The organism is Paenibacillus sp. JNUCC-31, assembly GCF_014844075.1.
Classification (GTDB): Bacteria; Bacillota; Bacilli; order Paenibacillales; family Paenibacillaceae; genus Paenibacillus.
On the sequence record NZ_CP062165.1, the window covers coordinates 461,371 to 519,041 of the forward strand.

At 43.2% G+C, this 57,671-nt stretch carries 35 protein-coding genes (2 of these 35 only partly in view); 4 read left to right on the plus strand and 31 right to left on the minus strand.

Annotation, left to right across the window (positions count from 1 at the left end):
- A protein-coding gene (locus JNUCC31_RS01885) for an HAD family hydrolase (protein WP_192268044.1) crosses the window boundary here: on the plus strand, positions 1–374 show its 3' portion. It extends 364 nt beyond the left edge of the window; 374 of the gene's 738 nt are visible here — the last part of the coding sequence; its start codon lies off the left edge, out of view; its stop codon occupies positions 372–374.
- Positions 375–504: 130 nt separating this feature from the next.
- Here the strand turns inward: JNUCC31_RS01885 and JNUCC31_RS01890 are convergent, their stop codons facing one another.
- The 8 genes from JNUCC31_RS01890 to JNUCC31_RS01925 form a co-directional block, all read right to left on the minus strand.
- Positions 505–687, minus strand: coding sequence for a YjfB family protein (locus JNUCC31_RS01890; protein WP_192268046.1), 183 nt, complete (start codon positions 685–687; stop codon positions 505–507).
- 109 nt (positions 688–796) lie between these two features.
- Positions 797–1,171, minus strand: a complete 375-nt coding sequence (locus JNUCC31_RS01895) for a hypothetical protein (RefSeq protein ID WP_192268048.1) — start codon at positions 1,169–1,171, stop codon at positions 797–799.
- 325 nt (positions 1,172–1,496) lie between these two features.
- Positions 1,497–11,318, minus strand: a complete 9,822-nt coding sequence (locus tag JNUCC31_RS01900; RefSeq protein WP_228469442.1) for a non-ribosomal peptide synthetase — start codon at positions 11,316–11,318, stop codon at positions 1,497–1,499.
- A 38-nt stretch (positions 11,319–11,356) separates the two neighbouring features.
- On the minus strand, positions 11,357–23,284 hold the full coding sequence (locus JNUCC31_RS01905; protein WP_192268050.1) for a non-ribosomal peptide synthetase: 11,928 nt from the start codon (positions 23,282–23,284) through the stop codon (positions 11,357–11,359).
- Positions 23,285–23,576: 292 nt separating this feature from the next.
- Positions 23,577–24,779 carry an ACP S-malonyltransferase gene (fabD, locus tag JNUCC31_RS01910; protein ID WP_192268052.1) on the minus strand — a complete coding sequence of 401 codons (1,203 nt, stop codon included), beginning with the start codon at positions 24,777–24,779 and terminating at the stop codon, positions 23,577–23,579.
- Positions 24,780–24,995: 216 nt separating this feature from the next.
- Positions 24,996–25,256 (minus strand): hypothetical protein, encoded by a 261-nt coding sequence (locus JNUCC31_RS01915; RefSeq protein ID WP_192268054.1) that lies wholly within the window; start codon positions 25,254–25,256, stop codon positions 24,996–24,998.
- A 31-nt stretch (positions 25,257–25,287) separates the two neighbouring features.
- The gene (locus JNUCC31_RS01920) at positions 25,288–26,148 is read right to left on the minus strand and encodes a Cof-type HAD-IIB family hydrolase (RefSeq protein ID WP_192268056.1); all 861 of its coding nucleotides are present in this window, start codon (positions 26,146–26,148) and stop codon (positions 25,288–25,290) included.
- Positions 26,149–26,210: 62 nt separating this feature from the next.
- Positions 26,211–26,732: a GNAT family N-acetyltransferase gene (locus tag JNUCC31_RS01925; RefSeq protein WP_228469444.1), complete on the minus strand. Its 522-nt coding sequence runs from the start codon at positions 26,730–26,732 to the stop codon at positions 26,211–26,213.
- 223 nt (positions 26,733–26,955) lie between these two features.
- Here JNUCC31_RS01925 and JNUCC31_RS01930 point away from each other — a divergent pair, with 223 nt between their 5' ends.
- On the plus strand, positions 26,956–28,116 hold the full coding sequence (locus tag JNUCC31_RS01930) for a S8 family peptidase (protein WP_192268058.1): 1,161 nt from the start codon (positions 26,956–26,958) through the stop codon (positions 28,114–28,116).
- Between the two features lie 249 nt (positions 28,117–28,365).
- On the opposite strand, the gene JNUCC31_RS01935 is transcribed toward JNUCC31_RS01930, so the two are convergent.
- The 8 genes from JNUCC31_RS01935 to JNUCC31_RS01970 form a co-directional block, all read right to left on the minus strand.
- Positions 28,366–29,808, minus strand: coding sequence for a 6-phospho-beta-glucosidase (locus tag JNUCC31_RS01935; protein WP_192268060.1), 1,443 nt, complete (start codon positions 29,806–29,808; stop codon positions 28,366–28,368).
- Positions 29,809–29,842: 34 nt separating this feature from the next.
- Positions 29,843–31,753 (minus strand): beta-glucoside-specific PTS transporter subunit IIABC, encoded by a 1,911-nt coding sequence (locus tag JNUCC31_RS01940; RefSeq protein WP_192268062.1) that lies wholly within the window; start codon positions 31,751–31,753, stop codon positions 29,843–29,845.
- A gap of 366 nt (positions 31,754–32,119) precedes the next feature.
- Positions 32,120–32,959 (minus strand): BglG family transcription antiterminator LicT, encoded by an 840-nt coding sequence (licT, locus tag JNUCC31_RS01945; RefSeq protein WP_192268064.1) that lies wholly within the window; start codon positions 32,957–32,959, stop codon positions 32,120–32,122.
- Between the two features lie 655 nt (positions 32,960–33,614).
- A complete protein-coding gene (locus JNUCC31_RS01950; RefSeq protein WP_192268066.1) occupies positions 33,615–34,175 on the minus strand; it encodes a DEAD/DEAH box helicase family protein in 561 nt (186 codons plus the stop codon).
- Between the two features lie 181 nt (positions 34,176–34,356).
- The gene (locus JNUCC31_RS01955; protein ID WP_192268068.1) at positions 34,357–35,445 is read right to left on the minus strand and encodes an acyltransferase; all 1,089 of its coding nucleotides are present in this window, start codon (positions 35,443–35,445) and stop codon (positions 34,357–34,359) included.
- A 137-nt stretch (positions 35,446–35,582) separates the two neighbouring features.
- Positions 35,583–36,116 carry a GNAT family N-acetyltransferase gene (locus tag JNUCC31_RS01960; RefSeq protein ID WP_192268070.1) on the minus strand — a complete coding sequence of 178 codons (534 nt, stop codon included), beginning with the start codon at positions 36,114–36,116 and terminating at the stop codon, positions 35,583–35,585.
- Positions 36,117–36,165: 49 nt separating this feature from the next.
- The gene (locus JNUCC31_RS01965) at positions 36,166–36,561 is read right to left on the minus strand and encodes a VOC family protein (protein ID WP_192268072.1); all 396 of its coding nucleotides are present in this window, start codon (positions 36,559–36,561) and stop codon (positions 36,166–36,168) included.
- A 176-nt stretch (positions 36,562–36,737) separates the two neighbouring features.
- The gene (locus tag JNUCC31_RS01970) at positions 36,738–39,449 is read right to left on the minus strand and encodes an alpha-L-rhamnosidase (protein WP_192268074.1); all 2,712 of its coding nucleotides are present in this window, start codon (positions 39,447–39,449) and stop codon (positions 36,738–36,740) included.
- Positions 39,450–39,585: 136 nt separating this feature from the next.
- Between JNUCC31_RS01970 and JNUCC31_RS01975 the strand changes: the two genes are divergently transcribed.
- The gene (locus JNUCC31_RS01975) at positions 39,586–40,458 is read left to right on the plus strand and encodes an AraC family transcriptional regulator (RefSeq protein ID WP_192268076.1); all 873 of its coding nucleotides are present in this window, start codon (positions 39,586–39,588) and stop codon (positions 40,456–40,458) included.
- A 39-nt stretch (positions 40,459–40,497) separates the two neighbouring features.
- Here JNUCC31_RS01975 and JNUCC31_RS01980 read toward each other — a convergent pair whose 3' ends face one another.
- The 8 genes from JNUCC31_RS01980 to zwf all read right to left on the minus strand — a co-directional run bounded on the left by JNUCC31_RS01980 (position 40,498) and on the right by zwf (position 51,153).
- Positions 40,498–41,064 carry a 5' nucleotidase, NT5C type gene (locus JNUCC31_RS01980; RefSeq protein ID WP_192268078.1) on the minus strand — a complete coding sequence of 189 codons (567 nt, stop codon included), beginning with the start codon at positions 41,062–41,064 and terminating at the stop codon, positions 40,498–40,500.
- Between the two features lie 150 nt (positions 41,065–41,214).
- Positions 41,215–42,678, minus strand: a complete 1,464-nt coding sequence (locus tag JNUCC31_RS01985) for a glycoside hydrolase family 1 protein (protein WP_192268080.1) — start codon at positions 42,676–42,678, stop codon at positions 41,215–41,217.
- Between the two features lie 50 nt (positions 42,679–42,728).
- A complete protein-coding gene (locus JNUCC31_RS01990; RefSeq protein ID WP_192268082.1) occupies positions 42,729–44,648 on the minus strand; it encodes a beta-glucoside-specific PTS transporter subunit IIABC in 1,920 nt (639 codons plus the stop codon).
- A 144-nt stretch (positions 44,649–44,792) separates the two neighbouring features.
- The gene (gene licT, locus JNUCC31_RS01995) at positions 44,793–45,635 is read right to left on the minus strand and encodes a BglG family transcription antiterminator LicT (RefSeq protein ID WP_192268084.1); all 843 of its coding nucleotides are present in this window, start codon (positions 45,633–45,635) and stop codon (positions 44,793–44,795) included.
- A 392-nt stretch (positions 45,636–46,027) separates the two neighbouring features.
- The gene (locus JNUCC31_RS02000) at positions 46,028–47,131 is read right to left on the minus strand and encodes a metallophosphoesterase (RefSeq protein WP_192268086.1); all 1,104 of its coding nucleotides are present in this window, start codon (positions 47,129–47,131) and stop codon (positions 46,028–46,030) included.
- A gap of 298 nt (positions 47,132–47,429) precedes the next feature.
- On the minus strand, positions 47,430–48,848 hold the full coding sequence (gene gndA, locus JNUCC31_RS02005) for an NADP-dependent phosphogluconate dehydrogenase (protein ID WP_192268088.1): 1,419 nt from the start codon (positions 48,846–48,848) through the stop codon (positions 47,430–47,432).
- Between the two features lie 70 nt (positions 48,849–48,918).
- Positions 48,919–49,584: a fructose-6-phosphate aldolase gene (gene fsa, locus JNUCC31_RS02010; protein WP_024630525.1), complete on the minus strand. Its 666-nt coding sequence runs from the start codon at positions 49,582–49,584 to the stop codon at positions 48,919–48,921.
- A gap of 51 nt (positions 49,585–49,635) precedes the next feature.
- Complete coding sequence (zwf, locus tag JNUCC31_RS02015) at positions 49,636–51,153, minus strand: glucose-6-phosphate dehydrogenase (RefSeq protein WP_192268090.1); 1,518 nt, start codon at positions 51,151–51,153, stop codon at positions 49,636–49,638.
- Positions 51,154–51,265: 112 nt separating this feature from the next.
- Here zwf and JNUCC31_RS02020 point away from each other — a divergent pair, with 112 nt between their 5' ends.
- The gene (locus JNUCC31_RS02020; protein WP_192268092.1) at positions 51,266–52,153 is read left to right on the plus strand and encodes a LysR family transcriptional regulator; all 888 of its coding nucleotides are present in this window, start codon (positions 51,266–51,268) and stop codon (positions 52,151–52,153) included.
- Positions 52,154–52,261: 108 nt separating this feature from the next.
- Here JNUCC31_RS02020 and JNUCC31_RS02025 read toward each other — a convergent pair whose 3' ends face one another.
- From JNUCC31_RS02025 to JNUCC31_RS02055, 7 genes are all read right to left on the minus strand, one after another.
- On the minus strand, positions 52,262–52,930 hold the full coding sequence (locus tag JNUCC31_RS02025) for a hypothetical protein (RefSeq protein ID WP_192268094.1): 669 nt from the start codon (positions 52,928–52,930) through the stop codon (positions 52,262–52,264).
- A gap of 170 nt (positions 52,931–53,100) precedes the next feature.
- A complete protein-coding gene (locus JNUCC31_RS02030) occupies positions 53,101–53,685 on the minus strand; it encodes a cupin domain-containing protein (protein ID WP_192268096.1) in 585 nt (194 codons plus the stop codon).
- 117 nt (positions 53,686–53,802) lie between these two features.
- A complete protein-coding gene (locus JNUCC31_RS02035) occupies positions 53,803–54,756 on the minus strand; it encodes an aldo/keto reductase (RefSeq protein WP_192272660.1) in 954 nt (317 codons plus the stop codon).
- A 129-nt stretch (positions 54,757–54,885) separates the two neighbouring features.
- Positions 54,886–55,692, minus strand: a complete 807-nt coding sequence (locus JNUCC31_RS02040; RefSeq protein ID WP_192268098.1) for a helix-turn-helix transcriptional regulator — start codon at positions 55,690–55,692, stop codon at positions 54,886–54,888.
- A 491-nt stretch (positions 55,693–56,183) separates the two neighbouring features.
- A complete protein-coding gene (locus tag JNUCC31_RS02045) occupies positions 56,184–56,633 on the minus strand; it encodes a hypothetical protein (protein ID WP_192268100.1) in 450 nt (149 codons plus the stop codon).
- 46 nt (positions 56,634–56,679) lie between these two features.
- Complete coding sequence (locus JNUCC31_RS02050) at positions 56,680–57,069, minus strand: hypothetical protein (protein WP_192268102.1); 390 nt, start codon at positions 57,067–57,069, stop codon at positions 56,680–56,682.
- Positions 57,070–57,095: 26 nt separating this feature from the next.
- Positions 57,096–57,671, minus strand: the 3' portion of a protein-coding gene (locus JNUCC31_RS02055) for a hypothetical protein (protein ID WP_192268104.1). Its footprint extends 168 nt past the window's final position; the window shows 576 of its 744 coding nt (coding positions 169–744); the start codon falls outside the window, past its right edge; its stop codon occupies positions 57,096–57,098.

Consider the following 57,671-nt stretch of genomic DNA (forward strand, 5'->3'; position numbering starts at 1 on the left):
TTGCAGTGGCTTCTTCATCTCCACGTGCACTGATCGATCTGATCATGGACAAGACGGGACTTGGAAAATACTTTGAGGTCCGAATGACAGGCGAGGAAGTTGCAAATGGCAAACCGGCTCCGGATATTTTCCTGACTACAGCTGAAATGATTGGAGCATCTCCTTCAAACTGTCTTGTAATTGAAGATTCGCGCAATGGTGTTCAGGCCGCCAAGAGTGCAGGCATGCGCTGCATCGGATACCATAATCCGGGATCAGGTGACCAGGACTTGTCCAAAGCCGATCTTCAGATTTCCAGTTACGATGAGTTATGGACGCTGAAAGATACACTACCGCTGGAAGGCAGATCGCCAAGCTTGTCAAAGTTGCGCTGAGAAGATCGTAAGTTCAGAATGTGCATTTAGAAAAAAACAACCCAAACGGCTTCAATTCATTGGAATTGGAGCCGTTTGGGTTCTGCTTGCTGCAATGGGTGTTACATGAGGCCACATGCTGTAATTTCAACTAGACCGAAATATCCAGACTTGCACCCAGATTGGGATGAGGAGCCGGAACCGACTTTAACATTTCTGTTAGTTGCTGACCTTGCTGCTCTGCCATGTCTTTCGACATAGACATCACCTGCAAGCTCGCCGTTTGTACTACAGAAGCCTGGCTCATGGCCATTGATAATGCTGCAATATCCATGCTCTCTACTCCTTTCGCTGTCTTGTCATTTGGGCGTACTTATTATATATCGGTCAGAAGGGAGCAATTGTTAAAAAGCCAATCAGAATATATAAGAACATCCATCCATTCACTCATAACCTCCCTCTGCTTCGGGCAGTTCCTTGTAGGCTTCTTTGGTTTCGACGATCTGTTGAATGAACTTTCGTAGTTTCAATAGCTGATCCGCCTCGTTTGTGACATCACAATGTTGATCCGACCACGTAAGAAGCTTTACTTCTCCATCTACAGTAATTTTCCAGCTTTCTTCATTATAAGGTTCTGTTAAACAGTTTGAATCGGTTACTGTGACATCTTGCATCCCCATCACGTTTATCTCATACATCTTAGCATATATGCTGTGCATCTCTTCTGTGGTCAAGGTGATGTCTGCCGTTGCAGTTCCCTTAATGATGAGATCCTTAATAACTTGATCCTCATATGTGTTTATTTCATTTTTGGTCACCTCACCATATCCGAAACGAACCACGAAATTAAGTCATGCACATGACTGAGGACACCCCTTATTTGGCGTTATTTTATATTAATGAATCTATACCACGCTATTCGCTCTGATTTGCACAGATCTGAGGCGTAACGAATCACAGAGACGTTATTTCGTCGATTGGGTCGATTTTTAGGCTCTGACACCCTGATATGACGAAATAACGATACTGCGGTTCGTTAAAGATTGCAGTTCCATGCCTATTACCTCTTAAGACGCGTCAGAATCGTTAGTGCTTCGATCGAGGACAGGAAAATCACTTTTGGAGCAGCCCCTTACCTATGCATTAATAACTGTTTGACGTAATCAATGCAAGTTCGCTTATTTTAACTTCTGGGTTACTTACCACTTGTTGAATCATGGAAATAAAATGTTTTTGAATCTGTTCAACGGTGGATAGGCCATAGACATTGGCATTGTACATCAATATGATCTTCATGTTCTCATGGGGTTTGACGATCAAAGTAAAATCAAAACTATTGTGTTCTGTACCCCCTACATTCATAATTTCAAGCGGTATTTCGCCTTTTTGACCCAAACTCTCCATTCGATGATCTACCGGGAAGTTCTGATATACCACAACATGGTTAATCAGAGATTGTTTTTGCCTGGTCAGATTTTGAATATCATATAACGAATACGTATCATATGCATGTGAATCCACAGCTTGTGCCTGATTTCTTTTCATTAAAGATATAAACGACTCATCGGCCTGGGCCTGGATACGAACAGGAATCGCATTAATAAATAATCCAATCATGCTTTCGATCCCAGGAATGACAGGCGGCCTGCCCGATACAACACTTCCGAATACAACATCGCTGCTTTCATTGTATTGCTGCAACAATACACCCCAGACAGTCTGCACTAACGTATGAAGAGTTACATGCTGCTGTTCCGCAATCTGTTTCATTTGTTCGATTAGTACATCATCCAAATAGCAGTTTAGCGTTCTGGAATCCTGTCTTTCATGTTTCGGTTTGATTTTTTCTCCAGGCAATTTCGTTTGCCCTTCATAACCTTCCAGGTAACGACTCCAATAGGTTATGGCCCCTTCATTGTCTTGCTGCTCCAACCATTCAATGAATTGACTATATGGTGTTAACAGGGTCATTTCAGGTTTTCTATTTTCCCGAATCGCAAAGTAATTCTCAAAAATCTCTTTACTTATAAGAGACATACACCAGCCATCCATCAAAATATGATGAAAACTCCAGATGACACGGTATTCCTCATGTTTTGTTCGTATAACAGACATACGTATTAACGAATCTTGCTGTAAGTCAAATCCTCTTGCCTTATCCTGCTCGATATACTCGTCAACATACGTCTTACGTTGCCGTTCACTTGTACCTGTTACATCTTCATAGTTGAATTCAAATTTCTTCTCTTGATACACGATTTGAAGAGGGATGTCGATGAAATCACTGTAAAAATTAGTTCTTAATATCGCATGCCTTTGCATTAATTGATCCAGGCTCTGTGCAAAAGAGGCACTATCGAAATCCCCACGCATGTCAAACATGATTTGTACAAAGTAAGCGCCCGAAATTGGATTTCGTTCACTTTCGTACAACATTTCCTTCTGCAAAGGTGTAAGTGGGTACACATTTTCGATTTGACCGATGTTCCGGGTGTGTTCCACCATTTGATCCAATTGATCCATGGTTAATGACTTACAGGAAATATCACTTGGTGTAAGTTCGACTTGTTCCTTCATAACACAATGCTCAATCACTTCATGAAGACTTTCCTTATAGAAACTCGCCAGTTGCTCCATCGTTTCCTGTCGATACTGTCTTCGACTATAGCTCATAGTCAGTGACAATCTTCCCTCGATAACGATGCCATTGATATTTAGTACAAACGGTCTCTTATTGTTCTCACTTACGGATGGTCCGCTGAAATAAGATGAGAATTTAATACCATCATTGTCCGAATCTTGATTCACCTGTCCCATATAGTTGAAACTAATTTCGGGATGTTTCTCCCAAATGATTCCTTCCTCTCTGTGTGACAAATACCTTGAAATTCCGTAACCAATGCCTTTGTTTGGGATCTGCCGCAGTCTCTCCTTGACGGTCTTAATCCTTCTCGATACATCTATCCCAGCTTCCATCTCAAGAATGACGGGGTACATACTTGTAAACCAGCCCACTGTACGCGTAATATCCAGATCCGGAAGGATCGCTTCCCTACCGTGTCCTTCCAGATTTACGACGATTTGTTCCATGCCTGTCCATGCATGGATAGCCATCCCCAATGCCGTTAGCAATAGATCATTAATTTCCGTATTATACGTACGATGTGTCTGCATCAATAATTGTTCGGTTTCCGCTACTGTCCACTGAAGAGTTATCGTTTCACTGTCTTTCCCGATCGTCTCATCATATTCAGCATCTTTGGGCAGCGGGCTTATTTCCATGTTCTCCACACGACGCCAATAGGTATCCTCTTGCCCCATCTTAGCGCTATCTGCAAACATAGACAATTGTTCTGCCCATTGTTTAAACGAAGTTGTTTTCTGTGGAAGCCGGATTTCTTGACCTCTCAAGAACTGGTCAAGTCCTGACTGAATATCTTCATATAAGATACGCCATGAAACCCCGTCCACTACCAAATGATGAATGGCAATAAGTAAATGATCCCCATCAGCACATTGGAACAAGCCCAGTTTGACCAAAGGTCCCTGAATCAGATCCATGCTGCTCTGAATTTCTTTCGCTTTTTTTTCGATGATGGGTGCAGGATTTACTTCTTTTTTGAGGTCAACAATTTCAAGACTGAATAATTTGTCTTCCTCTCCCCCTCGATTCCACGCTTGATATCCGCCTTCCGCAGCCTGACGATAAACGATACGAAGAGCATCATGTTGCTTCACTATCTTATTCATCACGTTGTAAACGAATTGGACATCAAATCCTTTTTCTCGATAGAACATCATTTCCTGATTGTAATGATGTTCATCCACCATGTTTTGATCAAAGAACCACCGCTGAATTGGCGTCAGTATGACTTGTCCCGTAACTTCCCCTTGGTCAGAAACCATGCTCACTGAGGTAACGTGTGCACTTAGCTCCGCAACGGTCGGATAGGTGAAGAAATGTTTCATTTCCACTTTATACCCAGCTTGAAGGAGTCGTGAAGAAACTTGAATGCATCTAATGGAATCGCCCCCGAGTTCAAAGAAATGATCGGATATGCTGATCTTTTGAACGCCAAGTACGGATTCCCATGCAGAGACGATCGTTTGTTCTATAGCGTTTCGCGGCGCCATATATTCTGTTTCTTTTTGCATGCTTTTCTCTGGAGATGGCAATGCTTTTCGGTCAATTTTCCCATTAGATGTTAACGGTATATGCTCTAATTGAACAAAATAGGACGGGATCATATAATCCGGTATTTCCTGGGATAATGCCATTCTGATTTTCTTAGCTGTTACGGAATTATTGCCTTTCCAATATGCACACAAATGCTTTGATCCATCATTATTTTCACGAGCAATAACAACTGCTTCTTGAATGGAGTCTATTCTCAAGAGCGCTGTTTCCACTTCACCAAGCTCAATTCGGTAACCGCGAATTTTCACTTGATGATCGATCCGTCCCAGATATTCAATATTCCCATCTGGCAGCCACCTCGCGGCATCTCCCGTTCTGTACATTTTCCCTTCTGTAACGAACGGATTATCAACGAATTTCTCTGCTGTTAAATCAGATCGGTTCAGATAACCTCTGGCAAGCCCCTCACCTGCTACATATAACTCTCCCTGAACGCCAATCGGTTGAATTCGTTGGTGTTTATCCAAAATGTACGTTTGTAACGTTGGGATCGGTTTGCCAATATTGCTCTTTCCTGCATGTATTTCAACTCCAGTTATTTCTTTATAGGTTACATGAACCGTTGTTTCCGTTATCCCATACATATTAATTAACTGTACGAATGGGTACTTTATTTTCCAATCCATTAATAATGCCGGATTGAGTGCCTCTCCTCCAAAAATCACTTTTCTTAATTTCAATTCTTCTCCACGATCTTTCCGTTCTTCTTGCAGAAGATGATAGAAGTATGTTGGCGTTTGGTTCAATATCGTCACTTGCTCATGTTTTAACAATTGTAAAAATTGTTCTGGACTTTTTGCCGTCATTTGGGGTACGATGACTAATTTCCCGCCATAAAGCAACGCGCCATACATTTCCCATACCGAAAAATCAAAACAGAAGGAATGAAACAACGTCCATATGTCTGAATCATCAAAATCAAAACAATTTTTACTATTGAACAATAAACGAACGACATTTTTATGTTCAATACACGTCCCTTTCGGTTTACCAGTCGTTCCTGAAGTATAAATCACGTATGCCAAACTCGTTGGAGCAGCGGCCGTTCCCAGATTTGAATGATCTTCGTGATAAAACTTGGGTTGATCCAGGCAGACAACCTCTCCTGCAAAAGATATGCGTGCGTGCAAATGGCTTTGCAGCAGTAATATTTCTACGCCTGAATCCTCAAGCATATAACGAATACGCTCCTCTGGATATTCGGGGTCAATAGGCACATATGCTCCACCGGCCTTCAAAATCGCGAGAATTCCAATGACCATGTCGAGCGATCGTTCAGCGATAATTCCAATGAGCTGATCCGCCTGAATCCCTTTGACCTTCAGCGTTCTTGCCAATTGATTGGCTTTTTCGTTCAGATCTTTATAGGTCAAGTGTTGATCCTCAAATACAACCGCCACTTGTTCAGGTCTTCGCACCGCTTGCTCTTCAAACAATCCATGAATGGTCTTGTCCAATGGATAGTCAGCCATGGAATCATTAAAACCTTCTAAGATTTGCGATTTCTCCCGTGCTGTGATGACTTCCACTTCATCGACATGGATATGTGGATTATGGATCACTTGTTCCATCAAATGGATCAAATGATCTTGAATGCGTTCTACACTTGCTCGATCATAGACGTTTGCATTGTAATAGAACATCCATTTCATTTCTTCACCCGGTTTGATAATCAGGTTAAAATCATAATTCGTTTGTTCATCCGCTTCTACATTGGTAATCTGAAGAGCTGTTTTCTCCTGATCCCCAAACTGCTCCACAATGCCTTGCACGGGATAATTTTCATACACCAGGATATGATCAATCAGATTTTGTTTTTGCTGAGTAACCGCTTGAATCTCATATAATGGATACGTTTCGTAAGGATGTGAAGCAACAGCTTGTTCCTGATTACGCTTCATCATCTCAATAAATGTCTCGTTTCCTTGAGCCTGAATACGTACAGGAATGGTATTGATAAATAAACCAATGATGCTTTCAACATCGACGATTGCCGCAGGTCTGCCCGATACCACACTCCCGAATACAACATCTTCACTGCCATTATATTTCTGAAGTAAAATTCCCCACGCAGTCTGCATTAACGTATTCAGGGTTACCTGATTCCGACTGGCCACTTGCGCCAATTGGCTGGTAACTTCTGTACTTAGTGTAAAAATCACATTCTCTGAACGATATTCATTACGATTCGTAATTGTATGTTTTTTCGGCAACGTGGTTTGCTCATCATAGTCTTGTAAATAGTCACTCCAGTATTTCAAAGATTGTTCATGATCTTGTTTTTCCAGCCATTCTATATATTGTTTGTATGGGATCGCTACCCTGTTCTCCCGCTTTCGTTGTTCTTGTATTGCAAAATATCCGTCGAACAACTCCTGTATTACAAGAGATAGACACCATCCATCCATCAAAATATGATGATAATTCCAAATAAAACGATAAGTTTCATTATGGGTATGCAAGATCGAGATACGCATTAATACATCTTTAGACAAGTCGAAACCGTTCCTTTTGTCTTCTCTTGTATAGGATGCAACGTATGCTTCACGATCGTCTTCATTCATTTCACGCAAATCTTCGTATACAAGTCCATTCTTTTTATGACGGTATACGACTTGCAGTGGTTCATTCTTCCATTGGCTGTGGAAGTTCGTTCTGAATATAGCATTTCGTTGCATCAACTGATCCACACTCTTCGAGAATGCCTCCACGTCTAGCGACCCATGAAGATCAAGCGTCGTTTGAAGAAAATAAGCTTCAGAATTGGATTGGAGAAGATGATGAAAAAACATTCCATTTTGCATGGGCGACAAAGCATATATATCTTCGATTTCACCAATGTGCTCAGATTGATGTGCAAATTCCTCCAGTTCCTCAATCGTGATTCCTTTTAAAGAAATATCACTTGGTGTGATTTCAGGTTTCACTTTCGTGACGCAATGCATGATCAATTGTTGCAGCGAATCTCTAAAACATTTCGTCAATTGCTCCATCGTTTCTTTACGATATTGGGTGCGGCTATACCGAAGTGTCACAGACAATTTGCCTTCCATAATTAAGGCGTTTATGTCAATAAGATGGTTTCTTCTGTGGTTTATGCTAGCTGTCGCTCCGCCCGAGTAGCGTGAGATCTGCATCGCACTATTCTGTAGATCCTGATCAAATTGCCCCAAATAGTTAAAACTGATTTCTGGATTCAAGGTAAAAGGAGCTTCTTTCTGAAGTCCACTTAAATACCTTAAAACACCATAACCAATTCCTTTTTTGGGTATTTTGCGAAGATTTTCTTTGTTTGTCTTGATGAGACGAGACAAATTTGAACTTGCTTCCATATTTAATACAACAGGATATTGGCTCGTAAACCATCCGATCGTACGTGTAATATCCAGATCCGGTATAATCTGCTCTCGTCCATGCCCCTCCAGATTGACCAGAACTTTATCCATGCCTGTCCATTGATGAATAGACATTCCTAAGGCATTAAGCAGCAAATCGTTAATCTCCGTTTTATAGGCACGATTCGCTTGTTTCAATAACTGCTCTGTTTCTGCTGCTGTCCATTCCACTATTATTTCTTCACTGTCTTTTTCCAGTGCATGATCTTGTCTGATATCTTTAGGCAACGGTTCATATGCGGTTTGTTCTATTTCATTCCAATATTCAAGCTCTTGTTCAATGACTTCACTGTCCGCATACAACTTGAGCTTTTCTGCCCATAATTGAAATGAATCTGTTTTTGGGGGTAGATGAATCGGTTCTTCCTGACTTAATTGTTCATACCCTTTAGAGATATCTTCGATCAAAATTCGCCATGAAACTCCGTCGATGATCAAGTGATGAATAACGATCAACAAATGATCTCCATCTGCACATTGAAACAATCCTATCTTCATCAAGGGACCACGATCCAAGTTGAAGCTGCTCTGAATTGTATTGGCTTTATTCACGATCTGTTCAGATGGATCTGACAATGCCTTTAAGTCCATAACTTCAAGCGTGTATAAAGGTACTTTTTCCTCCCCTTCATTCCATCCTTCATACCCTTGTTCCGTTTGGCGGTATACCATACGAAGGCCATCATGATGCTCACTAATCTTATTTAATACATGGCGAAGTGTGGCATCATGAAAACCTTCCTTCCGATACAACATGACCGATTGATTATAATGATGGGCATCCACTTTATATTGTTCAAAAAACCAATGCTGAATTGGTGTCAGCATCACTTGACCCGTGATGATTCCCTGCTCTGACATCGCACTAATCGGTTGGACATAGGGAATTAAACTTGCTATGGTTGGATACTTAAACAAATGTTCCATCTGAACCTGATAGCCCGCTTGATATAATCTCGAAGAAACTTGAATGGATTTAATCGAATCCCCTCCGAGCTCAAAGAAATTATCCGTCACCCCAATGTTCTCCACACCAAGTAAGTCTTCCCAGATGGTTGCGAGTTGTTGTTCCACCATTGTTCGTGGGGCCTCGTAATCCGCTCCCTTCAACATATTTTCTTTTGGTGCTGGCAGCGCTTTGCGGTCGATTTTCCCATTGGACGTGAGCGGCATCTGATCCAGTTGTACAAAATAGGACGGGATCATATAGTTTGGCAGCTGTCTGGACAGTTCTTCTCGCAGTTTCCCAATCGTTATTGCATTCTTCCCGACCAGGTATGCACATAATTGTTTAGTACCCGTTTCATCTTCTCTGGCCAAGACGATGGCCTCTTGTATCGTGGATGTGTTTAGAAGAGCCTTTTCCACTTCGCCAAGTTCGATCCGGTATCCACGAATTTTTTCTTGATGATCCACCCTTCCTACATATTCAATGTTCCCATCCGGCAGCCATCTTGCAAAGTCACCCGTCTTGTACATTTTTGCGCCCGTAACAAACGGATCATCTACGAATTTCTCCGCTGTCAGGTCTGGCAGGTTCAAGTAACCTCTGGAGAGCCCTGCTCCTGCTACACATAATTCTCCCTGAACTCCAATAGGCTGCAATCCATTCTCTTCCCCTAAAATATAGACTTTATTATTGGCAATTGGCCTGCCAATAGAAATATTTTGATCCGCTGAGTGGATCAAAAGAACCGTTGATACGACGCTATTTTCGGTTGGACCATATTCATTGCATACTTCGATGTGCGGATTGATTTGCTGCAATCTGTGGATCAAGGCTGGAACAATCTTCTCTCCCGCAGCAACAACATTTTTCATGGAAGCCCAATCTTCTGCGCTCACTTGTTCCACCAGGGTCATCAAAAAACTGGGCGGGCTTTGGATGTGCGTGATTTCCTGTTTTTTAATTAATGCGTTGATTGCTACAGCATCTTTACATTGTTGTTGATTTAACAAATACACCGTTGAGCCAGATATAATCGGACCAAAGAAATGGGTAATAAACGAATCAAACACGAATGGATTCAGCATTAATACCCGATCTTCTCCAGTAAATCTATAAAATTCTGATTTCCACTGAAGAGAATTTGCAATGCTGTTATGTTCGATCATAACGCCCTTCGGGTTTCCAGTTGTGCCTGATGTATAGATCACATATGCCAAGTGAGTTGAACTCGCTTCAGACTCTACGTTCAAAGGATTGGTGTGGTAACTCTGTTCATCATCAAGAATGATACATGTCCCCGCAAAATGTACAGGCTTCTGTATATGACTTTGCAGCAGCAAGAGGTTCACTTTGGAATCCTCCAGTACAAAATGAACACGCTCCTCCGGATATTCCGGGTCAATAGGAACATAGGCTCCTCCGGCTTTTAAAATCCCGAGTAAACCTACGATCATCTCAAGTGAGCGTTCTGCCATAATCCCAACCAACTGCCCCGCCTGCACACCCTTGGATTGAAGTGTCCGGGCCAATTGGTTTGCTCGTTGATTTAGCTCGCTGTACGTGAGCTGTTTGTTCTCAAATACGACAGCTGCATGATCCGGTGTTCGTTGTACCTGCTCTTCAACGAATTGGTGCATCATCTTGTTCTTTGGATACTCCGCGGCCGTATCGTTAAAGTCAACTAACAATTGGTTTCTATGAAACTCTGAAAGCATCTCCACTTCACTTAATTCCAAGTCAGGCTGGCTCAACACGGCAGAAAACAATTGGTCCAGATGTTCTGTAACTTGGACTATAAAATCTCGATCATAACGCTCTTCATCATAAGCGAGTTTCAATTGAACACCATCGTTCTTCAGGTCAAAATGAAACATCGTCGCTGCTCTTACGTTATTCTCATCCAAGTTTGAATGAATTTCTTTCAAAGAAACTATCGAATGGATCATAGGTAACTGGTTCGAATCATATTGAACGTTTAAATGCTCGACCATCTTTCTGAAGGGTATTCGTTGATGCTGGATGGCTTCACTTAAACTTGCCTTCACTTGATTAAATACGGATTTAAATGACATCGTGCGATCGATATTATTTTTTAATATTAAATATTTATTGGACAGTGAAAGTTCATTATTCTTTTCTTCCAGCGTTGGCATGCCAATAATCATTTTGGATTCATTGGTGTATTTATATAACAGACACGTCACTCCAGTTAGTAATATCGTATAGATCGCCATTGGAGCATTTTTCGAAATGGACTTGATTTGATGTGACACGTGGGCCGACAGAGGCTTATATATATACTTCTGATGCTGTGTATCGTCTATGGGCGTTGAAGTCGTTTTACAATAAGGCAAATGAACCAGATAATCATCATCTTCAAAGCGATTTGCCCAATACATTTCTTGTTTCTTAAAAATAGACATACGGCACCCCGATCACATTTATAATTTGTAGGTATATATTAGGAAAAATCCACTTCAATCAAATCTGCTAATGTATCCCGATTCATTAATTCTTCAACCAATTTTATTTTGCTGATTTCGATATGGGGATTTTGGCAAATGGTTGTTAATATGAACACTATATTTTTGGACATCGCTTCAATCGTTGTTTTCTCAAATAATGTTGTACTGTATTCAAAGGCGGCTTCCAGCCCATGATCCAAAATGGTGGCATATAAGGTTAAATCGAATTTGGATACTTTATTATTTTGAGCATAAGGTTTACAGGTTGCGCCCTCCATTTGAATCTCTGATGCCTCCGTATTTTGCAATACAAACATGGTGTCAAACAACGGATTTCGGCGGACATCTTTGGTTATATGAACTCTCTCGATCAATTCCTCAAACGGGTAATCCTGATTCTCATAAGCGCTTAACATATGTTCTTTCACTTCAAGCAGGTACTCCATAAATGTTTTTTCTCCCTCAGGATAGTTTCTAATCGCAAGTGTGTTCACAAACATCCCCATAACCGGCTCCAATTCCGCATGGGTCCTTCCTGCGATCGGCGTCCCAACGATGATATCTTCTTGGCCGCTGTATTTGGATAATAAAATGGTATATGCTGCAAGTATAATCATGTATAGCGTCGTTCCTGTCAGAACTTCCATCTTTCTTAAATCTGTAAAGAGTTCTTCTTCCAGCGCAATTTCGAATAAATCTCCCTCATTGCTCAGGATTTCAGGTCTCTCATAATCTGTAGGCAGATCCAGAAGGGGGATCTCTCCACTAAAGACATCAAGCCAGTACTTCTCCTGCTTTTTTATCTCGTCACTTTGAAGTTGAGTTTGCTGCCATTCCGCGTAATCCTTGTACTGAATTCGAAGGGGGGAAAGCTCGTCTCCCTTGTACAATTGGCTAAGCTCGGTCATTAGAATGTTGATGGATAACCCGTCTGCAATAATATGATGCAGATCTACAAGCAATACATGACGCTCCTGCTGGAGTTCAATAAGACCCACTCTCATCAGAGGGGCTTGGCCCAGATCGAATGGGCGAACAAACTGTAGAATTTGGTCTTCGATATCTTCGTCCGAGGATACGATACATTCCATTCCAAAATTCACTTCAGGATATATCATTTGTTTAGGCTCTCCGTGTATCATTTTAAATGCCGTCCGAAGAGATTCATGACGACGAATCAAGTGTTGAAAGGCTTCTGTTAACCTCATACGATCAAGCGATCCTTCTATCATAAAGATGCCTGACATATTGTAAGTGAGCTCTTTGCCGCCTTTGATGCTCATAATGTACATTCTCATTTGCGCTGAAGAAATAGGATAATATTCTTTTTCCTCCACATTGGGAATGCTAACCACTGCACTCCGCTCCATATTTTCAATGAATTGAGCCATCTGTTCAATCGTTTGCCATTCAAAGACATTTCTTACCGATATACTGACATTAAGGTTGTGATTAATTGCGGACACCAGCTTTGTCGCTCGTAAAGAGTTACCTCCCACATCAAAGAAAACATCTTTTATACTGATTTTTTTCACGGCAAGCACGTCTTGCCAAATAAGCAACAACTGTTTCTCCACCCCTGTTCGGGGTTCTACATATTCGCTTCCCGTTTGTATGTTTTCTTCCGGAGCCGGAAGCAATCTGCGATTAATTTTCCCGTTCGATGTCAGTGGCATCTGATCTATTTGTATAAAGTAGGCGGGAACCATGTAACTCGGTAAAATAGGAGTCAGACTTTCTTTCAACTCTCTAACCGTCAGCGTCTCATTCCCTGTGAAGTAAGCACATAAAGATGGCTCCCCGTTATCATGCTCTTGTGCAATGACGATGACTTCTTTCACACTCTCTACAGTTAACAATGCCGCTTCAACTTCCCCTACTTCGATCCGATAACCGCGAATTTTGACTTGGTGATCCATTCGTCCTAAATACTCGATGTTGCCGTCCGGGAGCCATTTCACCAAATCCCCCGTCTTGTACATTTTTGCTCCCTGGACAAACGGATCTCGTACAAATTTCTCTGCGGTCAGCTCAGGTAAATTCAGGTATCCTCTGCCTACCCCATCGCCAGAAACACATAATTCTCCTACGATGCCCACAGGCTGAACTTTTTCATGTTTGTTTAATACGTACAGCCGGTTATTTCCTAATGTTCTGCCAATCGGTATGTGAGCACGTCTATTTTCTGTATCAAGTTGTTCTGGAATTACTCTGTACGTAGCAACATCCACACAACATTCAGTTGGACCGTATACGTTGATCATGGTTGGCGGTTTGATATGGTTGAGCGAAAATAAGGCTGTTAATTCTGCTACACTTTGTTGAGAGAGAGCCTCTCCACCAATCAGCATGTATTTTAATGAGATCTCATGAATGTTTTTGGCTTTTAATAGTAATTTCAAATGTGCGGGCGTACCGTCTGTTACGTCAATTTGATAGTGTTGATAGTAATTCATCAAATCTTGTCCATCCAATATCGTTTCCTTATCCACAATAAACAAGGAATGACCGGATAGCAGTGCGCCAAAAATTTGCTTGACCGATGCATCGAAATAGTAAGGTGCAAGCAAAGCCATATGCAAATGGGGATGGTGATCCTCAATAACCTGGCTATACAACGCTTTAACCAAGTGATGCACCTGGCGGTGTTCAATCATCACGCCTTTTGGCTTGCCTGTTGTACCCGAAGTATAGATCACATAAGCCAACTGCTCGGAATCACCTGCTGACTCCAGATTCGACAGATTCGCTGCGTAGGTTGCTTCATCATTCAAATTAATCGTTGTGCCATGGAAAGATACAGCATGCTGAAGATGCCTTTGGGTGACCAGCACCGTTGCTCCTGCATCATGCAGAATATACCGAATACGCTCTTCTGGAGCATCCGGATCGATGGGTACATATGCCCCTCCCGCTTTCAAAATTCCAAAGATGCCAACGATCATGTCAATGGAACGATCGGTCATGATACCTACAACTTGGTCCGCTTGTACGCCCTCAGCTCTTAATGTACGAGCCAACTGATTCGCCCGTTCATTCAGTTGACGATAGGTCATTCGCTGATCCCCATGACCAACGGCCAATTGATCAGGTGTCCGTTCCGCCTGCGCTTCGAATAATTCATGGAGGGTCTGATCGTGTAAATAATCTATCGTTGTGTCGTTAAATTCATGTAAAACAAGGTTTTGCTCACGTTCAGACATCATTTGAATGTCTGACAAGTGAACATCCGCTTCGATCACAATGTGGCTGAGGATGTGGAGCAAGTGCGACTTCATCCTGTCAATGGTATCCCTTTCGAATAGTTCGGTTTTATAGTTAAAATGCATTTCCAGGCATTCGCTGTCATCTTCAACAATAAACATTAGATCATACAACGATATACCCACATTTAATTCTCTCACTTTGAACGTGCAATCCGTTTCTTGTCTTGGATTCAATTCTGTATTCAAAAAGATATACATCGTATTGAATAGTGCTGTCCCCGTTGTATCTCGATGCATGTTTAACTTCTCTACGAGGTTGTCAAAAAGATAGTCCTGATGATCCAATGCATCCAATGATCGTTTTTTGATTTCTTCAAGATAGGTTCGAAAAGGTTTATTCCCTGCGGGCTGTGACCGAATGGCTACTGTCTGGATAAAGACACCTATCATGTTTTCGACATCAGGATGGTTTCTTCCAGAAGTTGGCGTACCTACAATCAGGTCTTCCTGACCCGAGTAATGATGGAGCATCACATTGTAAGCGGCCAATAACACCATGAATAACGTAGTTTCTGTTTGTTTAGCAAGCTGATCCAGCGAATGCTTCAACGGTTGATCCAAAACGAATGACACTCTTGACCCTGCCGAAGTTAAATGAGGTGTTCGAACAAAATCAGTAGGCAGATTAAGATTTGGCAGCTCCCCTTGAAATTGTTCCAGCCAATATTTTTCTTGCTGTTTATACGTCTCTCCCGCCATCCAATCTTTCTGCCAAGCTGCAAAGTCTTTGTATTCAACTTCAATGTCCGGCAAGTTTCTTCCGTCGTAATCATCCATAAGTTCATTGGCAAGGATACCCACAGAATAACCGTCAGATATAATATGATGCATCTCGATGAGTATTTCTGCATGATCATGGCTTACTCGAATGAATTCAGCCCGGATTAATGGTGCCTTGGATAAATCAAATGGTTTGGCAAATGTCTTCACATCCTGTTCAAATTGGGCCGGGCTCTTTTGAGACTTTTTCACTTCAAAATCAACCGAAGGGGCAATCAGTTGGTACAGCTCTCCTTCGACATGATGAAAACTGGTGCGAAATGCTTCATGACGCTGAACCATTTTTTCCAATGATGCGATCATTTGAGTTTCATCTATATTTCCGGTAACCGTGATGTGACCGCACATGTTTTGAAAAACGCTATTCGGCTCAAATTGATCCAGAAAATAGATTCGCTGTTGTGCAGCAGATGTTTCATAGAATTCCTTTACTCCCAAAGCCGGAATAGGCATGTACGTATCCTCTTGCTCGCCTGTAATCAGATTGGAAAGCTCCTTGAGATGTTGATTCTCAAAAAATTGAACAATTGAAATTCTATGATGGAACTGCTCATGTACCTTTGAAAGCATCACCGTCGCCTTCAGCGAGTTCCCCCCGAGATCAAAGAAATGATCATTTCTCCCCACTTGATCCACGGATAATACGTCCTCCCAGATCAGCGCCAGCTTTCTCTCCGTATCATTGACCGGATCTTCGAACACGACTGCATGTTTACCGCCAGGAACGCGCTCATCGTTGTACATCTCATTTAATTGATCTTGTTGTTCTGGTGAAAATAACGTCAAAGACGAAATTTCTGCCTCAGGATGAATTGCTATATGTTGCAGCAGACCCATAAACCCTTCTGACCATAATTTCATCATCTCATGTCCAATGAGATCGGTATTATAATCAAAATCCAGATACAATTCACGGCTAACATCAGTAACATTTAGAAATAAATCATACGGAATATGCTTAACGGGATACGACATCCATTCAGTCTCCATATCTTCAAATTGAAGATGATGGATCGTTCTATCCATATTAAATAAAATGCGAGTATCCGGCGCCGCCATCGTGGAAAGGTATTCAGATACGATCGACAACGGAACATGCTGGTATTTCATTACCCGAGCTACTGTTTCCTTGATATGAAGCATATTATCTTCAATGGACTGCTCCGTTTGCAACACATTGTGAACAGGTACAATATTAACGCAATTGCCAATCAGTGCATGTTTATTCATATGGGACTGACCCGCCGTAGGGACGCCAATCACCAGTTGACACTGACCCGTGAGTTGATGCAGATATATATGAAATGCTGCAAACATGGTTACAAACAAGCTGCTTTTATTATTCATACTCAGCGTTCGCAGTGATTCGGTTAATGGACGGTCAAGTTTCATGGAATATCTTGCACCTGAATATCCTTTTTGAGCATCCCCGGACTGCGCCGTTGGTAACTTTATTGTGGGAAATGATAAGGAAAATTGCTCTTTCCAAAACTGAATCCCTTGGGTAAATGTACCTTTATCATGTTCAAGCTGTTGCCATGTTAAATATTCATGAAATGGAGTGGCCTCAGGTAATGTAACATGACCTCCTCGAACAAGTGCAGAATAGATCTGTTCCAACTCTTGAATGAATACAGCAATTGACCAACCGTCTGCAATAATATGATGGAATGTAAGCACCATAAGAAATTGATTCGTTCCCTTTTTAAGCAACGTAATTCTAAATAGAGGCTCCCCAGACTGAAGATCAAAGGTTTCACGCGCATCATTAGATAACCAATTGGAGACTTCCAATTCCTGGTTCCCTTGAAAATTCTCTGAGAGATCAATACATGTGCATTGAAATTCTATTGCTGGTCTAATTTGTTGTGTTTCACGATCGACACGAATCACAGTTCTCAAAGCATCATGACGCTGAGTGATCTGTTTCACGGCCTGATTCAATACTGAAAGGTCCAGGTTGCCTGTCATGTTTAAAATAACATTTTGATTTAATGCAGCATTTGCAGCTTCCCCATGCAGTGAAGTTAATAACAGATGCTTTTGTTCTAAAGAAAGTGGATATTCCGAAACAGGCGAGTCACCCGGAATAAATCCAAACTCACGAAGTTCATACACCGTTTCCTTCACGATGCGAATAATCGTATTCATGTCATCCATGCTATGCACGGTGGATATAAAACAGTTGCGACCTTCCCAAATATATAAGCCTTTATGAATTAAATGGTAGAAGAACAACTCCAAATCACCAAATGAAATAAATCTAAACAACGATCCGTAGTTTACCATTTGTATCGGCACATTGGATGTTTTGAAAAACTCATTTAACTCGTTGACCAGATAATCTGTTTTTCCGTTTAATTCCTTATATAATCCTGCTCCCTCGGATTGAAGATAATCCAGAACTGTTAACGTCACCCTCATCGTCAGCGGATGTGTACAGAATGTTCCACCGACAAATGTTTTCTTATCCGCATCCTCAGGATAGGACTGATCGCCATAATGCCAGACTCCTCCATCCACTGCATTCATGAATTCGGCTTGGCCTGCGACGATGCCAAGCGGCATCCCGCCACCGATCACTTTTCCATACGTCACCAGGTCTGCTTGAACCCCAAACCATTCTTGGGCCCCACCCAAACCAATTCTGAATCCAGTAATGACCTCATCGAAAATAAGTGCAGTTCCAAATCGTTTCGTAATCTCTCGTAGTTCCTGTAAAAATTGTTTTGGCTGCATATCCGGTCTTCGACTTTGCACTGGTTCCACAAGCACAGCAGCCAACTCATCACCGAGGCTTTGAATAATATCCAACGTTTGTGGATGGTTATAATGAAGAATAATCAAATCATCCATATAGCTGTTTACAATACCTGGAGCCATGGGCAGAGCAGGAGATAAGGCATTTTCAGGGTTCGCTACACCCAGCACACCATCATGCGTTCCGTGGTATGATCCTGAAAACAATACAACTTTGGAACGGCCCGTAACCGCTCTCGCCAAGCGCAGCGCAACCATGACTGCCTCTGTTCCTGAGTTATAAAATGCGACACGCTCTACCCCTGTCAGTTCACAGATTTTTTCTGCGACATCACCGGCCACATCTGACATTGGACCTAGTGGAGGCAGCTGTTCCTGAACACTGTTTGCCATTACATTTTGGATAAACGATGGATGATGACCGAATAGATTTACACCAAATCCCATCGTTAGGTCCATATACTCGTTACCATCCATATCCCATAATTTGGTGCCATCCGCACGTACCGAAATAATGGGATACACGAGTTCTTTCCAATACGAACGGAATCCGGATACATTGCGATTATTCGCATGGACCAAACGAGTTTGATCTGTTTTTAACTTGGAACCTTTCGTTCTTGCCGTATATTTTGCAATAAATTGTTCCAAATACTGTTGCTGGGGTTTTGTAAATCCACTATCTTCATGAATTTTTAATGATTGATACGGAATGAATGGTTTGGCATTCTTCGATTCCGTCACTGGTTTGATTGTTTTAAGCTCTTTGACTTCTTTGACTTCTTTGACTTCTTTGACTTCTTTGACTTCTTTGGTTTCATTATGTTTAACTTCCAAATGAGGTGCTGGAACGACATCGTTCGCTTCACCTAACAGCAAATTAAGACTCTTTAATTGTGATTCCATCAGTTGAATGGCCGAAATCTTGATTTGCTCTGAAATATTCGCGGCAGATTGTAACGTGCCCGTATTGCTTACAACCGCATGATTTACATGGTGTTCCTGATTATTTTTATTATTAGTATTTTCTTTCACCACATTGTCCTTTGTATTCTCAGACACGTATTGGACCAAATGATTAATATCCGTAAGGTTTTCAAAAAACATCTCCATAGGGATATTCAAACTGAACTTATCCAAAATTTCATTCCTGATTTGCACAAGAATGATGGAATCCAACCCCATTTGGAGAAAATGAGCATTCATATCTAACTCATCCAATTTCAATCCAGAAGCACGACTTATGCTTGTTTTAATCTTTAATTCAATATCATTTGTATTTGTATTTGTATTTGAATACCTCTCCATATGAGCCTCATTCCTCTCTGAAATGCACTCCGTCGGGATCGGATGCTTGACTTCAATCCAACACCTCTTCTGTTCAAACGGATATAACGGCAATGGAGTTTTTGGTATAACCTCATGTCCATAAAATTTCTCCCAATCAATCACTGCCCCTTTTGTATACAACTCACCGAATTGATTTATTGATTCTGCCTTTGCCTGGTGATACAGACGATCAGAAATAAGCGCCTTATCTTTTTTTCCATAGCCAAAATAAACATAGGTCAGCTTGTCCTCTCCACGTGCGATTTGATTTAATTTCTCGCTTAGTTCTTCTGTACTGGTTATAATGATGGCCAACCGATAATCCAAATTAGCTCTTCCTGTACTCGCTGTATAACAAATTTGTTGAATAGAAACATCACGGTGATCATCTATATATTGATGATAACTTCTAACCAGATCATCAAGTGCCCGTTCGTTGGCAGCAGATAAAACAAATAAATTACGTTCTTGAACCGGTATTGGATGTTTTAAAGGCAAAGGGACAAATTCTTCGAGCACCACATGCGCATTCGTCCCGCTGAAACCGAATGAACTAACCCCACAGCGCAAAGGCTTGTCTTCCTCACCAAAATCCATTGATTTTTGATTCACATAAAAAGGCGAAGCTTCAAATTTAACTAATGGATTAGGTTTATCAAAGTGGACCAATGGCGGAATTTTCTTATTTTGAAACATGAGGAGTGATTTAATTAATCCAGCTATACCCGCTGCTTCAAAGCAATGCCCGATGTTCGTTTTGGCAGATCCGATTGCACAAAATTGCTTCCGATCTGTATATTTCTCAAAAGCTTTACGCAGTGCATTAAACTCAACGGGATCACCTAATTTCGTTCCTGTTCCATGGGCTTCAATAAAATGTAGCGTTTCGGGAGAAATTCCTGCTTCATTCCAAGCCTGTTCAATCACATTGGTCTGTGACTCCGGATTAGGTGCAGTGATTCCCGCCGTCTTGCCATCTTGATTAATCGCACTTCCTTTAATCACACCATAGATATGATCCCCATCGTTAACAGCTTGCTGCAATGGTTTTAACAGGACAGCTCCAACACCTTCACCAAACCCCGTACCATCGGCATTTTCGCTAAACGTTTTGGTTAAACCGTCAGGTGATTCCATATCCAATCCAATACTTATCGGTAATAATGCCGTTCGAATGCCTCCCGCTATTGCCATTTCACAATCTCCAGCGAGCAACCCTTTACATGCCAGATGAACAGCAACAAGTGAAGAAGAACAAGCCGTATCGATCGTAAGCGCTGGACCTTTCAGATTTAAGAAATAAGCGATTCTGCTCGACAGTACAGAAGGTAAATTTCCAATGATATAATTTTTGAGTTCTTCGGGGTAATTAGCCGTCACAAGCCGCTCATAGTCATATCCAACTTTCGAAAAACCCACATATACGCCCACATTTCTTCCATGGATGCCTTCGCCTGCATATCCTGCATCTTCAATCGTATGCCAAGCGGTTTGCAAGAACATCCTTTGATTCGGGTCCATGAATTGTGCTGTTTTCGGTGTTAGACCAAAGAATGAATAATCGAATTGATCAATTTGATCCAAATAACCACCCTTGATAAATTGACTTTCGTCCATTTCACTTCGAATGGAGTGTAAATAATCACCCGCATCTTTTACCCGACTTTCGGGATAATCATGAATGGTATAGGTACCATTTTCTAAAATACCCCAAAACTCATTCGTATTCGATGCTCCCGGGAAGTTCAAAGACATACCGATAACAGCAATATCTTTTGACGAGACATCCTCTTTCTCAATTTGCTTTTTTTGCATGGTTTCGCCGTCGCTTCTAGCCAAATATCTTGCTAATTCAGTTATAGAGGGATATGTAAAGAGGTCAGTAACAGCAAGCTCTTCTCCATATTTCTGTTCGATACGTTCAGCGATTTGAGCCAGTTGTAATGAAGTTGCCCCCATATCAAAGTAACTATCTTCAAGTTCAATCTTCTTCCCCACCAGCACATCAGAAAATAGTGAAATTAATTCGGTTTCTATCCCTCGAACAGATCCAGGAACCGTATCTTTGACTTGATTGTTCATGGTCCGTTCATGGATGTATGCAGACTCCGTTAGGAATTTCCCTGCTTCATATTGCCTCGCTAACTGATATCGCTGTATTTTCCCGCTTGTCGTTTTCGGTAATTTTTTAATGGGCAGCACCTCTTTGACACTCCATCCACCGTGTATATATAAGTGCTTTTTAATTTCTTTGATAAGTGGCAGAAAGTGTTCAATCTTTTTTTTATAAACTACAAATACAATGATCTCTTCACTTTCACGATTTGAATCATAAACACCACAAGCAGCAACTCTTCCGAGTTCGATATCATGCAACTGAATCGCTACACGTTCAATGTCATGGGGGTATACATTTTTACCATTGATGAAAATAATGTCTTTTTCCCGCCCTGTTACAACGAGATTGCCATCCATGATCAAACCCAGATCCCCTGTATTCACCCATCCGTCTTGCGTTAATAACTTCTTCGTTGCCTGTGGATTATTATAGTAACCTTGGGTGACGTTATCCCCCTTGATTTGAATCTTGCCGATGACAAAATCGGGAACCATGTTCCCTTCCTCATCGCAGATTCTGATCTGGCAATAATCAACAGCCTTACCTACTGCGACGAACGAAGCCACGTGTTCATCTTTGGGGTCTAATTCAATCACATGCTCTCCGAAATTCAGATGATCCCGGTGCACATGCACCGCAGTAAATTTTTCTCCATTGCGGGGAAAAGCAACTGCAACAGAGGCCTCAGCCAATCCATATACGGTAAACATGGCTGTGTTCTTCAAGTGATATTTTGCCAATACCTCCAAAAACTCATGACATACTTCGGGTAATATAGGTTCGGCCCCGTTGTAGATGATCCTGACACAGGACAGGTCCCATCCCTCAGCCTTTTCTTCGCGAAAGAAATTCAAGAAATACTTATATCCAAAATTAGGGGAGGAAAGTATCGTCGCTTGGTGTTCATCCACTTTTTTCATCCATAGAATCGGTTTTCGAATAAATAATTCAGTTGGAATCAAGTACTGATGAATACCTGCCACGAGTGGTACGAGGTGAAATCCGATTAACCCCATATCATGGGTAAGGGGCATCCAGGAAAGGAAGCTATCACTTGTACTGATTTTTGTACGATTTATTGCAGCACTGGCATTGTAAATTAAATTTCGATGTGTAAGCATCACGCCTTTGGGGTCACCTGTAGATCCAGAAGAAAACTGAATAAATGCCAACTCTTCAGGCTGAGGTTTATAACAGGTTACCGATGTAAAATCATATACTTTATCTTGTATAATTTCTGTTCTAGCTTCTACTTGATGATGAAAATCTAGTAATTCATGTTCTAAAGCAAATTTTTTCATTTTATCCAGCACCTTCTCAGATGCAATCATGAAGGGGTCATTTAGTAAATCCCAAATACGGCACACTTTTAAGTTCTGTTCTTCATCTTCACCAACACTTACAGGTACAGGTATCATTCCACCGAGTAAACAAGCCCAGAAAGCGACTAAGAATCGTTTATTCTCTTGGATTTGAAAAATAATTTCCTGTTTTGGTTTAATTCCCATATCTTGTAAATAACCCAAATATCCTAGGGCCTCATTAAATAATTGGCTATAGGATATAAAAGTTTCGATTTTATCAGCATCAATAAAAAGAATACCGCGGTCCGTTATATTACTTCTGTCCTGTATGACATCCACTAACGTTTGATATTGATTGGTATACATATTTCTCCTCCAAATCTATCATCTCATTCACGCCCATCATTTAACTTACACATATTTCCAAGGAAATTTTACCATAGAAATATATGTAATAACAAGTATAGTAATGTAAAAATATAAGAATATTTAGCCATAATAATACGATATTTTTACATATTTATGACAAACAATCAGGATATTCATCCAATTCACACCGTAAACTAATCCGGTAAACGACAAACAGGCTACCCTTTTAAAGAGGTAACCTGGAAATTCCCGCAAATTTTTCAAGTAAACAAAATAGGTATTATTTATACTAGATTGCATCAATCAAAGCAGTTTTATCCTTTGAAATTTGTTTTGCAGTGAGAATGGAATGACAGATCTGAATGGAAAGATTTATATCTTCTTCACTAAGTTCATATCCGTTGTCTACTTGTTCTTTCACCCTTTGTAATTTTAGAAATAAGGGTTCTACCGTTTGGGTATAAGATATGGAATCTTTGTTATAGTTCCGTGAAATAAGTGCGGTCACCATCATTTCAGATAATATATGTTTACGCATAGTTAACAACTTATTCTTTCTTTCATTTGTATTCGTAAGCAGGAGTAGATCAGAAGGCTGATTTAATGAATACGGTACAATCCTTTTCGTTATTTTATTCATCAGACGTGCTAAAACATTTTTAGGCCCCAATTCGATCACTTCTGTAATCCCATGTTCAAGCATATACAGCATAGACTCTAACCATCTTACAGGCATAGTCATTTGCATACTTAAGTAATCAACGACGGGTCGATCAGGCTGATACGGTGTTGCTGTAACATTTGAAATAACTTGATATTTAGCTTGTTTATATTGTTTTTGATCTAATTCTGCTTTAAATTGCTCTCCTGCAATTTGCATCATCGGAGAATGATAAGGACCACTAACGTTCAAATACGAATGTGAAGTCCCCATTGATTCCGTCATTTTTATGATTTGTTGTATGGATTGACGATGTCCTGAAATGACAAATTGCTGGTCAGAATTGACACAGGCCACACATGCCGGGCGTTTCTGCGTTGAGACTTCTTCACATATTTTTTGAAGTGTTTCCAATTTAATATGAGATATGGCTGCCATAGTACCCTGCTGATTCGGATCTGCATTGTTCATAATAATGCCTCTTTGCCTCACAAGTTTAATGGCGTCATGGAAAGAAAGAACACCAGCACATACAAGAGCCGAGTATTCTCCTAAACTATGACCTGCCAACATAGTGGGTTCCACCCCTATTTCTTGCATGTAAACTTGAAAGGCAATGACACTAACAGTCAAGAGGGCAGGCTGAGCATTCATAGTCAATGTCAAATCATTCAAGCTGCCCTCAAAACACAACTTTCTTAAATCAAAAGAAATGGCGTCGCTGGCTTCTTCAAATCGATTCTTAGCTACTTCAAAATGGTCCCAAAAACTCTTCCCCATCCCAATCATCTGAGAACCTTGTCCAGGAAACAACAGAGCTACATTACTCATCCAGCATCCTCCATGTATTCAACATTTATATTTCGAGCATTCGAGTCGTTTGCCCAGCCATATAATTCCTTGTTTTCAAAAATATATTAAACTTTCATTGTAAGTTATGCAATAATAAAAATTGGAGCGGGAATGAAAACAGACACCTCCGGTAGTGAGGTGCCTGGTTCAGTTCATATTTTAGCATTTTGCATAATTCAAGACACATGATTCACATTAACCCAAATATTTCAGCACACCATCCGTTTCTTTGGCTCTCAGCGTTACTTTGGCTATTAACTGTTCCGGTTGCTGAAAATCCTCTTTGATCTCAGCCATCATTTCCTTCACCAGTACTTCGAGTTGCTCCAACGTCGTTTCTTTAGGTAAAATACGTGTTCTTACAATCTCATGTTTACGAAACGAATCATCGTACTCTCGAACCGATTCCTGGCCGAATGCACTAACTTCCAATTCAACTTTAATTCCTTCGGACATTGTTTCACCTCTTCCACTCGTTTGAGGTTGATTAGGACTCAATTAATCCATACTTCACAAAACTGTGGTATAATCCATCCTCTTCAATTGTTCCCGTAATATCATCCGCAATGGCTTTTAGACCTGGCTTCGCATTGCCCATCGCAATCCCTACGTTGCAAAACTCCAGCATCTCGGCATCATTCATGCCGTCCCCGATGGCGAGTGTATCTTTACGCGACATCCCCAGATGTTCCAACAAATCTGCGATAGCAATGGCCTTGTGAATACCCGGAATCATCAGCTCACCACTTCCCTCACCAAAGATCGGCACCGTGCACTGAATCACTTCGAATTTGCCTTCAAACTCCTGCTTGATCCGATCAAATGGAACAACCGGACTTTCCAGAAAACAAACCTTGTTCACGTCATCCTTGTATAAATCAACTTCGCCATACGTCAATCCGGTAATAAATGGATGCGGCTTTTGTTCTTTCTTCGCTCTGGCAGCGGGATCATTCTCCACATCGCCATAGATCCGACGTTCCAGATGAGATTGAAGATGGCTACTTGCATATAAGGCCGAATTGGATTCCAGGTAGAAGTCAATCTGGTGTTCATTGAAGAAATCGACCATATGCCGAACATCCTCAGCCGTTACCCTTTTGTGATAGAGCACTTCTTTGCCAAACTCCACATAGCCGCCACCCGCACCAATCAGACCGTCGAAACCTACATCCCATATGGAATCATATATCTCTGCCTTGGATCTGCCTGTACATAAATAGAGCAAATGTCCGTTCTCTCGCGCCTGTTTACAAGCAGTCTGTGCGGATAACGGAATGTTGCCGTCATCGTCTACCAGCGTTCCATCAATATCTATAAAAACAATATTTCGATTCGTTGTGCTCATCTGTATTTGCTCCCATCTATGCTAACTTGCTGATTCTTGAACTTTGAACTTTGGAATGCCCTTTACCATTCCCCAACCTTCTCCATATGCACGGTCTGCCAATCATCTTGCTGCTCGCATATAAGCACATACCCCTGACGTTTCCAGAAATCCACAGCTCCAGGCAAAAAGCGATGCGTATGCAAATATAACGTAGTATATTGCATGTCTCTCACCACTTTTTCCAGCTCGTTAACGAGAAGAGAACCGATGCCGTATCTGCGATATTCTGAATCCACATAACATTTCACAATTTCCGCAGCAGACTGCGAAGGATATCTTCCTGCGATTGCTTCGATACGCCCATCATATGGCAGGACGCCAATGGAACCCACAATCCGCTTGTCTTCCATGACAGCGACAAGAAAGACCGCATCGGCTGAATCCAAGTAATGTTCTCTGAATTGCTCCAAATCAGCAGGTAATCTCTCATGATCTATTATTGGAAATACTTCTCTGCGAACACGCATGGCAAAATCAATTGCAGCATTCATTTGGTGCTCCTGGATAGCGATCACTCTCGGTTCTATATCAAACTTTGCCAAAAAAACCACATTCCTTATCCGTTATATTCGAGTCGGATTACAACTCCATATACAAACCCTTGTAGATCGCAAGTTCGGCCTCTACTTTTCATCTTACCGAATTCAGCCTTCCCTATCAATCTATCTAAACTACTAACCAAAATAGCAAATAGCCCGCGCGATCTGATAGGGTTCGCATACGATAAGGCGTATTATCATTCCATTCCGAAAGGGGAAGAAACTTATGTGGCTATGGTTAGGAATCTCCGCTGCAACCCTATTGGCACTCCGATTTGTCTGTCGATATTTGGAAGATAAACGTGCAGCCAAAAAGTTTCATCCCCATGCGCCCAAGCAGTTGTTAATTAAGTTCAAGGAAGATACGACAGCCGACGAGATGCACACATTGCATAAAAAAGCAAAATGCAACGTAGCCGAAACGTATGAAGATCTGGGCTGGTATCGCATCGAATCAAGAAAGAAAATGCACCGTATGTTAAAGTATTACAAAAATCATGAGCTTATCGACCACGCTGAACCTAACTATTATCTGCAGTCATCGTTTACGCCAAATGACCCCTTTTTCCCATATCAATATAACCTGCAAAAAATCAATGCTCCTGCTGCCTGGGATATATCCCAGAGTAACAGTTCAGTCAAAATCGCAATCATTGACACAGGCGTACAACTGAATCACCCTGAGCTCGCTGGCAAGATCCTGCCCGGTTATGATTACGTTGATTACGACAATGTCCCCGAAGATGGTAACGGGCACGGCACGCATGTTGCCGGAATCGCTGCTTCCATTACCAACAATGGAGTGGGCATTGCAGGTACTGCCCCGCTTGCTTCCATTGTTCCACTGCGTGTACTGGACAACAATGGACAAGGTACAACGGGCAACGTCGGAAATGGACTTGTTTACGCCGCCAACAATGGTATTCAAGTCGTTAACCTGAGTCTCGGCGGTCCTACAGGAGAAGCCTTTCTCCAGGCTGCCGTGCAGTATGCATGGGAACGGGGGGCTGTCATCATCGCGGCAGCAGGTAATGATAATACTTCGTATCCGATTGTACCCGCTTCTTATCCCAACGTCATTGCAGTAGCATCCACCAATCCTTCCGACCTCAAATCGAACTTCTCGAACTATGGGTCTTGGGTAGATATGGCTGCGCCTGGGGATACCATTTTGTCCACATACCTGGGCGGCTCTTATGCTTATCTCAGTGGAACGTCCATGGCTGCTCCCCATGTGGCCGGAGTGGCTGCACTGCTGGCTGCCCGCGGCAAAACCAATGCCCAGATTCGCGATGCGCTTTGCTTCGCATCCGATCCCGTATCCGGTTCTGGTGTCTACTGGCAATATGGGCGACTTAATGCAGAGCGCAGTTTGCAGGTACCTTAAACCTTTTCTCTCCCTATCATAAACGGAAGTAACTGTATTTTATTTCATTCTGCCTACGGCTTGTCCTACGGTTACTTCACTCACGCCTCTTCTTTCCCAGCATGCTGTCATCTAGGAACGTGAGGTAAAAGAAATGTTTCCCTTCTGGGAAGGATCTTTTTTTACCTCACTATTTTCATACAGCAAGGAGCAATCCCATATTAACGAGACTGCCCCTTCCGTTCATTTCAATTGGCATATGAATCAAACTTAGAAATATTGCGCCCCATTATTGGCAATGACCTCTTTGTACCAATGGAAACTTTTCTTTTTCACTCTGCGAAGTGTGCCGCTTCCATCATTGTTCCGGTCTACATAAATGTATCCGTAACGCTTCTTCATCTCTCCGGTACCCGCACTGACCAGATCAATCGGTCCCCAACTGGTGTATCCTAGAATTTCGACACCATCCTGGATTGCTTCGGCCATCTCGGCAAAATGACTATTCAAATATTCGATGCGGTAGTCATCTTCAACAGTGTCATTGTCGAGCAATACATCTGTGGCGCCAAGTCCATTTTCCACAATAAACAGTGGTTTGCCATATCGGTCATGCAGCTGGTTGCATGTAATACGAAGCCCCTTCGGATCAATCGTCCATCCCCACTCCGAAGCCTGCAGATAAGGATTCTTCACGGAACCAAATACATTACCTTCTGTGGAATTCTTCAGGATGTCCGGATCACTGCTTGTACAGCGGCTGGCATAATAGCTGAATCCGATGTAATCGACCGTATTCTGCATGAGAATATTGGCGTCTTCAGGCTGCATGTCAATGACGATCTCATGTTCTCTGAAAAAACGCTTGGTATAACCTGGATAAGCACCCTTGGACTGAACATCGATGAAGAAGAAGGACTCACGATCCTGCTCCATCGCTTTCCATACGTCATCCGGATTGGATGTGTAAGGGTAGACCATCCCTGCAGCGAGCATACAACCGATCTGAGCACCGGGGATCATTTCATGACAAGCCTTAACCGCAAGTGCACTTGCCACCAGTTCATGATGGGCTGCCTGATAAAGAACCTGGTCTTTGTCTTCGCCTTCCTGAAGAACAATACCCGCGCCGATATACGGTAGATGCAGCAGCATGTTGATCTCGTTAAAGGTCATCCAATACTTCACTTTTTCCTTGTAACGATTGAACAGCGTCTTTGCATAAGTCTCGAAAAATCCAATCATCTTGCGGTTCTTCCACCCGCCGTAAGTCTCAACCAGATGCACTGGTACATCAAAGTGACAGATGGTGACCACAGGTTCAATGTTGTATTTTAATAATTCGTCGAAGACATCATCGTAAAATTGCAATCCTGCCTCATTCGGCTCCGCATCATCACCATTTGGGAAAATCCGTGCCCAGGCAATGGACATTCTGAAGCACTTGAATCCCATTTCCGCGAATAGCGCAATGTCTTCTTTATACCGATGGTAGAAATCAATTGCCTCATGGGAAGGGTAGAACTCTCCCTCTTTCGGTTCATAAGAATCCAGGTTTCCCATGGCAATAGGGAATCGATTAGCACCTGTTGGAATCAGGTCAACCGTAGTTAATCCCTTTCCCCCTTCAAGATAAGCTCCCTCAAGCTGGTTCGCTGCCGTTGCTCCTCCCCAGAGAAAATTCTCCGGGAAGGCTGTTAATTTTTCATACATTCTCGTCTACCTCCCATCCATAATGAACGTTCAATTAACCGAGTACTGTGAGCAATTTGTCTTTCTCTTTCACAGATTCATCCTTCGTGCCGACTACATCCAAATAATTGGACGTGTTCGTAATAATTATCGGTGTAACCGTCTCATATCCGGCATCCTTGATCGCTTGCAGATCAAATTCCATGATCAGATCCCCAACATTAACGCGGTCGCCATCTTTTACATGAGCTGTGAAATGCTGACCTTTCAGTTGCACCGTATCCTGTCCGATATGAATCAGCATCTCAACACCATCATCGGTTACCAGCCCAATGGCATGTTTCGTGCGATACACGGTTTGCACAACTCCATTAATCGGAGATACGACTCTGCCGCTGGTTGGACGGATGGCAATCCCTTTACCCATATGCTCTCCTGCAAAGGTAACATCATTGATCTCTTTCAGTTCAACCACTTCACCAGCCATGGGGCTGTAAATTTCATATCTGTTATTCGGGTTTGGATCAAGCACAGGTGTTGGTGCTGGAACTGCATCTGCCTTGTCTTTGAAACCAACAACATACGTAAGAACAAAACCAAGTATGAACGCAACCGCTGTAGCTACAAGAGCCATGTAAAATCCGGAATCAACGCCTGTTTTTGAGTTGATGAAGGTCGGATAGCCGAATACGCCAAGTCCGCCAAACATGTACATTTTCGATCCGAATAACCCTAGTATTCCGCCTCCAATACCACCTGCGATACAACTCATGATAAATGGTTTTTTCAGTGGAAGTGTCACACCATAGATGGCTGGCTCAGTTACACCAAAGATTCCCGAGATGAAGGCTGGAATGCTCAATGATTTCAATTTGGCATTTTTGGTTTTTAACATAACGGCGAGTACCGCACCAATTTGGGCAAAGGAAGCAGCGAAAGACATCGCAACCACTGGGTCAGCTCCGGACGTACTCAAGTTAAGAAGCATGACTGGCACCAGTCCCCAGTGAAGACCAAACAATACAAACACTTGCCACAGACCACCAATGACCAAACCTGTAACGAGTGGACTTAATTCATAAATGCCTGTTGCTCCTGCGCCGATCAATTGACCTGCCCATGTAGATATCGGACCAATCACAAGGAACGTTGCCGGAACAATAACAAGTAATGTAAAGAATGGAACCAGGAACGTACTAACCACTTTAGGAATGACATTTTTGAAGAATCTCTCTATTTTCACTGCAAAAAATGTAGCGATAATGATTGGAATAACCGATGATGAGTAATTCATCAAGATTACAGGAATGCCCAAGAACGTAATGTGAATTGGTGATTCAAACAATGTACCTGCGAACAGGGTGTACAACGGATCTCCCGTAGATAGCCCGGATAGCGTTGGATAAACCAGCGTAGCTCCGATCGCCATACCAAGGAACGGTGAGCCGCCAAATTTCTTAATCGCAGTATAACCAAGGAATACCGGGAAGAAGTAGAACAGACAGTCACCCGTTGCATTCAACAGATGGTACGTTCCTGATGTATTCGTTATCCATCCAAAGGATATAAACATCGCTGTAAAACCTTTGATCATCCCTGTCGCAGCGAGCAGACCGAGTAGAGGTGTGAAGACGCCAGAGATCATGTCGATAAAACGACTGAACAAACTTCCCTTGTTACCTGAATCTTCCTGTTCTTCTGCAACCTGTCCTTCAGCAGGCAGATTGCCTGCCTTTACAACGGCTTTATATACATCCGGCACTTCATTGCCGATAACAACCTGATATTGTCCACCACTTTGCATGACGGTTATAACACCTGGCAAATTTTTAAGTTCCTCCGTTTTAGCAACGCTTTCATCTTTAAGTTTGAAACGCAATCTGGTTACGCAATGGAATACACTGTTTATGTTTTTAGCTCCGCCTACGCCAGACAAGATGTCTTTGGCCAATTTATCATAGTTCATAGTATTTCTTCCTCTCTAAGTAAACTCCCGATGCTTGTGAAACAAAGAAAACCTGAACTACTGAACATACACAACGTGCCGGATCGTCCGGAAACAAGTCATGTTATTCAGCAATTCAGGTTTTGCCCTTAACGGTTGCAACCCTGTAAGGCTGTACACAGCGATATTCAGTTGTAGTATTAACAACTTCATCCTAAAGTAAGTTGCAACCCATCTTTACAGACCCCGATTGGTCGGAAGTATCGGAATTGCCTGATTGAACAGTTACAATCCGAATGATGTATGCGCTTACTTTATGGATTCATAATATAATAACTTCTAACCTTTTGCAAGCGTTTTTTTAAGAATCTTTATTTTGTAATATCATTACTCTGAAGTGGCATGCACCACTCGCTCAATATGGATCGTTAAATACATCAATTCTTCGTTAGTCAGTTGATACGTGTAGTTATTTTCAATGAATTTTCTGATTTTCTCCGAGCACTTGTGTGCCTCAGGGTACTTCTTCTGAATCATATCAAATAACTCTTCATCGTTGTTGCTCTTATAATGCTTACCTTTGACCAGACGTTGGGCGAAAAATTTGAGATGGGTCACAAATCGATAATAGTTCAGTGCATTTTCGTCAAAGTCCATTTTGAAATGATATTTAATAATCGTCAAAATCTCCTGCATCACTTGAGTCATGCTTCGTATGTTAGGCATCTCTTCGTTTAGTGCCGCATTTACAAAATGAAGAGCCATGAACCCCGCCTCATCTTCCGGCAAGATCACACCAAACTGATCGCAAATCATATTCAACGCTTCGAGCCCCACTTCATATTCATCCTTGTAGAGCTGTTTGGTCTCCCACAGCAATCCATTGCGGATCGGGAGATTGTTACGGTAACGCTCGATGGCAAAATGAATATGATCCGTAAGGTGAAGATAAATGCTCTCGTTAAGCTTTTTCCCAAGCTTCAGCTTGGCATAAGCAATAATTTCCTCAGATACTTTCATGTACTCCAGTGGTATGCTCGCGATTAATGCCTTGAAATTTTCCTGAATATCTTCATTCTGTAAAGTAAAGATCTTATCAATAAGCTGCTCCGACACCTCATCGCCAGCTCGCTTCTGAAATGCAATCCCCCGGCCAATAACGATGACTTCCCGTTCATCCTTGATCGCAACTACAGCATTATTGTTTAACACCTTCTCGATTTTCACTTTATCCACTCCAATATACAGAAAAAGGCAAACCAACCCTTCCATGAGGTCACTGGCCTTGCCCATTTCACTTCAATGTTAACTATATGTGCGTTCATGGTATTACATTTTTCTACAATGTGCAACAAAAAAATCGGTGATGCTAAGGCTTACAAACCAATTTCTGACTCTATATCAATCCGTTTATCTGCTTTGTGTTTTTTCATTTAATTCCTATCCGTCTGGATCTATCTGAATCCGATTAAAAACTGCTCCTATAGCATGACGCCATGTGCAAGTAATTATACCGGTCCGAGCAAAGAAGTAGTTACAGAAGGCGCAATCCCATCTGCCATCAGAGCGATCCTGCAAACTTCAATCTTGTCAACATAAATCAATTTATTCTCGGTTTACCAGAAATGTTCTAAGCCATGTCAATCCAGAAAAGCTTGCACTTCTTCACTATTAATCCAGGATACAATATATCTTGAATCATGTGAAATTTGGATCACAAGTAAGCAAAAAAGTCCCCCGCCAGAGAGGACCGTATGTGTCTGAATAATGAATCATTTGAATAATAAGATATAAAAGTCATTTGGTTCTTTCTATCGTGGCTGTTCACCATCATGAACTTTTCTTCTTACTTCCCTTCTCTAGCTCAGCTTCAATTCTTTGATTACAGATTGAATTGTTCTTGGATTAGCCGCGCCACTTCTGTTGCACTCTTATGTGTGTTATTGATCCGAATATAATGCTCGTGCGTTATCTCTCCCGGTTCTGAATTCAATCGATGTTTCTCCATGCTCGAAATCAGATCCTGCTCGGACCATTCGATATTACGCTTCGTTGCTTTGTGCAGCAGCCGATGTGGACTCTTGTTACGCTCCAGTCGTTCCGTTGAATCAGCCTCCAGTTCCACATAGCATACCTGTGCACCTCTGGATTCAAACATCTCGCTGATTTGGCGAATGTATGCCCAATCTTCTTGCATATCGAATGCCCACACAAATGTAAAAATCAAACCGGGCAGCTCGCTCTTCGCCACTTCTTCAAAAATCTCCTGACGGAATAGATTAACAAGTCTCTTTCCTTGAGTTGTACCATAACTGAAATAAGGGGACACCAGTTCAATCGTCATATGATTGTGAAACAATTTTAAATCGGTGATCTTCTCCAATTCCTGACCCACCGTCATTTTCCCCACAGCCTGTGGACCAAAAATAATAATGAACTTCATTCCACCACTCCTGACATCAACGATATGTCGTATTCCATTACTTGAATTTTATGGACATTAATCCATAATAACGCCTCTTGGACAAATAAAAAGAGATTTCAAGTCATCCACTGAATGTACAGGGCTTGAAATCTCTTTTTCGGTTTCACTTTATATTCATTATTTCACAGTCCACCCAACATTAACGTCCGATCAGAACCCATCCCCACTTCATTCGTCGGAGTCCCATGGCAATCATCCATGAAAGCAAAATCGCCACAACATAAGAAAGTATAATGCCAAGGCTGAAATGAGGAGCGAACTCCACCGTGAGTTCTCGTCTCCAGAAAAGCAGCACTAACGGATGAATCAAAAAGATACCGAAAGCCACCGTACCCAAAGAGTTCAGAATGCGAGTTGCCCGATTAGATCCATTCTGTTTCCATGCGCCGATTCGTTCACATACGACCAGCAAGAGCAAACAAGCCGAAAGGGTAAATAAATTACGGAAAAGAAACAGCAACGTATAGGTTAGCGCCGGATATGCGGCAAAAGCCGTTTTTACATAAGTATTGCCATAAATAAAGACAGCTCCTCCGCTCAACAATGCAGCAATCAGCGCATAACGGTAGGAGAACAGTTTCTTCAATGCCGTATCAAAGTTCAACCCAATCCAGGCACCGAATCCAATAACGATCAGGTAACTGGGCAGCAAGCTCCCCATCCGAGAGAAATGAAACTGCAAATGCAACGCGTAAAAAGCAGCCTGTGCCGCAATAAAGAACAACGGTACATATTTATTAAATAAACGATAGCGCGTAAGCGATAGAAGCATTGGAAAGACCACATAAAATTGCAAAATAATTAGAAAAAAATATAAGTGTGTGTGCGCTGTACCGGTTAACAATTGCTCTGAAAACTGATCCACATGTACAAAGGGGTTTTTACCTGCAAGCAACTGTTTGATGGTGAAATAAATGATGGACCAGGCCAGGTAAGGCACAAAAATATAAAATAATCGCTTTTTATAAAAAGCGGGCATCCAGCCCTTTTCCTTCATTTTGGAGCTGTAATTGTAGAACAACACCAAGGAAGACAGAAACAGAAATGCCGGGACAGCGAATTGCAGAAAGCTGTTCCAAAAATAATAAAAGTCATGATCCAGCGTATGTTTGGGATAATGTGCAACTGCCGTTGAAGTGGCATGAATGGCGACAACTGCCATGATGGCAAAAGCACGATAGAGATCCAGATACTCAATACGTCGGGGCCGATTAACCGGTTGATTCATAATAAAACCTCACTTATGCCTGATAGGATGATAGTTTCCGGCCGCAATCCAGATTCCAACCTTTATTTTAATCAGCACACGAGGCTATTACAATCATAATCTATATTATTTTTGTGAAAATCCACCAATATTCATCATTATTCGACACGATTGATCCAGAACCGTTCGACTACGTTACCATCTGCTTCTATATAGTCTTCATCCTGGATACCTCCATTACGAAGAATAACTCTTTTGGAGGCCTCATTATGTGCATCACAAACGACCAATACTTTCGTGATTCCGAGTTCTTTCGTAATTTCCAAAGAAAGCTTGAGGATCTCGGAACCATATCCATTCTGTCGCTCCCCTGGACGAATTCCGTAACCGATATGCCCTCCGCTATGGAATAGTTTCTCATTCAACTCATGCCGTACATTTACGGCTCCAACCACTCGATCACTCTCTGTCACGAGCCAGTATGTACTGTCCTGAACCCAGCCTTCCGGGATATCCATGCCTTGTTCACTACGCTGGAGAGATGCTACCATCTCCTCGAAGGGGTAAGGTTCTTTGGCAATCACCCAGGGTACCATCGATTCTCCACTTGCGAGCCAGTCTTGATAAAATGCCAAATACGTTTCCTTATATTCCGCTGAAGGTCTGACCAGTCTAACTTTTTCTTTTCCCATCTGAAGTGCATCCCCCTGACTAATATTGATACTGCGATGCTAATTTACCCTAGTAGACTAATTCACAGTCGTGATGTTCCCATACATCAAACAGGTTACCATCGAGATCCTCGAATGTAAAAAACTTTCCATAAATGCCTTCATCACTGACTTGACCAACGCTGACATGACCAGCAGTGAGTTGAGTATGCAGCTTAACGATATCGTCCGTAAAAAAGGTGATAACCCATCTCTTTTTATGCTTCACTTGAAATACAGCTCTGGAATCATGATCACTTTCAATCAGATCGAGAATCGGTCTATTGTCTCTAAAGAGGCTAATATAGCCTTCTCTGGGTTGCCTAATATTGAATCCAAAATGATTCACAAACCAAGCTGCTGACTTCTCTACATTTGTCACAGGAATGACATTGTAGGCAATACCCAGTATTTTTCCCGTCGTCAATTTTATCCTTCTCCCTTCATTGCATTAATAACTTATGAACCTCATATGGAAGTGAAGAACAGTATCTTTATCTAAGTAAAAAAGAGAACCCGCGTGTGCAGATCCTCTACTTGGGCTCAGTTTTCGCTATTATATTAGTTCACGATCCTGTTTACAGATTCCTCTAATCCATCCAGTTATACTGACTCCACTTGTTGTGCATGCACTTCCTGATCCGCTTCAAGTACCTTGTAAATGAATAGATAGCTCCCTGATCCCAGAACAATTCGTACATCCGATCCCTGAGTTTGAACGTCATGAATATCCGATACTTGGTCCAACGGTTTTCCGTTCTCCAGAACCGTCTGTACCTCTGCTCCAGGAAGAAGGATTGTACCTGTTGTATTGGCAGGAATGGTCACACGAACATCCATCTGGTTGTTCTCACGGCGATACCAGCTTGATGCAACAGGCCCATACATCGTTTCGAGATTCGCTTCCACCCACTCCAGTCCAGGTCCTGGTTTGGGTTCAATGTGCACGATCCGGAAGCCAGGCTGATGTTCATCCGTATTAATCCCCGCAACATAGCGATATAACCACTCGCCAATGGCGCCGTACGCATAATGGTTGAATGAATTCATGTCAGCACTCCACAGACTGCCGTCCTCTCTGATTCCGTCCCAATGCTCCCAAACTGTAGTCGCACCTTGTGTCACTTGATATAACCAGGATGGATAGTCCTCCTGAAAAAGTAGCGTATAGGCCAGATTGTGATGTCCCGTATCACTCAGTACCGGATTCAGGTAAGGTGTTCCCACAAATCCGGTGGTCAGATGGTTCCCTGCGTCCGCAACCAATTTCCCCAATTGATCAATGGTACGATTTCTTGCCTTGGAGTCCAGAAGGTCAAATTGCAGAGCGAGTACATGCGCTGTCTGTGTGGGAACTGCGATTTTGCCCGACGGTGTTACAAATTCATCTTGAAACGCAGCAACGATGTTGTCATGCAATTTATCATAATATGCTGCATCGTCCGCATGCCCCAACACCTCAGCCGCTTTGTGTGTTAATGAAACGGAATATGCATAAAATGCCGTAGCGACATAATCCTTATCCGTAGCACCGATGTAGCTATCCGGCTTGGAGTCCAGACCCAACCAATCTCCGAAATGGAAGCCTGTATTCCACAGGTATGGATTATCCCCTTGAGCATGAATGTAGCTGACCCAGCGTTTCATGCTGTCATACTGCTCAGCCAACAACCTGACATCCCCGTACATCTCATAAATCGTCCAAGGACAGATGACCGCGGCATCACCCCAGGCGGCAGAAGAGTGATTGGTATTTCCCCATCCCTCTGACGTCGAGCTCCTCAGATCAGGAACAAAAAAAGGAATTCCTCCATCTTCCCCCTGGTCAGCTTCCAGGTCCCGCAGCCATTTGGTAAAGAACGGTGCCGTGTTCATCAGATAGGAGGCTGTGCGTACAAACATCTGTGCGTCGCCTGTCCAGCCAAGGCGTTCATCCCGCTGCGGACAGTCGGTCGGGACGTCAAGAAAGTTCCCTTTTTGCCCCCACAATATATTGTGATGAAGCTGATTGACAAGCGGGCTGGAACATGTAAAATTTCCTGTCCGTTCCATATCGGAATGCAGCACCACTCCGGTAAAATCATTTAAATGGACATCATCCGGGAAGCCAATTAGCTTTACATACCGGAACCCCTGAAACGTAAAATGCGGCTCATAGGTTTCGAGTTCACCGCCTTTTAACGTGTAGCGAATACATTGTGTTGCACCACGCAGATTTTCAATATAGAAGTTCCCCTCATGATCCAAAATCTCGGCATGCCGTAACTCAACCGTATGACCCGCTTCACCCTGAATGCTGAATCTAACCCAACCGACCATATTCTGTCCCATGTCGAGCACGCGATCACCTTGCGGGGTTGTTAGTAAAGCAATGGGTTGCAAATGCTCTATTTGGGTAACTGGCACATTCTCCTGGGCAACAATAATGTCTTTGGTGTAATCCAGCACATCCACCGGCGACCAATTCTCTGTAGGTGCATTTGTCCAGTTCGACTCCATTCGGGCATCGTACGTCTCTCCCATATAGATATCAGACATGCGTATAGCACTTGTGGCTACCTTCCAGTCCGGATTTGAGAGAATATGTTCTTCCGAACCATCCGTATAACGAATATGAAGCTCCAGCAGCAAAGCAGAATCCGTTCCAAAGATTTTCTGCTCCTTGTTCCACCCTAAATGTCCTCTGTACCATCCATCCCCGAGATAAGCACCGAGGATGTTCTCACCATTCTGAAGCAGATCCGTGACATCATAGACCTGATATTGCAACCGCTTACCATAACTGGTCCAGCCTGGGGTGAAATAGTCTTGGCCTACTCTTCGATCATTTAAATGCAGCTCATATAACCCAAGTGCCGTCACATATATTTTGGCAGAGGTTACCGACTTATGCAGGTCAAACAACCTGTGAAAGCGAGGGCAGGATACATCGGTCTCCCCATCAAAAGGAGCCTTAATCCAATCTGCCTTCCAGGCATTCCCGCTCCCCATAAGCCCCATCTCAAAGAATGCTGTGTCAGACCAGCTCGATTCATCGCCCGCAACCTCCCAGGCACGAATTCGATAGTAATAGCGGGTTCGTGCGTTGGGCAGCCAATGGTCCAGTTCTACATGAATGGACTGATCGGAGTTCTTTTTGCCGGAATCCCATTCTATCAGCTCAAAACTCTCGGTCAAAGATAATTGAATCTGGTATGCCGATTGTACGCAGTTCCGCCGATCAGACTGCAGCTTCCAGCTTAATCTGGGGGATTTCATGTCCAGTCCAATCGGATTTATTTTATACTCACAACGCAGATGGCTAACGGTCAACATCAGATAAACATCCCTTTCCATCGTGGTTTCCAAAACAGGCTTACGATATAATTATATTGATTCTGGCATTGGAAATACCCGGTAATGAAGACTGTTTAACCCGGTTATTCGGTCATGTAAGCGAGGAGGCTAACCTGTGAATCCATCCATCCAACTTTTCAAGAGTGAATCCTTTTTACAAAATAACCTGAAGCTCTTCGTAAACCGTTGCTCCGAAAATTTCGATCTGCCTTTTCATGCTCACGATTTCGTTGAATATAGCTATGTTGCAGAGGGAAAGGGCTTTCACCATATTGGTGAAGATATTATTCCCGTTCATAAAGGTATGCTTTTTGTGATTCCCGTCGGCGTGCCGCATGTCTTTCGTCCAGCGACTTCGAACGCCTCTGAACATCCGTTGATTCTATATAATTGTCTTTTTAATTCAGAGCTGATTATTACACTGTCAGTCATCATACAGGAACAAGAGATTGGAGATCACCTGAATGACTTGGCTAACAATCAGATTCCTTACGTATCGATTACGGATGCCGGTCTTCGAATGGAGGAGCTTATGGTGAAGCTATACCGCGAATCTTCCGTTCCCAGCATCATCGGATCTTCCACCATGTTATACACACTCGTCAGCCAACTGGTAGTGACAACCTACCGCCAGCTGTATCATGAACTCCATGATGAACAGGAGCGGCCAACCGATTTTGAGCATATCCTCCATTATCTGGACCAACACATTAGTGAACGAATTCGCCTGAATGATCTGGTCCGATTCTCCGGATGGAGTGAAAAGCATATTGGAAGGATGTTTCTTCGCTATACCGGGCAGACGTTTGGTTCGTATCTTCAGCATCTGCGGATACAAAAAGGCTGTGAGCTCTTAAAGAGTTCACAGCAGAAAGTCAGCCTCATTGCGGAACATGTTGGTTACCGGGATGTCGATTCGTTTCACGCTGCATTCAAAAAAATTACGGGTGAGACCCCACTGGTTTACCGCAAAAAATCCAGAGCATAATGCTCTGGACAGTGAGGATCAACTTCTACACATTCACGTCTATACATGCACCGTTTTCAAAAGATCATCTATGTATTCCTTGGCACCTTTCCAGGATGACATTAAGGGAAACTGGTACTGCTCCCGTTCATTCAGATTCCATGGATGAGGGATGCAGATCACTTTTTTGCCATCGTTCAGCGCCGGGATGAGATTATGTGCTCCATCATCAATTAACAGATCGAAGCCGAGCAGATTTTTTCTTTTGCACGTAATAAACTGTTCCGCAGAAATAAAAGGCATATGCCGCTGAAGCCAGTTCCATTTCTCCACAACCGTTCTCGGTTCCGCTGCCGTCACAACAATGACATCATAGGCCTCATTCAACTTCTTCATCTCTTCTACAACATACTCGTCGTACAGTTCCAACTCCTCGAACAGACCCGGCCGACCATAAAATACATCATGGGTGCTGTCCGGATGACGCAAGTGGGATGTATCCCAGTGGATCATATCCTCATAACGTAGCGGATGGGTTGGGAAGTTGATGTTGTTATGATAAATCGCTCGCTGGACCAGATGACATATCGTGTCATCCATATCTACAGCAATAATAGGTTTTCTCATGATTATCCCTCCCCAATACGAACACAGTATATCACCCTAGATGTCATGAAGCTATCCTTTTTACGTTTCACTCAGGTTATGAGGGTAAACTATAAAAAAAGGCACCCCTGTACCGCAGCAAATCGCTGCACCCGGGGCTGCCTTCATGAATTAATTCAGATCTTCGCCATTCGTGGCAATAACCTTTTGATACCAGCCAAAGCTCTTTTTCTTGAAGCGATCCAACGTGCCTTGTCCATTGTCGTCCTGATCCACGTAGATCACGCCATAACGCTTGGACATTTCCGAAGTGGACGCACTGATGATATCAATGGCACCCCAGTTGGTATAACCCATGAGGTCTACCCCATCCATGACCGCTTCTTTCATTTGTGTAATATGTTTTCTCAGATAATCAATCCGATAATCATCGTTAATGGAACCATATGCTTCTACCGTATCTTTGGCACCGAGTCCGTTCTCCACGACAAACAAAGGCAGTTGGTAACGATCATACAGCTCTTTCAATGCCACACGAAGTCCGATCGGATCAAGCTGCCAGCCCCATTCCGTACGCTCGAGGTTCGGGTTCTTGATTGTGCTGTACAGATTGCCGCCCGTTACGCCGTATTCTTCCGGATTTACTGCGGATACCAGGGAAGTATAATAGCTGAAAGAGATGAAATCAACGGTATGCTCACGCAGGACTTGCTCGTCACCCGGTTCCATGGCAATCGTAATTCCGTTCTCTGCCCAGTACCGAGCCATGAACCTTGGATAACTTCCTCGCACCTGTACATCGGTATGCAGCAGGTTCAGCTGGTTATCGATTTGAGCTTGCAATACATCCTCCGGCTTCGACGTTGCAGGGTAATGAATCATACGAGCGAGCATACATCCAATCTGGAAATCAGGGTTAATCTGACGTGCTTTTTCTGTAACCAGACTGCTGGCAACGAATTGGTGATGAAGTGCTTGATAGGAAGCCTGCATCACGTTATCGACACGATCTCCGATAATGCCTCCACCCGTGAATGGCTCAATAATGGTCGTGTTGATCTCATTAAACGTCAGCCAGTATTTCACCTTGTCTTTGTACCGGCTCATTACGGTTTCGGCGTATCTCACAAAGTGTCCAATGACTTCCCGGCCTGCCCAGCCGTTGTACTTCAGTACCAGTGACATCGGCATTTCATAGTGGGAAAGCGTCACGAGAGGTTCGATGTTATACTTGAGCAATTCGTCGAACACTTCATCATAGAAGCGCAGTCCTTCTTCATTCGGTTCTGCATCGTATCCGTTCGGGAAAATGCGCGGCCAGTTGATGGAAAGACGGAATGTCTTGAAGCCCAGCTCGGCGAACAGCGCAATGTCCTCTTTGAAGCGGTGATAAAAATCAATACCGTAACGCTTCGGGTATCCCTCTGCACTGTGGTGAGCCATCGCTTTCTCAACCGTTGCACTGGTCACGTGCATCAGCTCTCTAAGGTTGGTGTAATCTTTCTTCTCAAAATAAGGAACCATATCCGCCGTGGACCATCCTTTGCCCCCTGCATCAAATCCACCTTCAGCCTGGTTGGCAGCAATAGCGCCGCCCCAGAGAAAACCTTCTGGAAACCCTTGTCGATTGATCATGCGTATCTCTCCTCTTCTTATTGATGTCGTCTTTATTTCATCTTTAGACTTTAAATTTCGGCTTTTAATACTTCTTCACCTGTCGTAATTGCACCCAATTTGACAGGCAGAACCTGCTTGTAATCTGTTGTATTCGTAACGACCATCGCCGTTGTAATGTCATATTCCTTGGCGATTTGATCAAGTTCAAATGTTAGCAATTTATCTCCAGCCTGTACACGCGCTCCCGTAGCGACATGGGCTTCAAAATACTGTCCGCGCAGTTTCACCGTGTTGATCCCCACATGGATCAGAAGCTCCATTCCGTTATCACTGCGGACCACGATCGCATGTTTCGTTTTGAACACATTCATGATGGTACCTGTAACTGGTGACATCAGTTCGCCCACCGTTGGAACAAATGCCACACCTTTACCCATCAATTCATCGCCAAACGTTGGATCATTAACTTCTTTAAGTGCGATCGCTTTACCCGTCATCGGTGCAATGGCTACCGCATCACTTGTTGGTGTTGGAGCGCCCATCTCGTCTACGTTCACGGTTGCAGCATTGCTGGAAGGTGCTGCCGCTGGTGCGGTAGAAGCACCTGGTGAGAATTGAGCCAACGCCTCGGCGTCGCCTTCTTCTTCCTTGATCCCGAACACTGTGGACATAATTGCACCTACCACAAAGGCAAGAATCATGCCGCCAAGGGAGTACCAGAAGGTTTGTCCGATCAGGGAAGGCAGACCCGGAAGACCACCGTTACCCGCAAGCACATAAGCTTTGGCTCCAAAAGCAAGAGCGAACCCGCCACCCACTGCACTACCAATCATCGCCGCGGCAAACGGTTTTTTATATTTCATGTTCACGCCGTACATTGCCGGTTCAGTAACCCCCATCAAAGCAGTAAAGCTGGTCGACAATGCAACGGTTTTAAGCTTTTTGTCTTTTGCACGGAAGAATACGCCCAACGTCGCTCCGGCCTGCCCCATATTGGAGATGAACGTCAGCGGCAAGAATTTATCGAAGCCCAGTGTAGCGATATTGCTAAGAATGATTGGTACAAGCGCATAGTGCATTCCTGTCATAATAATGAGCGCCATCGCGCCGCCAAGGACAATACCTGCAATCAACCCGCCTTCATTTAGCAGCCAGTTGATGCCACCTGACAATCCACTACCTACAAATGTACCCAGTGGACCAATTGCAATCAGCGTTACCGGAACCATAACTAGTAAAGTGATCAGTGGCACAAGCAGCAACTTCAGTGCTGCCGGAATCACACGGTCAACCCACTTCTCGACATAGGACATTAACCATACGGCAAGCAAAATCGGAATAACCGATGAGGCATAACTGACAGCTGTTACCGGAATGCCAATAAAGGCAACCGACTCACCGCTGGAGAGCAATGCACTCATATCCGGATACATCAGCGCGGTGCCTAGTGCAATCGCAACAAACGGATTACTGCCGAATTTACGAGCAGCGCTAACTGCGATCAGTAATGGTAGGTAATGGAATACGCCATCACCAATGGCTGAGAGAATGCGATACGTATCGGTTCCAGCGGACATCCATCCTACGGATACGAACAGTGCGAGCAATCCCTTGAGCATACCCGCAGCTGTAATCGCTGGCAGCATGGGTGCAAAGACACCCGCAATCGTCTCAAAAATATTAAGAATCACATTTTTATTTTTTTCCGGTTTAGCCTGTTTGTTTTCTGAACTTTGCTGGATTGCCGGATGTTCCTTCACCATAGCATCGAACACTTTGGACACGTCATTCCCGATAATCACCTGAAATTGATCTCCTGAGATATTCGTTCCCATCACTTTATCCAGTTTCTTGAGTGAGCTATTGTCCACTTTATCGTTATTTTTCAGATCAAATCTCAGTCGTGTGACGCAATGATACACCGAGTTGATATTGTTGGTTCCCCCAACGGCTTTGATGATTTCCTGTGCCGTTTCCTGATGTTTCATAATCGTTTCCTCCTTATTTTTCCAATAAAAAATACCCGAACAAATAGCCACGTCTTCTACGTGTCATTCATCCGGGTATTGCCTGATTGAACAGTAACAAGCCCATTTGATATTTAGTTAGGTTTTGGTTCACGTGCTGAGATTTCATTGGTCACGCTTCGGTTTCATTAACCGCTCCAGATGAAGGGTCAGATACAACTGTTCCGAATGCGTCATATCATACTGATAGTTCTTATGGATAAAAGTCTCAATCTTGCCGATGCATTTGAAAGTTTCGGGATAGTTTTTCCGTACGACCTCATATAAATATTCCTCCGCATCGTCATGTGACGCGTGAGTAATTACACGTTGGCAGAAATACTTCAAATGCGTAATAAAACGGAAATAGTTGACGCTATCTTCATCCAATTCAACATTGAAGTGATATTTGATAATGTTCATGATCTCTTGAAGCAGCTGCATCAAATGGGTGACATCGTTCATGGAATCATTCACTTCCGCATTGATGAAATGCAGCGCTATGTTGCATATTTCATCCTTGGGAAACTCCACATCCAATCTTTCCTTCAGCAAGGTGAGCGCTTCCCTGGCCACATCAAACTCGGCCTTGTAGAAATGCTGTACTTCCCAGGAGAGTGGATTACGAGTAATCATTCCCTTTTCCAGACGCTGGACAGCAAAATGAATGTGATCCGACAGGGAGACATAAATCCCGTCACTGATGGTTTTGTTCAATTGCGTACGTGCCAATGTCACGATATCATCCGTCACCTGCAGGATTTCAACTGGGACTTCCGTTACAATGGACTTGAACCTCTCATAGATCGATGCATCCTGAAGCCGGAAAACTTTCTCAATCCGCTCTTCATCAATCACGTCGCCTGCCTTGAACTTAAACCCGATGCCCCGGCCGAGGATCAGCAGTTCCTGATTTTTATCATCTACGGTACTGACAATATTGTTATTAAATATCTGTTTAATAATCATTATGGACCCACCTGTTTTTTTTGAGGATTAAAAAAAGGGCAAAACCAAAATAGAAATAATAAAATCATTTCCATAGTGGTTTTGCCCGCATTACCGGTAACAAGCCTCGGAACTAATTTATCATAACCTGAAAACGGTGTCAACCAAAAATGCTACCACTACTTTTTTACTTCGTCTTGCTTTCAAGAAACATTTCCCTATACTTCCACGTTTGAGAATATGCAATCTTAATATGTACATGTTTATACAGAAACAAACTGGAGAAGTCTTCTAATCGCATTGAAATGTTTCCTGTTCACAGGAAACTCATCTGCCTTGCGCATAAATATGAGCCCTTCTTCCGAAGGGCTCACTGTCACCAACTATTGTCGATTATTGCTGAAACGTCATATTTATTGTTGGAACGTCACGTTAATCTGTACAATCTCCGAACGACTGCTCGTACGAATTGGAGGTCCCCAGAAGCCAAATCCTGAGGTCACGATGGAGTGCATGGAACCCTTTTGCAAATAACCCCAATCATTCTCGTAGATGGCCTTAGTAATAAACTGAGCGGGTGCGATCTGACCACGATGGGTGTGACCTGACACAACCAGATCCACATGGTTTTGCTCCGCAATATCCAAATCATAAGGCTGGTGATCCATCATGAGCACAGGCTTGCTCAGGTCGGTATCCTTCATCAATGTTGCTACTTCTGCACGATCCTTCTCTGTGCGGTCTTTACGCCCAATCAGCGTAATCTTATCGTCTATTGTAATTTTGTCATCATACAGGACCTGCATATTACTCTTCTCCAGAGCCGCAATCAGATCCTCGATCGGACCATCATACTTGTCGTGATTGCCTAGTGAAGCGTACACTCCGTATGGGGCCTGAATGCCGCTGATAATATCCGCGATCCCGCTCTTGAGGTACATATCCAGGTTGTCATCGATAATATCACCAGGATACAGTACCAAATCCGGCTTCAATGCGTTAATTTCTTCCACCATGCGTTTAGCGTGAGCAGGACCGGACAGCAGGCCAAAGTGCATATCCGCAGCCATGACAATGTTGAGTCTTTCGACACCTTCCACTTTTTTATCAATCTGAATGCTGTATTGTCTTACGACTGGACTATAGGCATTATAGATACCGTAGCCCAACGTGGACAGCAACAGCACGAGGGTGACCACGCCCGCCCATTTATGAGCGTAATGTCTTGGAATGCGGGTTAGTCTAAGTAACCAGAGCGTTAGATGAACTACTGGCAGAATTAATAACAGCAGTGAAAAGATTGCAAGCCAGTAAGAACCGATAACACTCAGGAAAGAAACACTTCCAAACAACCGTGCCAGTATGAATGACACGGCGAGGAATACAAGCGCGACTATGTAAAACCAACGAAATCTCGCAGATACGACAGGCTTCATCCAGCTCCAGCCGCTCCACCCTATGTAAAACACCAATAAACCGTATACAACCAAAAACAAGATGCCTGCAAGTACGAACATGCCCCAGTTAACCTCCACGTCAATAAGTTGATTGCTGAATTTTCTCCAAAACGAATTCCAGTCCATCTGAACAAGTATAACGCAGTTAAAGGGATTCGGACATCCGTTTCCATTCCTCATATGCGTACATTTTATTACAATTTGGGATACTTAAATTCCAATCACTTTGTTCCAGATATAGCATCAAGGAGCAGCATTACTAGGCTGAAAGAAATATAAAAAAACATTCCTGCGTCCGCTCATGATTAGCTAACATCATGAACGATCGCAGGAATGCTAAATGGTCTCGAATTACATATTACTCGTTGGTATCCATCCATTGGAAGTGGAATGAACCTTCTTTGTCCACACGTTTGAATGTATGAGCACCAAAGTAGTCACGTTGTGCTTGCAACAGGTTCGCAGGCAAACGCTCAGTGCGGTAGCTGTCATAGTAAGACAACGCGCTGGAGAATCCAGGAACCGGAATGCCTTGAGTAACCGCAGCTGCAACGACTTCACGCCATGCACCTTGGTAGGATTCAACAATGTTTTGGAAGTATGGGTCCAGAAGCAGGTTTTTCAGTTCTGCATCCTTGTCATACGCTTCTTTGATATTTTGCAGGAACTGGGAACGGATGATGCAACCACCGCGGAAGATCATGGCGATGTTGCCGTATTTCAGATCCCAGCCGTATTCATCGGAAGCTGCACGCATTTGTGCGAATCCTTGTGCATAGGATACGATTTTACTTGCGAACAGCGCTTTGCGCACATTCTCGATGAATGCTTTTTTGTCACCGGAGAATGCTTCAGTCGCAGGTCCATTCAGGATTTTGCTCGCTGCCACGCGCTCGTCTTTCATCGCAGACAGGAAGCGGGAGAATACGGATTCCGTAATCATGGACAAAGGTACGCCGAGATCAAGCGCGCTTTGGCTTGTCCATTTGCCTGTTCCTTTTTGTCCAGCTGCATCCAGAATGACATCAACCATTGGTTTGCCGGTTTCCGGATCGTATTTGGAGAAGATGTCTGCTGTGATTTCAATCAGGTAGCTATCCAGCTCGCCTTGGTTCCATTCAGAGAAGATTGCATGCAATTCTTCAACGGACACATTCAACACGGATTTGAGCAAGTGGTAAGCTTCACCAATCAGCTGCATATCTCCGTATTCAATACCGTTGTGCACCATTTTCACATAGTGTCCGGCACCGTCTGGTCCGATATAGGTGCTGCAAGCATCGTCGCCGACTTTGGCCGAAATGGCTGTCAGAATCGGTTCAACGAGCTCGTACGCACTTTCTTGTCCACCTGGCATGATTGCCGGGCCTTTCAACGCGCCTACTTCACCACCGGATACACCCGCACCGATGAAGCGGAAACCTTTAGCTTCCAGATCTTTGCTGCGGCGTTGGGTGTCAGGGAAGTATGCGTTCCCTCCATCAATGATGATGTCGCCTTCGTCCAAATGTGGCAGCAGTTGTTCAATGGTAGCGTCCGTTGCTTTACCCGCTTGAACCATGATCAGGATTTTGCGCGGAGATTCCAGGGAGGATACAAACTCTTCAATTGTGAATGCGCCTGTCAGGTTCTTGCCTTCGGCTTCTTTCAGAAGATCGTTCGTTTTCTCCGGGGAACGGTTAAATACCGATACCGAGAATCCTTTGCTTTCAATATTAAGGGCAAGGTTCTTACCCATTACTGCAAGTCCGATGACACCGATCTGTTGTTTACTCATTTTGTCCTCCCAATGTCCCATGTTTTAAATAAACGTTAAACGGATTAATTCACACTAATCAGCAGCTAACTTATTGAACTGTTTTTTTCCAGTCCGCTGCGAATTTGTCCATACCTTGGTCTGTCAGTGGGTGCTTGGAAATTTGTTCAATAACGGAGAATGGAACGGTAGCAATATGTGCTCCAGCCATCGCTACACGTGTAACGTGGTCCGGATGTCTTACGGAAGCCGCAATAATCTGTGCATCCAGGTTATGTGTGCGGAACAATTCAGCTACTTTGGCAACCAATTGAACACCATCTTCAGAAATATCGTCAAGACGTCCAAGGAATGGAGATACATAAGTAGCGCCAGCGCGTGCAGCCAGAAGTGCCTGATTCACGGTGAAGATCAACGTTACGTTGGTTTTTACGCCTTTTTTGGTCAGATAACGGCAAGCTTCAAGTCCTGCGAGCGTCATTGGCAGCTTGATTGTGATGTTTTTGTCGTTGTTATTGATTTTGATTAGTTCGTCTGCTTGAGCAATCATCTCTTCAGCTGTAATCGCATCTGGTGTTACTTCCGCAGATACGGATTCAACTTCAGGAACCTCACGCAAAATTTCTTCAATGCGATCTTCGAATTTCACGCCTTCTTTGGCTACCAGTGACGGGTTTGTTGTTACACCAGACAGGACGCCGATTTTGTATGCTTTTTTGATGTCTACCAAGTTTGCTGTATCGATGAAAAATTTCATATTCAATTACCTCCAAGGGATATGTTTTTTTGATGTTACAAGTTTTTGATGTTACAGGTTGGCATTAACAGCCAGAGGAACTTCAATATCATCTTCAGCCTGTTGATCGGCAGGTTGGTCAAACCACCAGTGGTGCCCATCGGCTGCCAGCATCGCATCCGACTCTGCTGGTCCATAGCTTCCTGCCGGATACAAATGAAGTGGCAGCAAATTCTCCTGGAATGCATCCAGAATAGGTTGTACCCAAGCCCAGGACAGTTCTACCTCATCCCAATGGGCAAAGAACGTTGGATCGCCATGCAATGCATCATGAATCAGGTTCTCATAGGCCTCCGCCAGATCCTCACGATCCGGTGACAGATCGATATGAACCGGTTTGAACTCGCCTTTGTTTTGCGGATCGCTCGCATTAAGCTGCAACGTCATGCTCTGATCAGGGCTCATCTCAATAACAAGCAGGTTCGGTTTGGAACCGTTAACCACGTTAGCCTGACCGGATGGTTCCTTGAATTCAATGACGATACGAGTTGACTTCTCCTTCATTCGTTTGCCTGTGCGGATATAGAAAGGCACGCCGCGCCAGAAGAAGTCATCAATCTGCAGTTTCGCAGCAATGAACGTATCATTCATCGTATTCTCGGCAACACCCGGCTCAGCTGCATAGCCGATAACGGATTTGCCTTGAATGTTTCCTTCAGCATACTGACCGCGAATGACACTTGCACCCACGTTCTGCTTTTGCAATGGCTCAATGGATTCCATAATATGCTTTTTCTTTAAGCCTACTTTTTCCGTGGTGCTGTTGTAGGGGAGCTGAATGGCCATCATCATCAGCAATTGCAGCATATGATTCTGGAACATGTCACGCACGGCGCCTACATGATCATAATAGGATGCCCGTTCTTCCACGCCAACAGTCTCATTCGCAGTGATCTGCACATTGGAGATATAACGATTGTTCCACAACGCCTTCATGATCGGATTGCTTTGATGCAACGTTTCAAGACGCTGTACCATCGGTTTGCCCAAATAATGGTCAATCCGATAAATTTCTTCTTCAGTAAACGCCTCGCTTAATTTGCGATTCAGATCACGAGCCGATGGCAGATCATGTCCAAATGGCTTCTCGATGACAAGGCGTTTCCAACCCTCCGCAGATCCAAGTCCACTTTGCTGAATGTTCTCCGCGATGGGTTCGAAGAATTCTGGACCAACCGAGAGGTAGAACAGGCGATTGGACGGAATGCCAAGCTCTGCCTCTCTGCGTTCAACCAGATTCAACAGCTCTATATAATCTTCCTTATGGCTTATATTCAATACACTATAACGGAAAGCCTGCACGAATGACTTCACCACTTGAGGATCAGCCGGGCGTCTGGAAAATTCATTTAATGATTTTTCCACTTGAGCCTGAAAGAATTCATCAGACCATTCTCTGCGCCCCAAGCCAATCAGCGAGAAGGATTCCGGAAGTTTCTGCTCAATGTATAAATTATATAAGGCAGGATATATTTTTCTTTTGGCTAAATCGCCAGTCGCACCAAATAAAATAATGGTCGTTGGTTCCATCTCACGTTTCTCCTTCCAAGTAACTCTGGTTTCTTTGCTGTAGTTACACTATAATACGTTTCATAGCCATACAAGTAATTAATATATTTCACAGGAGCTATAGACGATATCTATGACAACAAATTATGAATTGTATAAGGTATTCTATTGGGCTGCCAAAACGGGCAGTTTGACCCAAGCCGCCAAAGCGTTGTATATCACTCAACCAAGCGTCAGCCATGCGATTAAACAGTTGGAGGAAAGCTTTGGCCTTACGTTGTTTTATCGGAATTCCAAGGGAGTTGCGCTAACTCAGGAAGGTGTCAGTCTGTATTCCTATATTGAACAATCCCAGATTCTGATCTCGCTGGCGGAGGAGAAAATGGCCGCTCTGAAGAGTTTGGACAACGGAGAACTCAGAATCGGGGGCAGTGATTCGCTGTTTAAGCATTACATGCTGTCCTATCTGGAAGAATTTCATGTGCTCTATCCTAACATCAAGCTGCATCTCAGTCACGGAACAACCCCGGAAGTCATTACGTTCCTGAAAGAAGGCAAAATTGATCTGGGTGTTGTACGGATGCCCATTGTTGATCCCCAGCTGGAAGTCAAGGAAAGTATCCAGCTCAAAGACTGCTTCGTCGCAGGTGAACGCTATGCTCAACTGAAGGATAAAGTCATGACACTGGAGATGCTGCTGGAGCATCAACTGATTCTTTTCTCCAGAAACAGCCGTGTTCGGATGGCGATTACGGAGCTGTTCAACAGCTATGGCTATACACTCAAACCCGAGATTGAGGTCGGAAGTGTAGATTTGTTAATTGAGTTTGCAAGACGGGGATTGGGCATTTCTTACGTAACCCGTGAATTTATTTCCAAAGAGCTGGAAGAAGGTTCACTCTTCGAAATCCAATTGGATGTCCCCCTCCCTCCTTCCCATGTGGGCATCATGACAAAGCGAAATATGCCGATCTCCTTGGCAGCCAACCGATTTATGGATCTCATTTTCAAAACGGAGTAAGATCGTTGCTCTGTTACTCTATACAAAAAGTGCCTCGTCATCCCCAAAGGATGATGAAGCACTTTTTGTGATTTTCATTTTTCCAATTACACAACCAACCCATTCTCATCATACTCCAAGTTCTCTCAATCTGCTCTCAATTCTCTCAGGAATCATAGCAAACAGTTGCTCCCAGGGCATGAATAGACTCGGCTCAAACAAAAACTCCTCAAACTCCATAGAAGGAACAAACGCCTTAGTCTGCAGGAAACTCCGCACGCTGGCATTGATCTCATCATTTGTTTCAAAATAACCTTTGAACATCTCGTTCACGAGCAGGCCGTCACAACCAGCATTTGCACCTGCTGCACTGTACAAATCCGGCAACAGTTCAAACACGACAGGGATCGGAGAAAAGGCATGTTTGCCTGGCTGCGAGTATAGACACATATGGCGTCCAACCACATTAACTCGATCCTTCAGCAATCCCCGAAGTACTCTGCCATGAAAGCTGGCTTCACAGTCCACAACTTCACCGTCATGGCCTACATATACCCACACATGCTCCATCTCGTACAAATGACCAATCTCATAATCCCACCAAATCGCAAATTCAATTACATATTGGACTGCCTCGGCTGGAAAATGAATTTCCCTTCTGAATGATGGGGAAGGTCCGGAACGATCCAATACCGAAATACCTACAAAATCAGGGTAAAAGGGTTCATTTTGATCAAACATCAATACCGGGGCATAACTCAATGCGATTTCAAGCTTTTCCTGATCCGTTCTTGTCATGAATGATTCCTCCACGTTCTTTGAGTATGATCCATACGGTGACAATCCAATGTTACTATTCAGTTTAACAGAGAACTTCGAACGTGTTAATTGGACTAAGGTAGGCCCGCAACCGGTGAATCGTACCGGTTACGGGCCTGAATTGGTTCATTTGAAAAGAGAATGTAATGTTATCCTTGTGAGCCTTTGGATGATTTGGAGGCTTTGATCGCTTGATCTGAAACGGAATCCACACAACCGATTGGCGGTCCCAAAATAGCGTCATTCTTGATGGAGGCTACTGCCTTGGCGTACGCCTCTTCATCAATGCAGTATGCCCGATGTGCAACTTCTGGTGGCGTTGCAGCCAAGAAATCCGCCCCAAGAACAATGTCCGGTGTCGGTTGGTCAAATATCGTTAACAGGTGCACATCGTCTGTCTCTGCTACAAACCAATGGAACCATCCTTGAGGGAAAATTGACACCTGACCAGGCTTCAAGTGATAACTTATCCGCTCACGCTTGAACGGATCGAAGACTGAGGTAGTGATCTCACCACTGATCAGAACAATCATTTCGGTCACATTTGTGTGCCAGTGAGGCTGAACAATAATGCCTTTGCTCATGTATACATTAAAAAATCCATTCTTGATCGTAGGTAGCTGCTCCCCAAACAACTGGGTAACATAATTTCGCGAGTCACGCTGATAATATACAACCGCTGTGGAATCGGCCGCCAGTTGAACATTCGGGGATTGCAGAATCGGATTAATCATACCGCTGTTTCCTCCTTATAGGCATACAACTCATTGTAGTACTGTATGCCTTATGCGGCAGAGATAATACCGAGGACAACGTTTCAGCTTCATTTATTTATAACGATTAAGTTTATATCAGGCAATCCCCGGATATCTTCCTCCAGCAGCAACTCCTTTGGGAGATATCCGTTCAATCTCTGCCATTTCATCATCGGTAATCGTGACCTGCAGGGCGCCAAGGTTCTCGTGAACTCTCTCCAAACTGCGAGTACCCGGGATGGGAACGATATGTTCTCCCTTTCCAAGTAACCAGGCGAGTGCGAGCTGAGAAGCCGTACATCCTTTTTGCTTAGCCATGTCCTGGATCAAGTGCACAACCTCCAGATTTTTCTGGAAATTCTCACCCTGGAAACGTGGATAATGACGACGATAATCGTCTTCCGGCAGATCGTCTACCGATTGAATCTGGCCTGTCAGGAAGCCACGGCCCAATGGACTGTAGGGTACAAGCCCAATGTTCAACTCGTTCAACAAGGGCAATATCTCATCTTCCAGCTCACGACTCCACAATGAATACTCCGTTTGGAGTGCTGTGATGGGATGAACGGCATTCGCGCGACGAATGGTCTCTGCCGATGCTTCAGACAAGCCTATATATCGGATTTTCCCCTGCTGTACCAGATCGGAAAGTGTTCCTACGGTTTCCTCAATTGGCGTATTAGGATCAGGTCGATGCTGATAATAGAGATCTATATAATCCATGCCCAGGTTATACAGACTGGCATCCACTGATTTTTTGATATACGCCGGATCTCCCTTGGGGCCTTGGGTATGTGTTATACCGAACTTGGTTGCTACAATCGCATCGGCTCTTCGCCCTTTAAGCGCACGACCAAGCAATTTCTCGTTGCCACCAAACCGCTGCTTTTCGTATTCACCATACAGGTCCGCTGTATCAAACATCGTTACTCCTGCATCAAGCGCGCCCTGGATCGTATGTACCGATTCTTCGTTATCTGGCATCATCATCACACCTAGCCCAAGCCCGGATACCTGCAAATTATCGCTTCCCAACGTCCTTGTCTTGATCATGTGGTTCCCTCTTTTCGTTAATAAAATAAAAAGTATTGAACTTGTATTCATTCTATTTCACAAACGGAGTCCCAACCACAGTCTGTTTATGCTAGTACTAGAATTACCAGTCTGATCAATCTTCTTCTATACGGCAACAGGAACGTAGATACAACAATGAATACCTGATTGGCTGTTCAGATTATTCATGGAAAAGATATCGTACGTATACACAATACCATCTGTCCGATCCGTCGTTTCAAGCTGGACCCGATTGACTTGTTTCAATCCAACTTGGTGCAGGTTCCAGATCGTTTGAAAATCGACACTTTCTTCGCTCAACTGTTTCACTATTTTGGTAAATTGAGGATCAACCTGATACTTGTCATAGTACGTCCGAAACACGGCTACCGAGTGCCGCGCGAATTCTTCCCAGTTATGCATGCGTTCCCTAAGCGTTGTATCCAGAAACAAAATTCGCATCATGAGACGATCATGAACATGCATGGAGGAAAAGTTGAACAGGTTCGTATTTGCAGCTTCATTCCAGGCAAGTACCTCCGAGCGTTCATTGGTAATAAAGGAAGGGTATGTCAACTGCCCAATAATACTCTCCCATCCCGGCTCCAGTTGAGAATACGAAGCAAGGAATTCATGCTCCGCATTGGGGTCCCATAGATGAAACAGATGATCCTTCTCTTCCAGTGTTAACTGGAGTGCATTCGCTATACTCACCATCACTTCTCTCGAAGCCGCCAATTCCCTGCCCTGTTCAAGCCACGTGTAATACGTTGCACTGACACCTGCCAATACCGCCACTTCTTCTCGCCTTAAACCTGGTGTTCTTCGTTGTCCATAAGATCCTGATAATCCGACTTGTTCTGGCTGAATGAGACTTCTCCGTGATTTCAAAAATTCACCCAGTCTTTTGTTACGGCTTACTCCTCTACTCATCTCATATACACCGCCCTTTATGTGAAAATGGATTACAGCAATGCGCAGACTCTATCCACAAATGGAAGTCTCTGAATGGCTTTGATATAATTCTTTATATGATCATACGGTATATGCTTAGTTAACCAATAGATTAGCATTGATTCATGCAGAACGAAAGGAGCCCAGGTTGGAACTGCTGGTTCTGAACCCCAAGATGAAAAGTCTGAATTTCAGAGAAAACCTTTCTCCTGAGCTCCGTATTGAGGCATCAGAAAATGGAAGATGGATATGGTTGAAACCTATACTCAAACCTTCAACAAGATGGATGCCAAGACAGCGCTATAGAGATGAATCGTGAGGAAATATATGAGGTGTTTGGTCGCATGAGGGATTTTTAGATTCGATGATGAATGAGAGATGAAAGTTCTGTTTTTCTAAAAGAGTTGAAAGAAAAAACCTGACTCCCTATTGGAATCAGGCTAAGATTTTTCTCGATCCTTTATTCAAATTTACGAAGCTTCAACGGTTGTTCCACAATACTCACAATCCGTGGATTGATTCCGATATACCTTCGCCTTCGCTCCACATCCCGGGCAACTTACCGAAACTTGCTTTTTCGGCTCTTCGGCCTTTTCGACCTTTTCTTCAACGTCTGCCATATCTGTTATATTGATTTCTGTATAGTTGATTGTATTGTGACTGGTGTAACTCACGGTGTTACTATTGGAACTTGAATAAACTTTGGCACTCTCTGTTTCGCGATCCAGATCGCCTCCATAGTCTCCACCATAAAACTTGCGTTCCGGGACTCTTTTTTTTCTGAGCAATCGAATACCAAAAAATAAAAAGATAAATTCAATAAGAAGAAATGCCCACATAGTACCATTCTCCGTATTAAAAAATACGATTGCTTGCATAATTGCATAAAAAATAAATAATATACCGAAAAACTTTCTCAAGATAATTCCTCCCAACAACCACGACCATGGTATATATGTTATTAGTCTACGAGATCCTAATCGTTGTCCCGCAATACTCACAATTCGTCGATAAATTGGGGTAAACCTTGGCCTTGGCACCACATCCGGAACAATTCACAGCTACAGGTTCTTGTAGCTCTTCATAATCGGATTTTTTAAAATACTCTTCGTTCTTGTCATCAAATTCGTCATGATCCGAGTGAGGGGGATAATAACGATCTCCTAAATACGGTTGATGCTGTACCTTTGGTCTCCTACAGAGTCTGACCCCCGTAATAAACACAATTATTCCTGGGAACATTAAAAAGATCATGCCAACAACTGCTACATCTCCTCCATCGACTAACATTAAAATCGACATCAATAAACATATGGATGAAAATATGATTAAAATGATTCCAAAAAACTTCTTCACAACTTCTCCCCCTGAAAAATAAAAAGTTAGGATTTTTGAATCAATATTTGCTGATTCCGTTCAATCAAACGACGTTTTAATGTAGTTAACTGAGCTGAAATGGTATCATAGTCTAGTGCCTTATCATTTGCATTTGAGTCTGCCCATTCACGGTTTAACGTCTCAACGTCCAGTAAAATCCTGTGATCGTTATAAACGTACGAATCTGGAGGAAGAGGATCACTATATTTCACCATTTCAATCATTTCTTCTAACGTTGCCTTAGCGCCATCAATTGCAGCACTAGGGGTCTTCTCCAGATTGTGCTGCAGTTGTATAAGAACTAATTCAACCTGTTTCAGTGTACCGATTTTGGCTTGTATATTCTCCTGCTCACTGTTTGCTGATCGAATGTAAATGACCAAAATTCCACTTATGATGGTCGCTAATAATAAGGTTGAAACATGCAGAGCGATAAACCAGGTTAAGGCAACATCTGCTATGCCCGTGACAAGGGAATAAGTGAGCACACAGATTAAATATACTACGACCACAACACCCAGAGAAGCATAGCCAGGAATCAAACGTTTGACAGATTCCCAATGCTGTAATACATACATGGT

What these genes read in the sequence shown, in the direction of transcription:
- JNUCC31_RS01890 (WP_192268046.1), bottom strand. Translation starts at nt 687, where the DNA reads ATGGATATTGCAGCATTATCAATGGCCATGAGCCAGGCTTCTGTAGTA.
- JNUCC31_RS01900 (WP_228469442.1), bottom strand. Translation starts at nt 11,318, where the DNA reads ATGTCTATTTTTAAGAAACAAGAAATGTATTGGGCAAATCGCTTTGAA.
- JNUCC31_RS01905 (WP_192268050.1), bottom strand. Translation starts at nt 23,284, where the DNA reads ATGTATACCAATCAATATCAAACGTTAGTGGATGTCATACAGGACAGA.
- fabD (WP_192268052.1), bottom strand. Translation starts at nt 24,779, where the DNA reads ATGAGTAATGTAGCTCTGTTGTTTCCTGGACAAGGTTCTCAGATGATT.
- JNUCC31_RS01915 (WP_192268054.1), bottom strand. Translation starts at nt 25,256, where the DNA reads ATGTCCGAAGGAATTAAAGTTGAATTGGAAGTTAGTGCATTCGGCCAG.
- JNUCC31_RS01920 (WP_192268056.1), bottom strand. Translation starts at nt 26,148, where the DNA reads ATGAGCACAACGAATCGAAATATTGTTTTTATAGATATTGATGGAACG.
- JNUCC31_RS01930 (WP_192268058.1), top strand. Translation starts at nt 26,956, where the DNA reads ATGTGGCTATGGTTAGGAATCTCCGCTGCAACCCTATTGGCACTCCGA.
- JNUCC31_RS01935 (WP_192268060.1), bottom strand. Translation starts at nt 29,808, where the DNA reads ATGTATGAAAAATTAACAGCCTTCCCGGAGAATTTTCTCTGGGGAGGA.
- JNUCC31_RS01940 (WP_192268062.1), bottom strand. Translation starts at nt 31,753, where the DNA reads ATGAACTATGATAAATTGGCCAAAGACATCTTGTCTGGCGTAGGCGGA.
- JNUCC31_RS01950 (WP_192268066.1), bottom strand. Translation starts at nt 34,175, where the DNA reads ATGAAGTTCATTATTATTTTTGGTCCACAGGCTGTGGGGAAAATGACG.
- JNUCC31_RS01955 (WP_192268068.1), bottom strand. Translation starts at nt 35,445, where the DNA reads ATGAATCAACCGGTTAATCGGCCCCGACGTATTGAGTATCTGGATCTC.
- JNUCC31_RS01960 (WP_192268070.1), bottom strand. Translation starts at nt 36,116, where the DNA reads ATGGGAAAAGAAAAAGTTAGACTGGTCAGACCTTCAGCGGAATATAAG.
- JNUCC31_RS01970 (WP_192268074.1), bottom strand. Translation starts at nt 39,449, where the DNA reads ATGTTGACCGTTAGCCATCTGCGTTGTGAGTATAAAATAAATCCGATT.
- JNUCC31_RS01980 (WP_192268078.1), bottom strand. Translation starts at nt 41,064, where the DNA reads ATGAGAAAACCTATTATTGCTGTAGATATGGATGACACGATATGTCAT.
- JNUCC31_RS01985 (WP_192268080.1), bottom strand. Translation starts at nt 42,678, where the DNA reads ATGATCAATCGACAAGGGTTTCCAGAAGGTTTTCTCTGGGGCGGCGCT.
- JNUCC31_RS01990 (WP_192268082.1), bottom strand. Translation starts at nt 44,648, where the DNA reads ATGAAACATCAGGAAACGGCACAGGAAATCATCAAAGCCGTTGGGGGA.
- licT (WP_192268084.1), bottom strand. Translation starts at nt 45,635, where the DNA reads ATGATTATTAAACAGATATTTAATAACAATATTGTCAGTACCGTAGAT.
- JNUCC31_RS02000 (WP_192268086.1), bottom strand. Translation starts at nt 47,131, where the DNA reads ATGTTCGTACTTGCAGGCATCTTGTTTTTGGTTGTATACGGTTTATTG.
- gndA (WP_192268088.1), bottom strand. Translation starts at nt 48,848, where the DNA reads ATGAGTAAACAACAGATCGGTGTCATCGGACTTGCAGTAATGGGTAAG.
- fsa (WP_024630525.1), bottom strand. Translation starts at nt 49,584, where the DNA reads ATGAAATTTTTCATCGATACAGCAAACTTGGTAGACATCAAAAAAGCA.
- zwf (WP_192268090.1), bottom strand. Translation starts at nt 51,153, where the DNA reads ATGGAACCAACGACCATTATTTTATTTGGTGCGACTGGCGATTTAGCC.
- JNUCC31_RS02020 (WP_192268092.1), top strand. Translation starts at nt 51,266, where the DNA reads ATGACAACAAATTATGAATTGTATAAGGTATTCTATTGGGCTGCCAAA.
- JNUCC31_RS02025 (WP_192268094.1), bottom strand. Translation starts at nt 52,930, where the DNA reads ATGACAAGAACGGATCAGGAAAAGCTTGAAATCGCATTGAGTTATGCC.
- JNUCC31_RS02030 (WP_192268096.1), bottom strand. Translation starts at nt 53,685, where the DNA reads ATGATTAATCCGATTCTGCAATCCCCGAATGTTCAACTGGCGGCCGAT.
- JNUCC31_RS02040 (WP_192268098.1), bottom strand. Translation starts at nt 55,692, where the DNA reads ATGAGTAGAGGAGTAAGCCGTAACAAAAGACTGGGTGAATTTTTGAAA.